Raw genomic sequence first — 56609 nt, forward strand, 5'->3', positions numbered from 1 at the left:
TCTAACGGCCCGTCTCGAATGTGTCAACCTTTTCTTTCGAGAAGGCTGACCGTCCACCAGGCGCTCCAACATCGCCCTGGTGAGGGAACCCGTGCGGTCCAGAGTTGCAGCGCCTCCGCTGCCGGCTCTCCGGCTCCGCCGATTCGGGGCGGGCTTTCTAACGGCCCGTCTCGAATGTGTCAACCTTTTCTTTCGAGAAGGCTGACCGTCCACCAGGCGCTCCAACATCGCCCTGGTGAGGGAACCCGTGCGGTCCAGAGTTGCAGCGCCTCCGCTGCCGGCTCTCCGGCTCCGCCGATTCGGGGGCGGGCGTTTTAACGACCCGTTCCGACTCTGTCAACCTTTTCTTTCGAGGAGGTTGACCGTCCACCCGGACCTCCTGATGAGGTCGCTGGTGGGGTGCCCGGGCGGCCCAGAGTCGCAGCGTTTTCGCTGCCGAGCTCTCCGGTCCGCCGATTCGCGACGAGTCGTTTATCGGCTTGTCGCGATGCTGTCAACCGCCTCGTTCGAGGACGGTCGACCGAACGGTCCAGAGTCACAGCATGCGCTGTTCGCTCTCCGGTTCCGCCGATTCGCGACCAGGAAGCTACCGATGTTCCGCGCCTGTGTCAACCCGGCGCCCGGGAGGGATCCCGCCCGGGAGGTCTCGTCCCGGGGGCCTGCGGTCACGGTTGCGTCCGGCGCGTCATCTCGCGGCGCGGCGCGGCACAGCGGCCCGTTGCGGACGCTGACCGGGACGGCGCCGAACCGCACGTCGGGCACGGGCCGCCGGGACGTCTGGAACACCGGAGTAGCGGACACCGCGGCCTCCTTCACACGGGCCCTGAACGGGGACCGCAGAGGCCCGCCGCCCTGAACAGGCCGGCACCGGGTGGCCGTTCTCTTCGTCTCCACGGCGCAGAGGCGGATCTCCCCTACAGACGAGCTCGACGGGGTGGCCGCGCCCGCCAGAGGACGTGATCCCGAGCGCGAGCTCCTCCATCGAGCTCCGTCGACAGACAACCGCCGCGCGACGTGGGCGGACCGAAGCGCGTGAACACACGTCTGGACGTCTGGAGCGCACGCGCGTGGGCCCAAAGGAGAACGCAAAGGAGGAACGAGACCATCACCGCAGCACGGCCGCATGCGCGTGCATCGATTGCGCGACGCATCCACATCTCCGCTGGCCCGACCTCTGCAGACATCGGCGACGCGGGTGGTACTGGGTAGGCGTGCCGGGGGGGGGAGAAGCAGCCATGACATTGCGCATCGGGGTGGTGGCGGTCAGCTCAGCGGTTATCGCGCTGGGCTGCATGGGTCTAGACCAGCAGGAGCACGAGCGGGAGCACGAGAGCGCGGCCGCGCTCCAGGGGAGCGCGAGGCCGGGAGAGGCGCGCTTCATCGAGGGGGGAACGATACCGTACGTGCTCGGGTTCTCGCCGGAGGCAGGCCAGCGCCTCGGCGGCTCACACACGCTCCTCATCCCGCTGACAGGGACGCGCGAGCCGATGGACGCCGCGAACCTCCCGACGAGCCTGCACCCGGAGCTGCGGGGCTCCTACGCCGCGCTGAACTCGAGCCTTCTGCAAGGCCAGGCCTCGGGCCCCTTCGCCTCGCAGTGGTGGCCTCACAGCAGGAACGGCATCGCGGACCGGTGGAACTCCCTCGTGAAGGACTACGGCGATCTGACCTCCGATCCGGACAACCTCTCTCCGGCGGAGAAATACGATCTCCTGTTCTACGCGGGACAGGCGCGGTCGATCGAGCCGGCCGCGGACGCGGCCACCGGCGAGCGGAGCCGGCGGGAGGGGCCGGGCGCTCCCCGGGCCACGCAGGTGGCGGGGCCGACGACGTACTGGGAGCTGCGGCACCACGGCCTGTATCAGGGCGTCACCCCGGAGTACTGGTGGGGCCATTGCAACGGCTGGGCGGCCTACGTGGTGGCCGAGGGCGGCAGCCCGCCGCGGCGCGATGTCCGCGTGCGGCGCTCCGGCGACACGATCGTCGAGTGCGCGTCGGTCGAGACGGGGTGCGTCCTGTTCCGCATGGCGGACATCGAGGCGCTCATGACCGAGCTGTACCACCACGACGCCGCCACCTTCTCGGGGCGCCGCTGCGAGGCGCGGGAGGATCGCGTGCTGCGCGACCACTACGGCAGGCCTGTCGATCCGGCGTGCCGCGACCTGAACCCCGGGACGATGCACGTGGCGATGACCGGCCTCCTCGGCCTTGGCGCGAGCTCGCTCAGCGCCGCGTCGAGCGGGCGCGCGCGGCGCTCGTTCGTCGTCGACTACACGTGGCACCGCGAGGTGTGGAGCTACCCTGTCACGTCGTTCACCATCGACACGATCGCCGAGGTGAGCGCGCAGGAGGCAGCGCGGCTCGTCTGTAACGGCGGGTTCCAGGGGGCAGACTGCTATAATTACCGGTTCAATCCGAGCGCGCGGCGCTTCGTGCGCGTGGCGGCGCGCTACGGGATGATCTCGGACGAGGTGAGCACCGCGGCGCTGCTCCAGCCGGCCGCCCTGCGCAACGTGCCGATCGTCTCCTCGGAGCTCCACTACGTGCTCGAGCTCGACGACAGGCTGACGGTGCTCGGCGGCGAGTGGATCAAGAACCCCGCGCTCGCGAACGGCGTGAACGGAAAGCAGATGCACCCGGACTACTTCTGGATACCCGTGAGGGCCCAGGGCGCGGGGGAGGACGGCGACGATCTGGGCGGGTCCGGGGACAACCCGTATGTCGCGTACTCGCGCGTGAGGGCGCTGCTCGACCTCTCGCGCAGATAGTGAGGGGGACGGCCGCCGCTCCGCCAGCGCGTCCGGCGAGCTGCGATGTCGCCGCCGCGCTCAGTTCGCGCGCGGCCCCAGCGCCTCGACGGCCGGTCCTGCCGGCGCCGGGTCCCCTGCCCCGGGCTCCGGGTCCAGCGGCACCACGCCGCGGTCGGGCTCCCCCAGCACGCAGGTCTCCTTCCCCTCGACGATCGCGCAGCGGCGGTCCGCCGGGCACTTCCCCCCGCACGGCAGCCGCACGCACAGGCCCGTCTCGGGATCACACGCCGTCCCGCTCAGGCAGGACGCGTAACAGATGTCGTACGCCTCGCGCTGCGCCACGGTCGCCCCGGCCGCAGCAGCGAGGGTCGCCGCGGCGCCCGCGTAGTCGTTGCTACCCCCCGACGACGACCGCACCTCGCCAGGCGCCAGCAGGAACTCCGGTGGCGCGCGCCTCGATGTCAAGCAGCCGGACAGGACTACAGTCAGGCAGCAGGAAATCAAAAGGACGGTAATTCGCATGCGACCGAGATCCTGCATACACATCGAAACGATTCGTTGACAAGACAGGAGCAGACTCCTGATAGCATCGCGTCATGCAGGGGGGAGACAACGTGGGTGCACCTGTGTATCTGGCGCCGTTTCCGGCGCCGCTCCGCTGGGAGGTTCCGCCCAGGAGCTGGAGCGTGGGCAAGGCGGCGAGCCTGACCGTCACGGCGGGCGGCGAGACCGACCTGTTCCTCGATCCGGAGCGCGCGGCCGGCGCCCTGAACGCGCCGCGCCTGCTCGGGACGCCGCACGGGGACTTCCTCGCCAGCGCGCGCGTCGCCGTGGGCTTCGCGTCGGCGCGCGACGCCGGCGCGCTGCTGCTCTGGGCGCACGAGCGCTCGTGGGCGAAGCTCTGCTTCGAGCTGTCGCCGGAGCGCGAGCCGACGGTCGTCTCGGTGGTGACGCGCGGCCTGTCGGAGAGCCGCAGGTCGTTCGCCGTTCACAAGGACCACGTGTGGCTGCGCGCCTCGCGGCTCGGGCGCGCGTGCGCGTTCCACGCCTCCACCGACGGGTCGACGTGGCAGCTCGTCCGCAGCTTCTCGCTCGGCATCGCCAGGGACCTCTCTGTCGGCTTCTCGGCGCAGTCGCCGGCGGGCGACGGCTGCACGGCCGTCTTCGACGACATCCGCTTCACGCCGCGCCGGCTCGGCGACCTCCGCAGCGGGCACGCCGCGGGCGACGACGCGCTGGCGCGCGTCGGTCAGATGCCGCCGTTGATCGGGATGACCTTGCCGCTCACGTACGTGTTGTGAAGGGCGAGCCAGGCGATCGCGCGCGCGGCCTCGTCCGGCGTGCCGAGGCGCCGCAGGGCCGAGAACGCGAGGAAATCGGCGCGGAGCTCCGCGTCGAGCCGCGTCGATAGCCCGGCGTCGAGCAGGCCCAGCGCGACCATGTTGACCCGGACCTGCCGCGGGCCGAGCTCCTTCGCGAGCGCCATGGCCGTGGCCGCGATCATCCCCTGGCTCGCCGCGAAGGCGACAGGGATCGGCAGCGACTGCGCGCGATCGAGCCCGCCCACGAGGACGATCTCGCCGCCGCCGCCCCGCGCCATGAGCGCGCCGACGTCGCGCGCGACGAGGAAGGCGGCGCGGGCGTTCACCGCGTAGGCCCGGTCCCACGCCTCGTCCGACAGATCGAGCGCCGGCGTGGGATCGAGGGTCCCGGCGCAGTGGATCGCCGCGCCGGGCGCGGGCTCGTCCACGCCCAGCCGGGCGACGAAGGCGCGGAGCGCGGCGGCGTCGGTGAGGTCGAGCCGGACGGCGCGGAAGCCGAGCTCGCGCGAGAGCGCGGCCGCGCGGTCCTCGCCCCGGAAGAACGTGAACGTGGCGCTCGCCCCGCGCGAGGCGAGCGCGCGCAGCACAGCGGCGCCGACGGCGCCCGTACCCCCGAAGACGACGGCGTGCTTCATGTCAGGCCCTCCACGTACGCGAGCGCCTCGGCCGCGGCGTCGACGAACGCGTCGAGCGTCGCGCGCGGGATGTCGAACCGTGGCTGGAGCCGGAAGATCGTCCAGTCGTGGCCGCACGTGAAGCAGAAGAAGCCGCGGCGGTAGAGGCGGTGGCACACGAGCGGCGACACGACCGACATGTGCGCGAGATCGGGGAAGCCGAAGTGCTCGAAGGAGAGCCAGGGGTGGTCCGGCGTCTCGAGCTGCACGCCGAGCATGAGGCCCGCGCCGCGCACCTCCTTGAACAGCCGGTTCGGCCGGAGGGCCGAATCGAGGCGCTCGCGGAGGTACGCGCCCGTGTCGCGGATGGTCGCGACGAGCTCGTCCGTGACGAGGTCGAGCGTGGCGAGCCCCGCGACAGCGGAGAGCGCGTTGTAGCCCATGGTGTTGTTGTGGCTCTCGCCCGCGGCGAACTCCTTGCCGTAGGCGCGCACGAAGATCTCGCGCCGCGTGAGCATCGCCGAGAGCGGCAGGAGGCCGCCGCCGAGCTGCTTCGCGAGGAGGACAACGTCGGGCCGGCGCGGCCAGCGCTCGGTCGCGAGGAAGCCGCGCCCGGTGCGGCCGAGGCCCGTCTGCACCTCGTCGGCGATGAGCAGCGCGCCGTGCTTGGCGGTGAGGTCGCAGAGCGCCTCGACGAAGGGCGGCGGCAGCTCGCGCACGCCGCCCTCGCCCTGGATGGGCTCGACGAGCACGGCGGCCACGTCGCCGCCGGCGAGCACGCGGGCGAGCGCGTCGACGTCGCCGAACGGGATCGAGGTGGCGCCCTGCAGGAGGGGCACGAACGGGTCGCGCAGGTAGCCGGCGCCCATGAACGAGACGCTCCCGTAGGAGCAGCCGTGGTAGGCGCCGGTCAGGCCGACGAGGACGGGCTTCCGGGTGAGGGCGCGGGCGAGCTTGAGCGAGGCCTCGACGGCGTCGCTGCCCGTGCACCCGAAGAAGACGTTGTCGTAGTGGCCCGCGCGCTCGCAGAGGCGGCGCGCCAGGCGGCCGGCGAACGGGTTGACGCGCGACGGGTACCAGGAGGGCGCGTCCGAGTCGAGGAAGGCGCGCAGGGCGCTGGCGACCGCCGGGTTGCGGTGGCCGAACGCCTGGGTGCCGTGGAAGTCCTCGATCGCGAGCCCCTCGCTGTCGACGAGGAGGCCGCCCTCGGCGCGCACGACCCGGATCGGCTCGCGGGCGAGCCTCGCCCGCTGCGCGATGAGCGGGTTCACGAAGGCGCGGTAGTCGTCGAAGCCGTCGCGCAGGATGTCCTCGTGCGAGTCCATGTCAGAGCCCTCCGTCGGCGACGAGCTTGGCGGCGCTCATGAAGGCGGCCTCGTCGGAGCACAGGAACACAGCGAGCTCGGCGATCTCGTCGACGCGGCCGAGGCGCCCGAGGCCTGTGTGCGCGACGTACTCGTCCTGGCGGTGCTGCGGGAGCCCCTGCGCCATGCCCTCCTCGAGGAGGCCGGGGCCGAGGAGGTTCACGCGCACGCCGTGCCGGCCGACCTCGCGCGCGAGCGCCTCGGTGAGGCCGCGCAGGGCCGACTTCGAGGCGGCGTAGTGGACGGGCGCCTCGATGACGCGCTCCGAGGCGAAGTTGCCGATGTTCAGGATGACGCCGCGCTTCTCGCGGATCATGTGGCGCAGGGCGGCGCGGCTCATGAGGTAGGCGCCCTTCACGTTGACGTCCATCACGAGATCCCAGTCCTCCTCCTCGAGGAGCGAGATGGGCAGGACCTGGGTGATGCCGGCGTTGTTGACGAGCACGTCGAGCCCGCCCCAGGCGCGGTGCAGCGCGGCGAGGGTGTCCTTCACGTGGGCGGCGTCGGCCACGGACCCCTTGAAGACGAGCGGCGCGGCGCCGGCGGCGGCGAGCTGCCTCGTGGCCTCCGCGGCGTCCGCGTCGTCGGTCGCGTAGGTGAAGGCGACGCGCGCGCCGTGCCTGGCGAACGCGAGGGCGATCGCGCGGCCGAGGCCGCGGGAGCCGCCCGTGACGAGGCAGCGCTTGCCGTCGAGGAGGCGCGCGGCGGCGCTCACGGGGCCTCCCGGCGGGGCGGCGGCGAGAGGAGCGGGAGGGCGCGCCTCCCGCCGGATCGATCCGACCACGTCCTCGGCACGCTCATGAACCTCGGCTCCTTCTCCCTGTAGAGCACGTTGTAGTTGCAGACGGGCACCGTCTTGCCGTCGACGTAGCAGTTGCTGTCGCAGCACTGGGCCGCGCGCTCGACGTCGAACGTCTCCTCGTCCATGTGCGAGTGGACGTAGACCGCCTTGACCGCGCGCTCGCTGACGCGCAGGGCCTCTTCCCTGCGGAGCGGCTTCTTCGCCGGGAACAGCGCGCGCAGGAGGCCGTTCAGGAGGCCGAGGGCGCGGTCGTCGTCGCCGCGCGACCAGAGCGCGTCGATCGCGTCCTGCATGGCGCGCTCGAGGCGGGCGCTCGGCTCGAGGTAGAGGTGGTCGCCGAGGCAGGCGTAGAGCGCCTCGCGGCTCATGAACCGGGTGAACGGGATGGGCGGGCCGCCGGCCGGATCCAGGAGCAGGTAGGCGATCTGGTAGCAGAGCGGGTGCGCGCACGGCGACGGGACGAAGTCGCCGGGCGTCAGGAGGCCGCCGGTCGTCTCGGCGATGCGCTCGAGGACCTCCAGGGTCGAGATGCGCCCGCTGCGGTCGAAGGCGGCGCCGCTCTGGCCGGTGAAGGTCATCGTGTGGACCTCGAGGTGGCGGACGCAGCCGAGCCGGAGGCCGAGCTCGACGATGCGGCCGATCTCGTGGTCGTTGAGGCCGCGGGTCATGACCGGGATGAGGGTCGTGTCGACGCCGGCGGCGTCGAGCCGCTCGAGGCAGGCGAGCTTCTTGTCGACGCTCCTGACGCCGTTCAGGGCCCTGTCGGTGGCGTCGTCGAACGTGTCGAACGAGAGCGCGACGCGGGCGCCGAGCTCGGCGAGGCGCCGGAGCAGCGCGTCGTTCCTGAGCAGGCCGAAGCCGTGGCTGCAGATGCTGACGCGGTGGATGCCGGCGTCCTTGCACATGGCGACGAGCTCGGGCAGCTCGGGGTGGAGCGTGGGCTCGCCGCCGGTGAGGTTGATGAGGTCGAGATCGCCGCCGGCGCCGGAGACGAGGTGGCGGAGCACGTCCCCGAACTCGGCCTTGCTCATGAAGAACGCGCCGTCGTTCCTGTTGTGCACGTAGCACATGGGGCAATCGAGGTCGCAGGCGCTTGTGATCGTGACGACCGGCATGCGGACCCGCTGGGTGTGGCCCTCGCACGGGCCGCAATCGAAGGGGCAGCCGTGCTCGATCGGGCGCCGCGGCGCCGTGGGCGGCGCGGGGGCGGGCGCGACGGCGCGCGTCGCCTCGTACCAGGCGGCGCTCGTCGAGAGCCGGACCTCGTGGGGGCCGTGGGCCGGGCACGCCTTGCGCATCCAGACCTCGCCGGACGGCGCCGCGACGACGCGGGCGGGGACGGCGATCTTGCAGGCCGGACAGAGGCTCGTTGTCTCGTGGATCAGCCGGTCGGTCGCCATCGGCGACGAGGGTATCAGGGTGAGGGGCAGGAGAGGCTCCCAAGCGAAGGTCCTCGAGCGCTCGCCCCCGCGACCCTGTCGCGCAGCCAGCGATGCGCCGGATCGTTGTGCGGGCCCATCGGCCTCGGGTTCGCGGGGCGCCGCCCCGAGCTCGTGCGGCGGGTCGTCCTCGGGAGCACGTGGGCGTGGCCGACGAGCGCGGACACGCCCCGCGGCAAGTTCTCGATGATCGTCGGCGGCCCCGTCGGCGAGTTCGCGCAGGTGAACTTCAACGCGTTCGCCGCGCTCGGGATCGAGAACGGCATCGTCCGGGAGCTGCCCGCCGACGTCGCCGATGTCTACGTCCGGCCGTTTCGACCGCTCGACCGCCGCGGCATCGCGGCCTTCTATCCGGGGCAGATCACCGCCGCGACCGACTACTTCGAGGAGGTCGAGGCGGGCCTTCCCCGGCTCGCGGACAGGAAAGCGCTCCTCTTCTGGGCGCTCAAGGACGTGGGGTTTCCCGGCAGCGACACCGCCCGCTTCGAGGCGACTTTCCCGGACCACAGGACAATCCAGCTCCCCGACGCGGACCACTTCTTCTTCGAGGACGCCGCGGAGGTCATGATCCCGGCGATCCGCGCGTTCATCGCGTCGTCCCCGATCGCATCGGCGACCGCTCCCGGCGGCCGAGATCGATGACGAGAGGGCTGCTCTTCCCTCCATCGTGACCCGCCAGGATCCGAGAGCACCGCCGGACGTCTCGTCCCGGCCGACCTGGTAAGCTCTCGCGCATGCCCCGCGCGCCGGACGAGGTCGTCGCCGTCGAGTCGCTCACCAAGACCTTCGGCGACGTCGCGGCGCTCTCGGACGTGAGCTTCCGCGTCGAGGGCCCCGGCCTCGTCGGCATCCTCGGCCCGAACGGCGCCGGCAAGACGACGCTGCTCGACATCCTGGAGGGCCTCAGCGAGCCGACGCGCGGCGCGGTCCGCCTCTTCGGCGCGCCCATCCCGCCCTACCCGCGGCGGCGGGTCGGCGTCGTCATGCAGAAGGAGGTGCAGCTCGATCGCTGCACGACGCGGGAGTACGCCGGCCTCTTCGCCGCGATCTACGGGATCCGCGACGGCGCGGCGCGCATCCTCGATCGGGCGCGCCTCGCCGCGCGCGCGGCTGTGCCGATGGCGCGCCTGTCGGGCGGCGAGGCGGCGCGCCTCTTCATCGCCGCCGCGCTGGTGCACGAGCCCGACCTGCTCTTCCTCGACGAGCCGACCGCGCCGCTCGATCCGGCGAGCAAGCAGGAGGTCGGCGAGCTGCTGCGCGGCGTGGCCCGCGAGCGGACGGTCCTCATGACGACGCACGACCTGCGCGAGGCGGACGCGCTCTGCGACCGCCTCCTCTTCCTGGTCGGCGGCAAGCTCCGGGCGAGCGGCGCGCGGGACGAGCTCGTGGCCGCGGTGCCCGAGGGCCGCCGGACCGGGCTCGGGGTCGAGGACGCGTTCTTCCACTTCTGCGCCGTCCGGATGCGCGACGGCGAGGCGCGCGAGGCGCCATGAGCGCGTTCTGGGCCTTCGCGCGCCTCCGGCTGCTCGACGTGCTGCGGAGTGCGAGCTCGGCCAGCTTCGTGCTGCTGTTCCCGGTCGCGCTCCTCGTTGTCACGGGCCTCGTGTTCATGAACGGCCACCCGTTCGAGGAGCGGACGATCGCTGTCGTCCCCGCGCGCGGCGCCCACGACGACGCCGCGCGCCCCCTCGCGGCATTCGACCCCGAGCTCGCCAGCGACGTGCGGCTCCTCCGCGTGCGCAGCGAGGCCGAGGGGCTGGCGCACCTCCACGCGCGGACAGCGAGCGCCGTCCTCGTGGTCCCCGGCGACGGCGCGCCCGGCCGCGTGCTCGTCGGCCCCCGCGACAGGATCTTCGGGCGGGGGATCGCCGCGTCGCCCGGCGTGAAGGCCGAGCTCGCCGTGGTGGACGTCCCGCGCTGGGGGTACGTCCACTATCTCTTCCCGGGGATCCTCACGTTCAGCGTCATGCTCGCCGGCCTCTTCGCGACCGGCTACACGATGGTGCTCTACCGACAGAACCGCTTCCTGAAGAAGCTCGCGACGACGCCGATGCCAAAGGCTGTGTTCGTCGGGGCGCAGATCGCGGCGCGCTCCGTCCTCGTCCTCGGGCAGATCGCCCTCGTCGCCGCGGCCGGCGCGCTGCTCTTCGGCGTGCCGTTCACCGCGGCCTCGGCGTCCTGGGTGGCGCTGGTCTCGCTGCTCGGCCTGCTCGCGTTCATGGGCGCGGGCTTCGTGCTCGCCTGCGTCATCACGACCGAGGACCTGGTTGTCGACATCATCAGCGCGGTGAACCTGCCGATCGTCTTCCTGTCGGAGATCTTCTTCCCGCTCTCGTCGCTCCCCCGCCCCCTCGCCGCCCTCGGCGCCCTGCTGCCGAGCACGCAGATGGTGCGGCTCATCCGCGAGACATTGCTCTTCGGCGTCACCGATCCCGGCCAGCTCGCCGGCGGCCTCGCCGTCCTCGCCGGCTGGACTGTCGCGACGTTCGCGCTGAGCCTCCGGCTCTTCCGGTGGCACCGCTGAAGGCGCCCTTCGCCCCGTGACAGCTTCACCCCTCACGAACGCCGCGGTTGCGGCCTGCTGCGCGGACGTCGCCGGCCCGTGAACGGCTCCGCGGACGCGCGCATCACAGGACCCATGCGGAAAAATACAGCTCGATGGGTTCCCTTCGACACGGTGGTCGCATCGCACGGACGGCGGCGGTGGGCGGCGCTCCTGCTCGGCGTGGCGGCCGGGTGTACGCCGAACAATGACGGCGACGGGGGCGTCGGCGGCTCCGGCGGCGACGGCGGCGACACCAGCGTCAGCAGCTCAGGCGATGTCGGGTCGGGCGGCGACGGCGGCGACACCAGCGTCAGCAGCTCAGGCGACGGTGGATCAGGCGGCGACGGCGGATCAGGCGGCGACGGCGGATCAGGCGGCGACGGCGGATCAGGCGGCGGCGGGGCCATCTGTATTCCTGGCGCCCAGGTCGCCTGCCCGTACTCGGGCCCGCCGGACACGCAGGGCGTCGGACGCTGCGCGGCCGGACTGCGGACGTGCAACGAGTCCGGGACCAGTTACGGCCCCTGCGAGGGCGAGGTGCTGCCGGCGCCCGAGGACTGCTCGGTGGCAGACGACGAGGACTGCGATGGAGTGGCGGACGGAGATGACGCCGACTGCGTCTGCGTCCCAGGAACCGAGGTGCTCTGCTACTCCGGCGGCCTCGATACGCTCGGCGTCGGCGCGTGCAAGGCCGGCAAGGCGCAGTGCAGGGAGGACGGCAGCGGCTTTGGCCCCTGCGTCGGCGAGGTGCTGCCAGGCCCGGAGACGTGCGCCACGCCGGTCAACGACGACTGCGACGGCCAGGCGAACGAGGAGGGCGACGGCTGCGCCTGCCTCCCTGGCGAGGTCATCCCTTGCTACTCAGGGCCTCCCGGCACCGAGGGCACCGGCCGCTGTGCCGGCGGCACCGCGCGCTGCGACGCGCAGGGCACGGGATTTGGGCCGTGCGAGGGCGAGGTGCTGCCCGCGCCGGAGACGTGCCTCACCCCGATCGACGACGACTGCGACGGCCAGGTGAACGAGGAAGGCGAGAGCTGCGTCTGCCCGCCCAACCAGCGCGTCTCGTGTTACTCCGGCCCGCCGAGCAAAGAGAACGTCGGGGCGTGCACGCCTGGCACGGCGCTCTGCGACGCGCAGGGCACGAGCCTCGGGCCGTGCGAGGGCGATGTGCTCCCGCAGCCGGAGTCGTGCGCGACCCCGGTCGACGACGACTGCGACGGTGAGGTGAACGAGAACGGCAGCGACTGCGCTCCCCGGATCATCGCGCACTGGGTCAAGCAGCTCTCCGGCGCCTCGATCACCGCTGTCGCCGTGGACGCCTTCGAGAACACGATCGTCGCCGGCTCGTTCACGAGCCCCGTGGACCTCGGCGCCGGCCCCCTCCTGCCCCGGACCGCAGGCACCGAGGCGTTCGTCGCGAAGTTCGATCCGAGCGGACATGTCCTCTTCGCGAACACGTTCGAGGGCGAAGACCACGCGGCCATCGATATCGCCACGGACGCGTCGGGGAACATCGCGCTGCTCGGGACCGTCCTCAATCTCGATCATCTCGACGACTTCTCGTACTACGAGCTCTATCACCGCGTCGCGAAGCTCGATCCGTCAGGCGGTCTCCTCTGGCACCGCGATTACGTTGCGATCCTCGAGGCCGGGAGGGCGGTGGCGATGAACGCCGCAGGGGACGTGTTCCTGGCGGGCGTGACCGAGCAATCTCCCGGCCATGGCTTCGTCCGCAAGCTCGAAGGCGCGACAGGGGCCCTCGCATGGCAGAGGAGGCTCGGCGACGACGACGACTTCGAGCTCCTCGGCGACATCACCACGCGTGAAAACGGCGATATCGTGACCGTCGGGAGCGTGAGCGCCTCTCAGCTCGTCGCCGGGGAGCTGGTCCACAGGGCCTGCGGGGAGCTGATCACGCTGAGCCCCGCCGGCGAGGTGCTCGACCGGACCTGCATCGGCGACCGAGCGGAGACCTGGCAGCTCGCCATGGACGCGTCGGGGAACACCGTGCTCGGCAGCGCCGACTCACGCGGCGCGCGCCGCGTGAGCAGGTTCGACGGCGCAGCGGCCTCCCTCTGGAGCCGGGGGTTCGTCTCGGTGCAGGAGCTGCGGCTGGGCGTCGACGGGCCCGGGAACGTCGTCCTCGCGGGCTCGTTCACCGGCACCGGCACGCTCGGCCTCGGCGCCGACACGCTCACGAGCGCCGGCGGCGAGGACGTCTACCTGGCCAGGCTGGACCCCGACGGCAACGCCGTCTTCGTCGAGACCTACGGCGACGCGGGCGACCAGCGCGTGAGGCACCTCGCCGTATCCGCGGAAGGCAGCGCGGTGATCGCCGGCACCTTCGCAGGCACGATCACCCTCGGCGAGAGCCCGCTCGTCGCCGCGACAGCGCAGGACACCTTCCTCGCCAGGGTGGGTTTCTGATGCACACCTGAGCATCCCCCCACCTGGGTTGCCAGGCGACTCGATGTCAGCGATCGGGTCGCGCGACCTGGACACCGCGGCTTCCCGCACGTTTCCCGCGCTGTGTGAGCGCGAACCGCGGCACACGGTTTGCAGATTTGCAGCATCAACGGATGACGGCCATGCGCCGCCCGACACCGGCGGATCGCGGGCCCTCCGCTGTCGCTGAGCTTTCAACAACAAGGAGCGTTGAACGAGATGAGATCCATGAGACAACCCTGCTTGCTGGCAGGACTCGTGTTCGGTCTGGGGTGCGGCCCGTCGTCGATCATCGACGACGGACCCCGGCCGCCACGGTGCGTCCCCGGTCACACGGTGAGCTGTGCTTGCGCGGACGGGCGCACCGGCGCGCAGGTCTGCGGGGACGACGGGGCGTTCGAGGCATGCCAGTGCCGGCACGGGACGTCCGGGAGCAGCGGAGCAGGCACCGCGAGCGCGGGAAGCGGCGCGACCACCGGCGGCGGCGCGACCACCGGCAGCGGCGCAGGTACCGGCGGCGGCGGGGTCGGCGGCGGCGACGAGACGCGGCTCAGCACCGGAGCCTCGGTGCTCATCGACGCCTTCGTGGCCGAGGCGGGCATCATCATCGTGCTGGCCGACGCCGTCCTTCTGGTCGACCGCGCGGGCGAGGAGCTCGCGCGCGTCGACTCGGCCCGCGAGATCACCGCGGCGGCGTTCGACGGCGAGACCCTCGTCGTCGCGGACAGGGCCCGATTCGCGAGCTACGATCTCGCGCTGGCGAAGATCACCGAGGGCGACCTCGCCGAGGAGTGCGCGTCGGCCGTGCTCGTCAGCGATCACCGCTTCGTCTGCGGCCCGACCAACGACTGGGATCGCATCTTCACCGCGTACGACGCGCGGACAGGGGCGTTCGTGGCCTCCTCCGACACGTATACGTACAACGGCATCCCCATGCGCCGCATCCCGGGGACCGACGACTTCGTGACCGTCACTGTCGACTCCTCGCCCTCGGATTTCCACCTGTACTCCGTGCTCGACACGGGCGAGGCCCAGTACGTGAACGAGTCGCCCTATCACGGAGACTTCTCCGTCACGGACGTCTATGCCTTCAACGGCAGCCCGCCCACCCACCTCGTGACGCACGAGGGCCTCATGCTCCGCATCTACGGGCCTCGGTGCAGCGCCGCAGAGAGCAGCTTCGACGCCGAGTGCTTCGTCCGCGACGGCGCCCTGGGGACGCTCCTCGGCGCCCAGCGCTTCGTCGGCATGGACAACGACGCCGAGGGCAAGCTGTACGGGCTCGTGAGCGTGTCCGGGAATCTCTACTTCGATCCTCCGTGCGAGGCCGGCTGCCTCGTCCAGCGGGTCGATATCGCCTCTCGGACTGTCGAGTCCCAGCGGATGCACTCCCTCGACATGGGCGCCGCCGTCGTGGTCCGCCACGACCCTGTCTCGAGCGCTCTCCTCGTCGGCTATCGCCTCCCGGGCGACTACTACTTCCCGGGCGATCCCTACCCGGGCTTCGCCGTCTCGCTGCTCGACTACGAGTGAGCCCGGCGCCGCCGGCGCGAGGCCGCCGCCTCGCCCGGCCCGGCGCGGGCGCTGGAGCGCCGCGCGCCGTGGGGGCGGGGGCGCCAGGAATCTTGCGTCGCGGACCGGGCGTCCCGATCCTTGTCAGGACGCCGAGGGGCGGCAGGCGGCACATCGAGAGAGGCACATCACCATGAGCAGAGAGCTGCGCGCGCGCATCATGCAGATCGTGGGAACCGGCATGTTCACGGGCCTTTCGCTGGCGTTCGGCTGCCACGACGCCGCCGGCGGCGCGGGGGGGACCGGCGGCGCCGGTGGGGCGACGGGCACCGGCGATGCGACGGGCACCGGCGGCGCGGCAGGCACCGGAGGCGCGGCAGGCACCGGCGGGGCCGGCGGTCAGGGCACCACCGGGGAGACGAGGTGCTTCTCGCTGGAAGAGGTCCGGGCCAGCGCCGGCACTGCCGGCGGCGCGGGGGGCGCGGGGGGCGCGGGGGGCAGCGCCGAGGCCTGCCCGAGCGAGTACCACCCCAACCCCGTGTCCTGCGTCGGCTACGAGAACGGCCGGCTCGAGGACGGGCAGTGCTGCTACGACGTCAACGACCCGGGCATCGGCGCCTGCGGCCGCCCGTTCCTCGTGGACGGCGCGCCGCGCCTGGCCGGGGTCGAGGCGCGGGCCGACTGGGCGCTCGACGCCGCGGCGGACGAGCCGCTCGCGCTCGATCCCGCGACGCGCGCGGCCCTCGCCGAGGCGTGGCTCGCCGACGCTCGCCTGGAGCACGCGTCGATCGCGTCGTTCGCGCGCTTCACCCTCGATCTGCTCGCCCTCGGCGCGCCGCCCGCCCTGATCGACGCCGCGCAGCGCGCCCTCGCCGACGAGCTTCAGCACGCCCGCGCCTGCTTCACGCTCGCGAGCCGCTACGCCGGCCGGCCGCTCGGCCCGGGGGCGCTCGCCATGGACGGCGCGCTCGACGCGCCGACCCTCGCCGGTGCCGCGGCCAGCGCCGTGCGCGAGGGCTGCGTCGGCGAGACGCTCGCCGCCGTGCAGGCGGACGCGATGTGGGGCGGCGCGCGCGACCGTGAGGCGCGCCGCGCCCTCGGCAGGATCGCCGCCGACGAGTCCACCCACGCCGAGCTCGCCTGGGCGTTCGTGCGCTGGGCCCTGGCGCGCGGCGGCGCGCCGGTGCGCGCGGCCGTCGCGCGCGCGTTCGACGAGGCGCTCGCCGAGGCGCTCGCCGCGCGCGGTCCGGAGCGCGCCGGGGTCGACGCCGCCGCGTGGGGCGACCACGGCCGGCTCACCGAGGCGGAGCGGGCGCGCTGCCATGTCACCGCCGTGCGCGAGGTCATCGCGCCGTGCGCCGAGGCGCTGCTCTGCGCGCCGCTCACCGCCTTCCAGCCCGTCGCCGGCCTCGACACGCCTTGGGAGCCCCTGGCGCCGCCTTCGTGAGGCATGGCGCCGCCTTCGTGAGGCCCTGGCGCCGCTTTCGTGAGGCACCGGCCCCGGCCTTCGTGAGAAGGATGAGACGACCCCGATGAGTTTCCCTGCCCCCTTCCCTACCGTCCCGTCATGACCGCGCTCCGCCAGCTCCGCCTCATCGCGATCCTCGAAGGGGTGTCGTACATCCTCCTCCTCTTCATCGCGATGCCGCTCAAGTACCTCGCCGACCTCCCGCTCGCCGTGCGCGTCGTCGGAAGCGCCCACGGCCTGCTCTTCGTGCTGTTCCTCGCCGCGCTCCTCCGCGCCGCCGTCGCGCGCCGGTGGTCGCTCGGCCGCTCGTCGCTCGCCTTCGCGTCGTCGATCGTCCCCTTCGGGACGTTCGTCTTCGACCGCTCGCTGCAGCGCGAGATCGCCGCGACCCCGCCGACGTAGGCGCCCGGACGGGCGGCGCGGCGCGCGGCGACGGGGTGGTGGAGCGCCTGGCCCGCCCCCCGCGCCCCGCCGGGCCCCGCGCGCCGGCTCCGCGCCCACGCGCGGCAAAAAACCTTTTTAATTCATATACTTACATAAGAACGCAAAAAAAGATCGCCCGCGTGTCGATCCCGCGGTCGCCCGTTCGTCGTTCCGGCAGACCCACGGCGCACCCGGCCGGGACCGTCCGGGCGCCCCCCTTCGACAAGACCCGAGGAGACACGACGATGCGATCCATGAACACCGCGGCACCGGCGACCCACGACGCGACCACCGATGCGGCTCCGCTGGCCCCCCCGGCGCCCTCCGGTCGCCGGGCGAGGAGCGGCAACACGGCCCTGAGGCGCATCGCGACGGCGGCGTGCCTGATCCTCGTCGCCGCGTGCGGGGGAGAGGACGAGCCCGTCGCGTGGAAGGACATGAGCTTCGAGGAGCGCAACGAGTTCATGACCGACGTCGTCCTGCCGCGGATGACAGAGGTCTTCGTCGAGTACGACGCGAAGTACGAGAACATGACCTGCGAGACGTGCCACGGCAGCGACGCAGTCGCGCGCGGCTACGCGATGCCGACCCCGCAGATCGCCCCGCTCCCCGCCACCCCGGAGGGCTTCCTCGAGTGGGTGGCCGACCCGGCGCACCCGGAGCGCGAGAGGTTCGGCACCTTCATGTACGAGAGGATCGTGCCCGAGATGGCCGCGCTGCTCGAGATCCCGAGGTTCGACCCGATGACGGAGACCGGCGAGTTCTCGTGCCACTACTGCCACACGCTGGAAGAAGTCGCGCCGTGAGAAGACCTGAGAGGTGAGCGGTCCACGCGGCGCCGCACGCACCCCGCTCTCTCTCTCGCGATCCCGGGACGGCCCGCTCCGGTTACTCTCCGTCCGGAGGAGGTTTCGCATGCCCGACCCGATCGAGATCGACGAGTCCAACGCTCAGTTCATCGCCGCCTGGATCCTTTTCAGCCAGGGTCTCCCCGGCCATCGGATCGAGCACAACGACGGCGTCACCGTCGTGCTCTCGGGCACGGACATGATCATGCTCAACATGGCCACGCTCTCCTCGCCGGCGACCGACCTCCGGGACCTCGAGCGCCGGGCGCGCTGGGCCGTCGAGCTCGCCCGGACCGGCGGCGTGCCCTGGCTCTTCGCGATGTCCGATAGCTGGTCGCCCGGCGGCGACGCGGGCGCGACCGCCGATCTCCTGGGCCGGCTCGGCTTCACGCCGGCCGTGTCGCTCACGGGCATGGTGGCCGACGCGATCGCCCCGCCGCAGCGCGCGCCTTCCGACCTCGATCTCCGGCGCGTGGCCGACGCCGAGACGCGCGCCGCCATCGCCGACCTCAACGCCGTCACCTACGGCGTCCCGATCGCCGCGGCGCGCGCCTCCGTGGCCCACGAGGCGCTGTGGGGCGACCGGGCGTTCGGGCAGGTCGGCTACGTGGACGGCCAGCCCGTGTGCTCCGCGGCCACGTACATCGTGGAGGGGATCCGCTACGTGGGCTTCGTCGTCACCGCGGCCGAGCACCGGCGCAAAGGGTACGCCGAGGCGGTGATGCGCGGCTGCCTCGACGACGCGCTGAGGGGAACGGGGCTCCAGAGGAGCGTCCTCCACGCGACGGACATAGGGCGGCCCGTGTACGAACGGATGGGCTACCGCGCCGTCACGCGCTTCTCCTTGTACGCGCCGCCGCAGGCCTGAAGCCCGGGCGGCGCGGGCGTCCCGCTCCGGCCGCCGGCTACCACCCGCACGTCTTGCCGCGGTTCTGCTGATCCAGCCATTCCTTGAGCGGCGCGAAGTAATCGAGCATCGCCGCCGCATCCATCTGCCGTGAGCCGGTCACCGCCTCGAGCGCCTCGGGCCACGGGCGGCTGCGCCCCATCTCCATCATCCGCCGGAGCCGCTCGCCGGCCTCCGCGCTGCCGTGGATCGTGCAGCGGTGGAGCGGCCCCTTGTACCCCGCCTCCTCGCAGAGCGCGCGGTGGAACTGGAACTGGAGGATGTGCGCGAAGAAGTACCGGATATAAGGCACGCTCGCCGCCACATGGTACTTCGCGCCAGGATCGAAGTCCGCCTCGGAGCGGGACACCGGCGGCGTGACCCCCTGGTACCTCGCCCGGAGCGCCCACCAGGCGCTGTTGTAGTCCGCCGGCCGGATGTCCCCGGAGAAGACCCCCCAGCGCCACCGGTCGACCAGGATCGCGAACGGCAGGAAGGCCACCTTGCCGAGGGCGTGGCGGAGGAGGAGCGAGAGATCGCTCGACGCAGGCGGCACCTCGGACACGAGCCCGATCTGCTGGAGATAGTCCGACGTGACCGACAGCCCGATGGTGTCGCCGAGCGCCTCGTGGAACGCGGGGTTGGGGCTGTCGCGGTAGAGGAGCGGCAGCCGGTTGTACGCGAGCTGATAGAAGGTGTGGCCGAGCTCGTGGTGGATCGTGTGGAAATCGTCGGCCGTGATGTCGATGCACATCTTGATGCGCACATCCTCCTCGTCGTCGATGTTCCACGCGCTCGCGTGACAGACGACGTCGCGATCCGCCGGCTTGACGAAGAGCGACCGCTGCCAGAACGTGGCCGGGAGCGGGTCGAACCCGAGCGAGACGAAGAAGCGCTCACCCGTCTTCACCATCTCGATCGGCGTGAACCCCTTCTCCCGCAGGGCGGCGTCGAGGTCGTAGATGGGCGCAGCCCCCTCCGGCTCCGCGAGCTCATGGATGTTGGTCCAGTCCTGCGCCCACATGTCGCCGAGCAGGTCGGCGCGGATCGGGCGCGCGTCGGGCACGACCTCGGCGCCGTACCGCGCGGCGAGCCGGCCGCGCACGTAGCAGTGGAGCGCGTCGTAGAGCGGCTTGACCTGCGCCCAGAGGCGGTCGACCTCCCGCTGCAGCACCCCCGGCGGCAGCTCGTATTTCGCGCGCCAGGCGTCGCCTGTGTCCTTGAACCCGAGCTCGCGGGCCCCCTCGTTCGCCAGCTCCACGAGCCGCGTGTACTCGCCGCGCATGGGCGCGGACACCGTGCGCCAGCCGACCCACGCGCGCTTCAGCTCCTCCGGATCGCGGCTGTTGGCCATGATCCTGCCGAGCGCCTCGAGGTCGAGGCACTGCCCGCCCGCGGGGCAGTACTTGCCCGCCCCGTACACCGCCTCGAGCCTCGACGCGATGGTCGCGAGCTCCTGGGTCCTCGCCGGATCGGCGGGGGCGTACAGCGTAAGGGACGTGCGCAGGAGATCGATCCGCCGGCGGACATCCTGGGGGAGCTCGATATTACGGAAGCGATCCGCCCGCTTGACGAGGTCGGCCTGCGCGGTGAGCAGCTTCGCGCTCGCGGCGGCCGCGAGGATCTGCGTGTCTTCCGTGATGTACGTCGACGCCACCCACGCGGCGCGGTTGTTCTGGGTGCTGAGCTGGTGGAGCTCGGCCTCCGCTTCCTCGATGAACCGCGCCGCCTCCTTCACCGCGGGCGTCGGCCGCGGATCGGGCTGCGGCGCGGGAGGAGCGGGATCGGAGCATGCCGACGAGAGCGCGAGGGCGCCGCAGGGCAAGGCGACGGCGAACATCGGAACCATGCGCATCATTTCCGCTGCTCCTCGGTCGCGGGCATCTCCGGCATGGAATCGTCCTTCCACCCCGCATGCAGATGTCCTGGGGTGCGCGCCGGCGCCGCGATCCTGGTGGCCCTCTAAGGCCGCTCGCCGGCTCGAGCAATATCGGCGGGCGCTCGCCCCCCGAGCCGGCGCCGTGGCGCGATGTATGCCCCGTGGTCCTGGACTGGAAGTCCAACAAGCCCGGAGAGAGATGAACCACAGAGGGCACAGAGGAGAGAGAAGATAGAGTCTTCTTTATCTCTTCTCATCCCTCTGTGCCCTCTGTGCCTCTGTGGTTCAAATTCTCGCTCCACCGGTCTCGCGCTTTTTCAGCGGGCACGAGAGGATGTCGCCCAGGTTGACCGTCACGCCGGCACCGCGGCAGGCCATGTCCTCCAGCAGCGCCTCCAGGGTGGTCAGGTCGCCGTGGATGTCGGAGACGGCCGCGATCTGCACCGCCCCGGCAAATCGAAAAAAGTCGCCGCCGATGTCGAGGGAGCGCCTGGGCCGGCGCGCGGCTCCGGGGCGCTCGCGCCTGATCTTCATGACCTTCACCGGCCATGCTCCTCCGGCGGCGGGCGGCGCGGCGCGCGCCCCCTCGCCGGGCGAGATGGCCGCTGTCACGACGCCGGCGTCGAGCGCCCTCATGTGCGAGGCGGACGGCACGCATTTGCTGCCGTGATTCCCGCATGGCACGCTCGCCCTCACCCGGGGCGGGGACGCGCGGCGGACCTCGTGAAGCGGTTCGCTCGGGCGGGCTCGACTCGGACGGAGGATACCCACATGGATGACACAAGTCCGAAGGCCGAGATCATGGCCTCGACGCAGCGGCCAGGGGGCCTGCTGAGGATGCACGGAAGGGGGGCGCGCGCATGACCGTCCGGCTCAACCACACCATCGTCCCGGCGCGGGACAAGAAGACGTCCGCCACCTTCATGTCCGAGATCCTGGGCCTCGACCCCCCGGTGCCGTTCGGACACTTCCTGGCGGTGCGGCTCGACAACGACGTCACGCTCGACTTCGCCGACAGCACGGACGAGTTCCGTCCCATGCACTATGCCTTCCTTGTCAGCGAGGCAGAGTTCGACCAGATCTTCGGGCGGATCCGCGAGCGCAAGCTCCAGTACTGGGCCGATCCCATGGCGCAGCGCCCCGGCGAGATCAACCACCACGACGGCGGGCGCGGCGTGTACTTCCCCGATCCCGCCGGGCACTTCCTCGAGATCATCACCCGTCCTTACGGCAGCGGCGGCTGATCCCGGCGCGCCGCGCCTCGCACGACGGCACGGACGAGGGCGTCCGGCCCCCGATGCCGGCCGGCGTCGGCGCCCTCTCCTGCCGCCTCAGTCCGGCATGCCGCGCGTGAAATCGAGCAGCCGCAGCATGTCGCGGCGGGTCCTCGGGCCGTAGGTCTGGAACGAGGGCATCGCCGCGTTCGCGTACTCCGCGCGCGCGCGGCTCACGTCGTCGCCGGCCTGGGCCTTCCGCGCGTCGGCGACGTCGACGCCGTACACGCGCGCCGCGTTGAGGCCGAAGATCTTCGCCTTCCGCTCCGCTGTCAGCGCCGGATAGCCGTAGCGCTCCTGGAACTCGGGGGTGATCTCGAACGCGCGGAACGCCTGGATCTGATCCTGCGGCGAGCCGAACCAGATGGCGTCGGTACCCCAGAGGATCCGGTCCTCGCCCACGTGCTTGAGCAGCTTGCCCACGACGTGCGCTGCCTGGTCCGGCTTCTTCATCACCTCGCGCCAGGTGGAGCCGAGCTCGGCGTACACATTGCCGTTCTGCCCGATGCCGTTCTCCTCGAGCGAGCGAATCAGCGCGTCCACGCCGCGCGTCGCCTTCGGGTCATACGGACCTTCGGTGATGTCCGGCTCGAACCCGGAGTGGTAGACGAGGAACGTCGCTCCGGGGAACGCGCGCGCCGCCGGCCCCACGTCCTTCGGTCGCGTGTACTCCGGGTTCATCCCCGACAGCGGGAGCCCCTTGTGCACGGCGAAGATCGGAACGCCGACCGCGAGGCCGTGCTCGATCGTCTTCCGACCCACCGCATCGTCCAGCCACCAGCCCTCCCCCGTCGGTCCCCATACGGTGTAGAGCTTCCACGCGCTGAGCTTCAATGTCTCGGCCTGCTTGCGCATGTCGTCGGCGATCTTCTCCCAGGGCGCGGCGGTCGGCTGGACAACGCCGTGGATGCGCAGCCGATCCCGCCCGAGCTGCGCGACCTTCTCCCGCGTGCGCGCCGCCTCCTCCGTCAGGATGGGCAGCGGATCTCCCCAGAGCCCTGTCAGCACAGCGAGCTGGGTGTCGCTGTTCATGAAGACCTCGCGGATCAGCACGTCATCGGTGAAGCACCGCGCCCAGGGCGCCGCGCCGCAGTCGGCCTGCGGCGTCGTCTTCAGGAAATCCGCGAGCGACGGCTGCCCCTCCTTCCACCAGACGCGCTCCGCTGTCACCTGGTGCGTCTGCACGTCGAAGATGAACTCCTTGCCGGTCAGCACCTCGTCGGCGGCGCCGGGGTCGAGCGTCGACGCCTTCGTGACCTGGTAGCGCCCGCCGCCGCAGCCGAGCTGGTTGAGCGCGAGGAAGACAGTCGCGGCGCCGCACGTGCTGGCCAGGTAGTCGCGCCGGCTCATCCCGAGCTTGCCCGCGTTCTCGAGCGCGCTCTCCATCGCGCTCCGCTGCGCCTCGCGCAGCGCCGCGTCCGGAGGCCGCGGCCAGTACTCACCATTGCTCGTGGCGTCGAGCTTCACCGGCAGCCGGAGCGCGTCGTCAGGTAGGCTCTTCTTCATTCGGTGGCTCCTGTTGGTCCCCGATCGAGGAGTTCACTGCAGGGCATGGCGTTATGCGGGCTCATCCGCACACGCCGCTGTCGAGATCGGAGCTCGAAGGATGGCGAGCCGGATCCGCGCGGGCAAGCCGCCGACGCGACGCCGTGCAGGTAGGTAGTCCGGAGATCAGGGGCGACGCTGGCCGCGGGCGGCAAACACCGCGCCCGGCACCGGGGCCAGCGAGCCCATCAGTTCACGCCGATCACGTCGATCGCACGTAGATGACGAAGTCGACCCTGGCGGTGACCCCGTTCTGCTCCACGGACGCGGTCACCGTGGCCACCCCGGGCGCGGCAGCGCGGATCGCGCCGGTGCCGTCCACGGAGACCACCCGGGGCCGGTTGCTCTCGAAGCTCACCCGCATGCCCTCGGGGAGCGGACGGCTGGCGCCCTTGGTGATGTAACCGTAAACGGACTCGTCGCTCAGCGAGACAGTGAGCTGCGGATCGATCTCCGCGCCGACGGGGAAGAAGACCCGCTGCTGGATGCCCAGGTCGTGATCGCCCACGATCTGCGGCCTCGCCGTCACCACCGCGGGCGCCGGCTGGAGCGCGCCCGTCACCGTGACGGAGGTCTGCGCCGCGATGTCAGGGTCGGCGGCGGAGCGCGCGATCTGGATCCCGTAGGTCCCCGCGTCGACCGTGTAGCGCCCCTGCGCCTCGTCGAAGAAGGCCAGGTCGGCGATGCGCAGGTCGAAGGTCACGCTCCGGCTCTCCAGCGGGCCCAGCGAGATCTTCTGGAACGCGCGCAGCCGCTTCCGGGGGCGCTCGAGCGCGGCGGGGGCGTCGGGCGTGCTCACGTAGAGCTGCACCACCTCGTCGCCGGCGACGCGGCCGACGTTGCTGACGTTCACGCTCACCCGCAGCGTGCCGTTCGCGTCGACGCTCGGCTTGTCCGTGCTCAGGCTCCAGTACCGGAAGCGGGTGTAGCTCAGCCCGTGACCGAACGGATAGGTGACAGGGCCCTGGAAGTACATGTACGTGCGCCCGAGGCTGCTCTCCGTCGGCCGGATGGCGTAGTCGTCGATCGGCGGCACGTCGGAGAGGTTCGTGTACCAGGTGAAGGGCAGCCGGCCGCTCGGGTTGTGGGCGCCGAGCAGGACGTCGGCGAGCGCCTCGCCCTTGCGCTGGCCGTTGTACGAGCTCCAGAGCAGCGCCGCCACGCCGGGCTCGAAGGCGCCGACATCCACCTGGCCGACGGTCTCCATGTAGACGACGGTGCTCGGGTTCTGCGCCGCCACCTGGCGGATGAGCTCGGCCTGCGCGCCGGGCAGCGCGATCGTCGCGCGATCCACGTCCTCGCGCGAGTGGCGCCCGTCCGTGCCCACGTAGACGACGACGACGTCGTACTCGGCCGCGGCGGCGACGGAGGCCGCGTCGACCTCGGTGAGGGTCTCCGGCGTCACGCCGGGGTAGAAGTCGACGACGGCCGCGGGGTTGATGGCCTGAACGGCGGCCTTGATGCCATTGTAGCCGTTCACCGCGTTGGCGTTGCCCGCGGGGCCCTGGTCGCTGGAGTAGCCGCCAAGGAAGACCTCGGCAGGGCTCGCGTAGGTGCCGATCACGGCGAGGCGGAACGCGCCCGCGCGCGGGACCTGGAGCGGCAGGAGCTTGCCGGTCGAGCCGTCCTTGCGCCGGGTCTCGCTGTTCTTGAGGAGCACGATCGCCTCTGCCCCGACCTCGCGCGCCATCGCGAGCCGCTCGGGCGTCTGGGTGATCGCGCCGTTCTCGTCGCTGTTCGTCCAGGTCCCCGGCGCGAGGCGCGCCCTCGCCTGGGTGACCCAGGGGACGCGGGCGTCGTCGTCGAACTCGCCGAGGCGCATGCGCGCGGCGAAGAGCCGGGTGACCAGCGGATCGACGTCGTTCTCGTTGAAGATGCCCGTCGGCGTGGGGATGGCGCGCGCGACAGCGTCGACGAGGGTGTTCGCGTAGCTGTAGTTGTCGTGGTAACCCCAGTTGCAGTTGAGATCCTCGCCGGCGACGGCGGCGAAGGCGTGGCGCTCGACGGCGTCGAGCGGGTGGGGATAGCCGGGCGGCTGCCACTTGTGGCCGGACTGGATCTCGCGGATCGCGTCGCAGTCCGAGGTGAAGAAGCCCTGGAAGCCGAAGATCGAGCGCGCCAGCACCTCCTTGAGCTGGATGCTGGCGGCCACGGGCTCGCCGTTGACGCGGTTGTACGCGCTCATGATCGACGCCGGATCCGACGAGCGGATGACGTCACGGAACTGCGCCGTGTAGTACTCGCGCAGCGTCCGCTCATCCATGTCCGAGCTGCCTTTGCGGCGGTTGAACTCGCTGTTGTTCGCGGCGTAGTGCTTGAGCGTTGTGTTCACCTTCAGGTAACCGCCGCTCTCCGGCAAGAGGCGCCCCTGCTGGTCCTTGCCCTCCATGCCGTTCACGAACTGCGCGGAGATGGCGGCGGTGAGCACCGGGTCCTCGCTGAACGCCTCGTCGTTGCGGCCCCAGCGGGGATCCCGCGCCAGGTTGATCGTGGGGGCGTAGAAGTTGAGGTTGAGCTTGTTGTCGCGGAAGACCTCGCGCGCCTCGTCGGAGATCAGGAGCGCCTCGCGGTACATGAGCTCGGGGTTCCAGGTCGAGCCCAGGGAGAGATCGACGGGATACGACGTGGTGTTGATGGTGTTGGGCGGGTTGCCGCGGTCGTTGACCTGCTCGCGCGCGACGCCGTGCGCGGCCTCGTTCCACCAGCCATAGGCGGGGATGCCGAGCGACGGGATGGCCGGCGCCCGGCTGCTGATCATCTGGCTGGCCTTCTCGGCGAGCGTCATGCGCGAGACAAGGTCCGCGGCGCGCTCCTCGGGGGAGAAGCGGCGGTTCCGGTAGATGGGCAGGTCGACCGCCCTGTCCCTCCCGATCTCGGCCGGGTCGAGGCGCCGCGGGTCGGCGCTCGCCGGATCGAGGCCCGACGCGGGCCCGACAACGTCGGGCGGGGCATGGTCGGACGAACATGCCGCGACAGCGGTCAGCGCGAGCGCGCCGCGGAGCGCCGAGAGCGCTCTTGTGAAAGCTAAATGCTTGATGGTCATGCCTTGGGCTCTTTCCGTGGTGGCGAGACGGTGGACAGGCTTGCTGCCTGATCCTCTGTGCGGCGTAATGCGCATTACGTAAAGGAAACACGGGCGAGCGGCAACAGCCCAGGGAGGCGGCGGCGGGAACGGCAGCACCGGGCGGCGCGGCGCGCACGGCGAGCCGCCGGGCCGCGGCCCTCCCCGCGAGGCTCAGCCCTTGATGGTGGCGCCGTCGATGTGCGCGGCGAGATCGGCGTACTTCATGCGAAACCGGCCGCAGCCCTCGGGGAGCGGCGCGCGGGGCGGGGTGCCCTTGCAGCTATCCGATCCCACGGGGTTGCGCAGGACGACCGAGGCGGGCGCGCCGTCGGCGCCGCGCTCGATCTTCTCGGCCGCGACCCAGTGGTAGCCCCCTTCCCATTTCAGCAGAACGGGCACCCGCTCGCCGCGCCCCATCGCCCCGGCGACCTCGGCGGCAACGGACGCGCCGCTGCGCAGGAGAGACGAGACGCTCGTGTAGCTGCCGCCCATGATGTCCTGGAACAGGCTCGTGAAATTGCCGAGCGGGACGCGCGAGTCGCCCCCCAGGGCGGCCCAGAACGAGTCGTTGTCCTCGGCGTTGTCGTAATCGAAGATCCAGCTCATCGCGGTCGCGTGGTTCATGAGCGCGGACTGGAACAGCCGATCGATGTCGACGCGGCCCGAGGCGTCGCGCTGGATCGCGCTGCGCGGCATCCTGATCGCGCGTCCCGAGCGGAGCGTCACCTCGCCCGCCTCCCGCGTGATTCCATCGACGATCCGGACGAACTCGGCCGGATCGACGCGCAGCAGGACGTACTCCATCGTCCCCGCGCCGCACGTGCCGTGACACGCGCCCTGCTTGACGCGCAGCGGGTTGTCCACGTGCCGGATCGCCTGCGCGAGCACGAGGTGCGGATCGATGCCGCCCTCGAGCACGAGCCTTGGATCGCGCCGGACGCCGGCCATTGTCGCGAGGTTCGGCAGGAGCGCCCCCGTGTGCAGCCGGCCCGCCGCGAGCAGCCTATCGAGCGCGGCCAGCGCTGGCGCGTCGCCCCCGAGCGCGCGCCGGACCTGGTCGAGGCGCGCGCTCCGATCGGCGGCGAGCGCGCCGGAGACGGCGGCCGCGGCCCTGTCGCCGACGGAGTCCACGGCGGGCGGCGGCGAGTCTGGGTCCGGCTCGGCCCCGGGCACGACCTGCGGGAGCTTGTTCGCGTCCGTGAAATGGTCCTGATCGTGGCGCGAGGGCGCCGCGGACGCCTGGGTCGCGGACGACTTGCGGCCGAGCGCCGCCACCTGATCGGGGCTGAGCCCCGCGGCCCTCGCCAGGGCCTCGTCGAGCGGCGGCGCGCGCCGGGCCGCCAGGCGCCTGTCGAGGGCGGCGATCGTCGCGGCGTCGACGATGCCCGTCTGCGGCAGGTCCTCCGCGGCTTGCAGCGCGACGATGACGGCGTGCGTCTTCGGCCCGAACGAGCCGTCGGCCTTCATCGGGTCGCCGATCGCGCCGAGCGCCTCTTGCAAGGCGCGAACGCCGTCGCCTTGCGCCCCCTGCGCGAGCGTCGCCGCGCCCGCCGCGACCGTTCTCAGCGCCTCGCTCGACGCGAGCTCGGGGGCGCCGAGCCCCGTGTTCCCGTTGTCGCCCATGGGTCCCCTCCGGCCATCGCCCAACGCGCTGGGTCCTTCTCAGGGTACTACGCCGCGCCCGTCGATGGGCGCGTCAGGCGGAGCGGCGGTACACGCGGCAAGGCTGTGGCCGGTCCAGCGTCGGAAGGCGCCCTCGCAGGAGATCCGGCTATCCCGGCGCCGCCGTCGATCCCGCGCCGCCCGCGGGCGCCGCCAGCCGGCGCGCGGCCACGATGCAGATCGCCTCGACCGTGATCAGCGAGAAGAGCTGCCGCGGCGTCACCCGCGTCTTGTCCTCCACCGCCGCGAGCGCCGGGAGCCACGTCTCCAGCCGGGTCACCACCGGCTCGGTGAGGAACCCCTCCTTCATCACCTCGGGCGACGAGAAATCGAGCCGGGTGATGAAGTTGAACTCGCTCTCTCGCGCGCGGATCTGGAGCTCGTGATCGACCATGAACACGATGTCCACGAAGTCGAGCGAGTCGGCGCCTAGATCGTCGGTGAGCCGGCTCCCGAGCTCGACCGCCTCGGCCTCCACGGCGAGGCTCTCCACGATGCAGCGCTTCACCGTGTCAATCACATGCGGAGGGATGTCCACGCTCGCTGCGCCCGCGTCCGTCATCGGATCCACCTCGTGACCTTGCTCCCGGCCTTGCGATCGGTCGGCGCCGGCTCGCCGGCCGCGTACCCGACCGCCACGAGCGCGACGATACCCCAGCTCGCGGGCACGCCGAGGATCTCCTTCAGCCGCCCCGCCGCGAGCAGCGGCCCCGTCATCGCCGACGCGCCGAGCCCCGCGCCGTGCGCCGCGAGCAGCAGGCTCATCAGCGCGAGCGACGCGCCGACAAGGCCCGAGTCGCGCTCCATCGCGGCGATCGCCTCGTGGAGCTCCGCCGGCAGCGAGGGCGCGACGAGCCCCGACAGGACCGTGTGCCCGCGGAAGATCGGCGCGATCACGACAGGCGCGCCCTCGAACCGCGTGAAGTAGTCGCCGTACGCCACGAAGCCCGCCCGCCCGTCCGCCGCCACGTGCTCCGCCACGGTGGCCACCGCCTCGCGCACGGCGCCCGCCATCGCCGCGATCGCCTCCGGGCGCTTCACGACGACGAAGCGCCACGGCTGCTTGTTGCTCGCCGACGGCGCCGTGACGGCGAGCTCGATCAGCCGCTCGATCACGGCGTCCGGCGGCGGCTCCGGGAGGAAGCTCCGCACGCTGCGGCGGGATCGCAGGAGCTCCTCGAGCGTCATCCGACAGCGTAGCCCCCGTCCACCGACGCCACCGCGCCGGTGACGTACGCGGCCCTGTCGCTCAGCAGGAACGCCGCGTAGCCGGCGACCTCGTCCGGCGCGGCGATCCGCTGCTGCGGCACGCGGGCGACGATCTCCTCGCCGGCGAGCGCGCGCGTCCCGCCCAGCATGTCCGTGTCGATCGGCCCGGGCCGCAGGCAGACGACGCGGACGCCCTTCCGCGCGTACTCGACAGCGAGCGCGCGCGTGAGCGCCTCGATCCCGCCCTTCGCGGCCGCGTAGGCGGCTTGACCTCGCGCGGGGCGGACCGCCGCGACGGAGCTCACGTTGAGCACGACGCCCCGCCTGCGCCGCATCATGAGCGGCAGCACCGCGCGCGCGCACAGGAGCGGGCCGAGCAGGTTCGTCTCGATCTGCGCCCGGAGCTGCGCCACGTCGCTCGCCACGAGCAGCCCCGGCGCGACCGCCCCGGCGCCGTTGACCCAGCCGTCGATCGGCCCGATCTCGGCCTCGAACCGCTCGATCGCCTCCGCCGCCGCCGCCGCGTCCGCGACGTCGAACCCCAGGGCGAGCGCGCGCCCCCCGCGCGCCGCCTCGACAGCGCGCGCGACCTCCGCTGCCTCGGCCGCCCGCTCGCGGTAGCCGATCCCGACGCCGGCCGCGCCCTCCCGCGCGCACGCCAGCGCGATGGCCCGGCCGAGGCCGCGGCTCGCGCCCGTCACCACCACGCGCTTGCCCTCGAGCAGGAGGCTCACGGCCGGATCGCCTCCGGGTGGCGCAGGACGATCGCCGCGTTGTGCCCGCCGAACCCGTACGAGCTCGAGAGCACGTGGCGCTGGCTGTGCGCGCGCGCCTCGTTCGGCACGTAGTCGAGGTCGCACTCCGGGTCCGGCTCGTGGAGGTTGATCGTCGGGTGCACAGCGCCGCGCAGCATGCACGCGATCGCGGCCACCGCCTCGACCGCGCCGGACGCCGAGATCAGGTGGCCGATCATCGACTTCGTCGCGGAGACCGGGACGCCGCGCGCGCGCTCCCCGAGCAGCCGCTTCAGCGCGAGCGTCTCGGCGGGGTCGTTCTTCGGCGTGCCCGTCCCGTGGGCGTTGATCGCGTCGACATCGTCCGGGCCGATCCCCGCGTCGGCGAGCGCGCGCGCCATGGCCAGGAAGGCGCCGCGCCCCTCGGGGTGCGGATCGCTGATCTTGTACGCGTCGAAGCTGCTCCCGTACCCCGCGACCTCGGCGAGGATGCGCGCGCCGCGCGCCCTCGCGTCGTCGAGCCGCTCCAGGACGAGGACGGCCGCCCCCTCGCCCATCACGAACCCGTCCCGCGTCCTGTCGAACGGCCGCGACGCTGTCTCGGGCCTGTCGTTGCGGAGGCTCGTCGCCTGCAGCGCGCAGAAGCCGGCGACGCCGAGGGGGTTGATCATCGAGTCGGTGCCGCCCGCGAGCATGAAGCGGCGGCGGCCCGCGGCGATGAGCCGGTACGCCGCGCCGATGGCGTCGGTGCCCGCGGCGCAGGCCGACACGTGCACGAGCGGCGGCGCGGCGAGGCCGAAGCGATGGCCGAGCGCGTGGACGCACACCTCCGAGGGCGTCTGCAGGAAGCCGAGCCGCGCGGCGAGGCCCTCGGGCAGCGCGAAGCCCGGGCGCCGGGCCATCGCGAGGTGATCCATGTTGAAGAGCTCGAGCCCCACGCCCAGGCTCACCCCCGCGTCGGCCGGCGGCGGGCGGCCGTCCGCGCCGGCGCCGGGCGCGAGCCCGGACGCCTCGAGGGCGCTCCTCGCCGCCGCGAGCGCGAACGCGACCTTGCGGTCGCCGAGCGGCACCTCGGCCGGCAGCGGGGCCTGCCCGGCGATGCGCGTGGGCAGGGTGGACGCGTCGAACAGGGTGATAGGGCCGATCCCGCTCCTCCCGGCGAGGAGCGCGTCCGCGAACGCGTCCACGCGATCGCCGAGCGGCGACACGACGCCCATCCCGGTCACGACAACGGCGTGGCGCGCCGTCACGACGCCCTCCGGATCCAGCGGCTCTCCGCGGTGATCCCGTCGCGCCCCTCGAGGCGGTGCACGACCTCGACGGCGCCGCCCTCCCACGCGCGCGCGAGCGCGACGAGCGGCGACGCCGGCCCGAGCTCCGCGCCGCCCTCGACCGGCGCGGCCCACGCGCCCGCGACCGCGACCGTCTCGCGCTTCGCGGGCGCGCGGGCGAGCGGATCGAACGGCGCGTACGCGACGTCGACCGACGCGAGCTCGCCGAGGGCCCGCGCGCCCCGCCGCGCCGCGTGGTCCGCGCGCTCCAGGACGACCGTGGCCGACGCGTCGAGCAGCCGGTCCGCCGGCACCGGGTCGTCGATGCGCCGCATGTGGTGCTCCACGAGGTAGTTGCGCTGGTGCGCCACCCCGACGACGAGCGCCACGTCGACCTCCCCGCGATCCAGCGCCAGCGCCGCCTCCTCGAGCGCGACGTAGAGCTGCCCCGCGCTCGGGTACAGCACGGCGTACGGCCCCTCGATCCCGAAGTTCGCGGCGACGTGGTAGGCGGGCATGTTGGGCAGGCAGCGGAACGCGAGCAGCGGGTGCGCGCGCGTGTACCCCTCGGCGCCGAAGCGCGCCGGGCTGAAGTCCCCGCGCTCGTCGAGCGAGCCCGCGAGCACGGGCGCGATGTCGCGCTCCAGGAACGGGATGTAGCCGACAGCGAGGTAGAGCCCGGTGCGCTCGCCCGGCGGCGACGCGGCGAGCCCCGCCGCCGCGAGCGCCCGCCCGGCGCTCACAACAGCGAGCGCGTCCTGGAGCCCGAGGTACTTCTTGCTCTTCTTCTCGCGCAGGAACGGCGACGGATCGCACGGCTCGCCGGGCGACAGCACGACGGACGCGAGGCCTGTCACGAGCGTCATGGCAGCCACACCTTGTCCGGGAGCTCGCGCGTCCACAGCGCGTAGAGGTAGCGGCGCTGCGCGTGCACCCGCTCCGAGTCGACAGCCCTCAGCACGAAGGTGAGCGTCGCCCGCATGCACTTCTCCCCGCGCACGTCCGCGCCGACCGAGAGCTTGGCCGCGGCGTCCAGCGACTGCGCCAGCTCGGCGAAGAGCTCGACGCTGTCCCCCGGCTGCGCGGGCCGGTAGAACTTCGCCCTGTCGATCTGCGCGAGGAGCGCCCGGCGCGGCGCCGCCGACGGCCTGTTCTCCGTCACCTCGACGAGGAAGCCGGCGAGCTGCGCCGCCGCCTCGACGAGCAGCGCCCCGGGGTAGATCGGGTAGTCGGGGAAGTGGTCGTGCAGGACCTCGTCGGTCAGGGTCACCGCCTTCAGCCCGCGCGCGCTGCGGCCAGGTTCGACGGCGGTGATCCGGTCGAGGAGGATGTAACGCATCAGGTGGTGCTGGCCCCGGGGGTCATGCCGTCCGCGGCGCCAGGGCGCGAGCGCCCGAGCCACGCCGCGAGCGCGCGATCGAGGACGAAGAACGTGAGCGCCGCCGCGGCAGCGACGAGCGCGAAGTACCGATCGTACCGTGGGAACGCCGCCTCCCAGCCCGCCCAGACGCGGTGCGAGAGGTTCACGTTCGGCCCGGGGGGCGTGAGCGCGCGCGTCAGCCCCACGAGGGCGAGCAGCGCCGCCGTCGCCTTGAGCCAGGCGCGCCGCGCGAGCCCCATCTCCCGCACCGCGAGCACGGCGACGACCGGGCAGAGCACGTGCGGCAGGAAGCTGGTCAGGATGATCCCGCTCCCCGTCGCGATGTCGAGGAGCCACATCGGCGTCCCGAACGCGAGCCACAGCGCCGCGATCGCCGCGAGGTCCGGCTTCGCGAAGAAGCAGCCGGCCGCGAGCAGGATCGGCGCGACGTTGCACATCCAGAGCAGGTCGTACGGCGAGCCCCGCCGCACGTGGTTGCCGCCGTGGACGACGAACGCCATCGCGGCGAGGCCGCCCATCACCCGCAGGCGCGACGAGGACGACGAGGGCGCCGCCGCCATCAGAGCCCCCCGTCGACCATCACCGTCTGGCCGGTGACGTAGGTGTTCTCGAGCGCGAGCCACGCGGCGAGCGCCGCGACCTCCTCGACCTTGCCGAGGCGGCGGAGCCCGCAGTGCTTGAGGTACTCCGCGCGCAGGTCGTCCGGCAGCATGCGCGAGGCGCCCGCCTCGAGCACGCCGGGCGCGACGAGGTTCACGCGGATCCCGCGCTTCCCGAGCGACTTCGCGAGGCTGAGCGTGAGGCCGGACAGCGCCGCCTTCGACGCGGCGTAGGGCACCGGCGAAGGCACCGGCTTGATGCCGTCGACCGAGCCGAAAAGGACGATGTTCCCGCCGCCGTCGAAGTGCGGGAGCAGGCCCCGCGCGGCCGCGAAGGCGCTCGTCACGTTGACGGCGAAGACGTCGGCGAACCCCTCGAACGTGACGTCCTCGATCGCGTCGAACGCCGGCGGCTCGACCGACGACGCGCGCACCGCGCAGTGCGCGAACGCGTCCACGCCCCCGAGCCGCCGCGCGAGCGCGTCCGCCGCCTCCGCCGCCGCGCGCGGGTCGCCGAGGTCGACCTGGAGCGCCGTCGTCCCCGGGAACGCGCGCAGCAAATCCTCAGCAATTTCGCGCCCTTGCCTGTACGTGAACCCCACGCGCGCCCCCGCCCGCGCGAGCTCGGCGACGAGCGCGCGGCCGACAGTGCCCGAGCCGCCGAAGACGACGCAGCGGCGCGGCCCCTCCGCCCTCTCCGCCGGCGCCGGCGTCGCGCCGGCCATCACACGCCCCCGTCCACCACCACGGTGGCGCCCGTCATGTAGCCGTTGCGATCGGAAACGAGGAACGCCGCGAGCTCGGCCACCTCGCGGAAGGTGCCGACGCGGCCGAGCGCGCAGTGCTTCAGGTAATCGGCGAGGCGGTGCTCGGGCAGGTTGCGGCCCACGCCGTCCTCGAGCAGCCCGGGCGCGACGCACAGCACGCGGACGCCGTGGCGCGCGACCTCCTTGGCCATCGCCTCGGTCATCCCCTTGAGCCCGGCCTTGCTCGCGCAGTAGTGGATCGGCGCGTCGATCATCCTCACGCCGGCGAGCGACCCGATGTTCAGCACCACGCCGCGCTTCTTCCGGATCATCGACCGCAGCGCCTCGCGCGCTGTCAGGTACGCGCCCTTGAGGTTCAGGTCGACGACGTGATCGAAGTCCTGCTCCTCGAGCAGCGCCATCGGCAGGTTCTGCGACACGCCGGCGTTGTTGACAAGCACGTCGACCCCGCCCCACGCCTCCTCGACGGCGCGCACCATCGCGCGCGTCGCGTCCGCGTCGAGCACGCTCGCCCGGAACGCGCGCGCCTCCGCGCCGCCGGCCGCGATCTCCTCGCAGAGGCGCCGGGCGCCCTCCTCGCTCTTCGCGTACGTGAACGCCACCCGGGCGCCGTGCCGCGCGAACGTCGCGCAGATCTCCCGCCCGAGCCCGCGCCCGCCGCCGGTGACGATCGCGCGCTTGCCGGCGAGCAGGCCTGTCACGTCTTGCCCCAGATCTGCGGCTCGCCGATGGGTCCGGCGTACCGCGGGTCCCTGTCGCGGTAGAGGTTGTTGTACGCGCAGCCGGGCATGAGCCGCCCGTCGGGGAGCGCGTAGTGGGTGCAGCACTTCTTGATGCGGTCGACCTCGAAGTTGTGCACGTCCATGAAGGCGTGGATGAACACTGTCTTCACGAGCCCCTCGCCGATGTGCAGCCGCTCCTCGAGCGCGAGGGCGCGCTCCTCCGGGTACATGAGGAAGATCGCCCGGCGCAGGACCTTCAGGATCCTGTCGCAGTCGGGGACCTGGCCCGAGCTCGTCCACATCTGGTCGATGGCGTCGCGCAGCGCGCCCTCGAACTCCTCGTCGGGGCGGATGGTGCCGCGGTTCGACAGGAGCTCGAGGTACCTGTCGAGCTCGAGGAACCTGGGGAACGGGATGAACTCGCCGTCGACCTTGAGCAGGTAGGTGAGCGCGAAGCAGCTCGGGTGCGAGCACGGCAGCGGCAGGAAATCGCTCTTCTTCAGGAGCCCTGTCTGCTCCTCGGCCGCGCGGACGACATCGGGGATCGTCATCACGTTCAGCGGGTCGTGCGGCGCGAAGTGGGCGCCGCCGTACCCTGTGTACGCCGCCGGCTGGAACGTGAGCGACAGGATGAAATCGTTGTCGTAGAGCAGCCGGAGGCACTCGCCGATGCGGTCGTCGTTCACGCCGCGGGCCACTGTCGAGACGAGGGTCGTGCGCACGCCGGCCCGCTTCAGGTTGGCGAGCGCCTTCTCCCGCGCGGCGGCCTGGTCCCCTGCCCCGCGCAGCACCCGGAGCGCCGGGTTGCTGAGCGCGTCGAGCTGCAGGCTGACGTACACCTTGCGCCGGGCGAGCTCCTCGCAGAAGGCGTAGTCGCTCGCGCAGCGGAGCCCGTTCGTCGAGATCGAGACGCGCGCGATCTCGGTCCGCGCGCGCGCCATGTCGAGCAGCTCCAGGAACTGCGGGTGGAGCGTCGGCTCGCCGCCGGAGAGGTTGATCGTCTCGAGCGTCCCCTCCTTCGCCACGATGCCGTCGAGCACGCGCCCGAACTCCTCGCGCGTCATGTTGTAGTTGTGCCGGTTCTGCACGATGCAGATCGGGCACTCGAGGTTGCAATGGTTCGTGATCTCGATGATCGGCAGGCACGAGTGCTGCTCGTGATCCGGGCAAAGGCCGCAGTCGTCCGGACAGCCGCGCTCGACGGGGGTCGCGTACTCGAGCGGCCGGGATCCCTCCTTCACGTACGTGAGCGACCTCAGGAACCAGTCGGCGTCGCCGGAGATCAGCGCCTCGCTCTGCCCGTGCGCCGGGCACTGCTTGCGCAGGTACACCTTGCCGTCGCGGAGGATCCTCACGCCGTCGACGGCCTTCTTGCACTGGGGGCACAGCCCCCGCGAGAAGGAGTGAAAGACCTCGCGGTCCTTCGCGTTCGGGGTGAACGTGAACTTGCGATCGACAAGCGGGAGCCTGGTTGTCATGACGGCACCTTGAGGATCGGGAGGGAGCGACGGTTCGCCGGCGGCGCGGGCGCCGGCGCGAGGAGCGGGTGCGGCTCGGTCCGGCCCATGCGCTCGAGCATGTCCGGATCGGCGAAGCGCGCGTCGTTCTCGCGGTAAAGCACGTTGTACGAGCAGGTCGGGATGTTGCTGCCGTCGACCTCGGGGACGCCGATACTGCACTTCATGACGCGGGCGACGTCGAAGCTCTCCTCGTCCATGTGAGAGTGGATGTAGATCGCCTTGGTCGCCCGCTCGGCGATCTTCTGCCGCTGCGCCATGGGCAGCGGCTTGCCCGGGGGGAACATCTCCCGGAGCAGGCGCTTCAGCGTCCGGAGCAGCGCCTCGCTCTCGGGCAGCCTGTCCGGGTCGGCCCAGAGCTCGTCCATGGCGGTCCGGAGCGCCTCTTCCACGGGCTCGCGGGGCTGGATGTAGAGCGAGTCGCCGAGCAGCTCGAAGAGCTTCTCCCGGCCCATGAAGCGCGCGAACGGGACGACCCCGCCGCCGTCGAGCGCGAGCAGGTAGCAGATCGAGTAGCAGTGCGGGTGGGCGAGCGGCGAAGGGACGAAGTCGCGCGCCGCGATCGCGCCGCCTGTGTGCTCCTCGAGGAGCCGGTGGAGATCGGGCGTTGTGATGCGCGCCGTGCGGTCGAACCCCGCGCCCCCCTGCCCCGTGAACGTGAGCGTGTGCAGCTCGAGCGACACGATGTTCGGCTTTCGCATCATCAGGTCGAAGAGCTTGCCGAGGTCCTTGTCGTTCAGGCCGGCGGCGATGGCGGGCAGGAGCGTCGTCGTGACGTCGTGCTTCTCCAAGAGCTCGAGCGCCTCGAGCTTGGCGCGCACGGTGTTGGCCCCGAGCATCCGCTGGTCGACCTCGGGGTCGAAGGTGTCGAGCGACAGCACGATGCGCGCGTCCACGGCGGCGAGCTCGCGGACGTAGGCCTCGCTCCGCAGCTTGAGCCCGTTGGTCGAGACGGTGAGTCGCCGGATGCCCGCCTCGGACGCCATCCGGAGCAGCTTCGGGAGCTCCGGGTGCATCGTGGGCTCGCCGCCCGTGAAGTTGATGATGTCGAGCTCGTCGTTCTGGGCGCGCAGGTGGCCGAGGATCGCCGCGAACTCGCGCTCGCTGAGCTGGTGCGCCCCCTCGTTCTTGTTGACCGTGTAGCAGATGGGGCAATCGAGGTTGCACGCCGACGTGATCGGGACGACCGGCATGTACACCTTCTGCTGGTGCGAGGCGCACGGGCCGCAGTCGAACGGACAGCCGCTCCGCACCGCGTGGATCTCGCCGCGCGGCGGCGTGTGCGGCGCGATGAACGAGAGCGCGTCGAGGTACCACTCCACGCTCGAGGCGACGAGCACGCGCTGGTGGCCGTGATCTCGACAGAACTTGTCGAAATATACGGCCCCACCAGAAAACTGGATCTTGGCGTCGACGGCCTGCTTGCACGTCTTGCAGAGGCTCTTCGTCGACGAGTAGTAGACGTGCTCCGTCGGCTGTCGCTGGCTCGCCGTCCCCGTTCCGCAGGTCACCACGGTCGACATGGCGACCAGAAGTACCTGGGCTGGTCGGGCAACGCAACGCTCGGCCTCCCCGCGACGCCGCGCGCGCGCCGCGCTCGCGCGGCGTCGCGGGGCCATTCCCCCGCGCGTGGTTTCGTGTCTAGCCTCCGCCGCATGCTCCGTATCGCCGCTCCCCTCCTCGTCATCGCGCTCGCCGGCTGCGGCGGGTCCTCGAGCCCGCCGCAGCCGGTCGAGCCCACGCCGCCGCCTGTCGTCACCACGCCCGAGCCCGAGCCCGAGCCGCCGCTGGACGACGCGCCGATGCTCGATGTCGTCTCGGCGCAGCCCACCGAGATCCTGCTCGACGGCAAGCCGATCGGGACGACGCCGATCTCGGGGCGCAAGGTCGCGCCCGGCACGCACGAGGTCACCTTCGTGGATCCGGAGCGCGGCAACCGCACGATGATGGTGACGCTCGAGCCCGGCGACGCGAAGACGGTCCAGTCGGACCCGCCGCCCTCCCTCAGGGAGAACGCCGGCGACGCCAGAGGCGAGAAGCCCGAGGAGAAGAAGTAGCGCCGGCCCCCGCGGCGTCGCCTGTCGTGCGCAGCGCCAGCGCCGCGAGCAGCGCGACAGCCCACGCGAGGCCGTAGGCGGCCGCGGGGGACAGCCGCCCGAGCCCGACGCGCAGGGCGACGAAGAACGCGGCGAAGCCGAGCAGGCCGCGCGCGAAGCCCGCGAGCAGCGCCGCTGTCGCGGCCGCGCCGTACCGGGGCAGGGTGAAGCTCGGCAGGATGTTGCCGGCGATCGGGACGGCGAGCAGCAGGCCGCTGAGGCCGGCCGGCGCGACGCCGGCGGTGCGCAGGATGAGCCAGGCCATGGCCATCGCGGCGACGACGCGGCACGCGAGCTCGACGCGCGGGATGGTCACCGCGGCCGCGGCCAGCGGCAGGCGCGGCATGGCCAGCGCGCCCAGGACGGGCGACACGAGCGCCGCGGCGCAGACCGCCGGCGCGGGGAGCCGCAGCGCGAGCAGCGCCGCCCCGAGCGACAGGAACGCCGCGTTGGCCGCGAGCAGCGCCGCGCCCCAGCGGAAGCGCGTCGCGCACCAGGCGAAGCAGAGCCCGTGGGCGATCGTGGCCGGCAGGCACGCCAGCGTCGCGAGCGCGATCGCGCTCACCTGCGCCGGCGGCTCCTGCAGCAGCACGAAGCCCGTGATCGAGCCCGCGATCATCGGCATCCCGGCGAGCGTGCCGCCCACCGCGTGGCCGAAGCGGCGCGCCGCCAGCGACGACGCGAGCACGGCCGCGCCCACGAGCGCGAGCTTCAGCAGCACGCGGTCCCGGGCGTCGGTCGAGCGCGCCGCCGCGTGCATGCGCCTACCTGCGCCATCCGGCGTGACACACAGGGTTGGCTCATCGAAAGAAAACCGAATGAATACGAAACATACGACAACGGCACAGTAGCTGCTTGTTGCGGCTCATGACCATCCTCTCTTCTCGATCGACGCTTCTCCTCCTCGTCCTCGCCGGAGCAGCCTTTGGCCTCGCCGGCTGTTCGGGAAGCGTCGACAGCACGGGCGCTGGCGGCGGGGGGGACGAGACGAACAGCGGCGGCGGCGGGAGCGGCGGCGGTGCCGCCGTGGCCTGCGAGACAAGCGACGACTGCGACGCCGGCGCGTTCTGCCGTTTCGCCGATCACGGGTGCGGGCAGGGCCAGGCCTCGGGCACCTGCACCGGGCTCCCCCTCGAATGCGGCTACGTGCCGGCGCTTGTCTGCGCCTGCGATGGCCAGGTCGAGCGCCAGGACTGCCCCGAGCTCCGGCGCGTCGACATCTCGGCGAACGGGGCCTGTACGCCGCCGGAGGGCACGTTCGCGTGCGGGTACACGTTCTGCCAGACGGGGACCGAGTTCTGCGAGCGCATCGACCATGCGACCACCCAGCCGGGTCTCGTGCGCTTCGTCTGCATGCAGCTCCCCGCCTCGTGCGACGGCAACGACACGTGCGCGTGCGTCGAGGGCATCGACACCCCGTGCCCGCAGACCTCGTGCGAGACGGACAGCGCCGGCCACGCCGTCCTGTCGTGCGTCAATTGAGCCCTGGGCCGCGCGCGGATCGTCACGCGTGGGGCACGGTGATGCCCTGACCCAGGCCGCCGTCGACGGGCAGCTCGACGCCCGTCGTGAAGGTCGCGTCGAAGGCCAGGAACAGCGCCGCGCGGGCCACCTCCTCGGGCGTCCCGATGCGCTTCATCGGGGTGACCTCGCGGCCCTCCTGCTCGAAGGCGGCCAGGACGTCCGCGGAGGCGCCCGCGACGCCCATGGTCGGCGTCTTGATGAAGCCGGGGCTCACCGCGTTCACGCGGATGCGCCGCGGCAGGAGCTCGGCCGCGAAGCCCTGCGCGAACGCGCGGAGCGCGTCGATGTCCGCGAGGCTCCCCGCGTCGGAGCGCACGACGTGCGCCCCGCGGCCGAGCTCGCGCCGCGCCGCCTCGCGGTTCCGCTCGTTCCGGCCGGTGAGCAGCACCTCGGCGCCCCCGTCGAGGAGCGCCTTGACCGTGGCGAGCCCCATGCCGTGGGTCCCGCCGGTGACGACTGCCTTCTTCCCTGCGTAGCTCTTCATGACATGCCCTTTCAGCGATGAGGCGAATCCAATGAACCTGACGGTTCAAAAGAACCTGAAGAACCCGACGAATCAGACCCCTTTACGCAGCACCTTGATGAGCGCGGCCGGAGACTCGTCGCCGAGGCCCGCGGCCACGCCCTTCTCGAAGAGCCCCGCGGCGAACGCCGGAATCGCGCCGTCGATCCTCGCTTCCCGCGCCTGCCGCGCGATGATCTCGACGCCTCGCGCGCAGGTGTCCAGCGAGCTCTCCGAGCCATAGTAGGCTCCGCCCTGGATCACGTTGGCGTCGTGCTTGATCATCGCGCCGATGGCCGGAGCGACGTCGGCCAGCATCGAACCGAGGTCGGCCACGCGCAGGCCCTCCTCCTCGCAGATGCGAGCGCCGTGATAGAAGCCCAGAAGGCCCATGAACAGGTGCGAGAGGAACGCGAGGTCCAGGGCCGACGCCGCGCCCACGTTCTGACCGAGGTAAGGCACGGCGCCGGCCATCTTCTCGAGGAGCGGCTTGCTCGTGCGGTAGGCCGTGGTCGAGCCCGAGACGAGGATGGTGCTCTCGGGCTTCCCCATCTGGCTCGGGACAGCCAGGATCGCGCCATCGAGGTAGTCGACGCCCCGCTCCTTCGCCCACGCCTCCCCGCTCCGGGCGTCCTGCGGGGTGCCCGTGCTGAGCTGGACGAGCACCTTGCCCGCGAGGGCGGCGGCGACCTCGCGCGGCTCCAGCAGGCGGTGCGTCGCCGGGTAGTCGGCGACGCAGACCACGGCGACAGGGCTCGCCTGCGCCGCCTCCGCCACGCTCGCCGCCGCCGCCGCGCCCTCCGCCGCGAGCGGCTCGGCCTTCTCTCTCGTCCGGTTCCAGACGGTGACGCGCGCGCCGCGCTGGAGCAGCGCCCGCGCGAGCGCGATACCCATGGGACCCAGACCGATGATCGAGACGTCACGCATACGATGTCCTCCGTTGGCGCCCCCGCGATCGCGGGTGGGCGCGTTGGCTCGCCATGGGTGCGGCCCGCGCGCGGCGCCGTCGCGCACGTTCGGACGCGCGCAGAGCACGTTCGGACGCCCGTGGCGCGCGGCGCGGCGCCGTTGGATACTCGGGGGGTGATGCGAGCCCCCACGCAGGAGCAAGCCGCGGGCGCGCCCAGGCCCCGCCTCGGGATGCGCCTGGAGGTCCGCACGACCCCGGCCGGCGTTGTCTCGATCGAGGCCGCGGACGACCACCTTCTCAAGGTCCACGCCGGGTCGCCGGTCCGCGGGTGGTGCGGTGCGCACCGGTTCCTCTACACGCGCGGCGACATCGACGTCCTCCCCGCCGGGTACTCGGACGTCTGGGAGGAGTACGACGCGGGGACGTCGCTCCTCCTGCGCCTGTCCCCTTCCCTCCTGCGCCGCGCGGCCGAGGACATGGGGCGCAACCCCGACACGGCCGGCCTCGATCTGCGCCACCAGCTCAGGGATCCGCAGGTCGAGCACATCGCCTGGGCGCTCGACGCCGAGCGCGTGGCCGGATACCCGAGCGGGCTTCTCTACACGGAGAGCCTGGGCCTGGCGCTCGCCGTGCACCTGCTCGGCCGCGCCCCGGCGCCGAGCCGGTCGCCGCGCGGGCTGTCGAGGCAGCAGCTACGGCGCGTGACGGCGTACATCGAGGAGCACCTCGATCAGCGCCTGTCCCTGGAGCGGCTCGCCGGCGTCGCCGAGATCAGCGCGTCCCACCTCAAGACCCTGTTCAAGCGATCGACAGGCCTGCCGGTGCACGAGTACGTCGTCCAGCGCCGGGTCGAGCGCGCCAAGGCGCTGCTCTTGCGCGGCGACCTGCCGGCAAGCCAGGTGGCGATCGAGGCGGGGTTCGCGCACCAGAGCCACATGGCGCGGTGCATGCGCCGCGTCCTCGGCGTGACCCCGACCGCGCTGGCCGGCCGCTCGACCGCCCGCTGATCGCGCTTCACCGCGCCCGTCGCGCGCGCCAGCGCCTTCCTCGCCCAGGCGGGCCGCCGCTTGCTCGGCCTCCGCGCGCGGGCCGAGGAGGCGGTAGGCCAGGCCGATGAGCATCGGCCTCGCGGCCTCGAACGCGGGGGCGTCGTCGCCGGGATCCCTCTCAGTGCCCCGACACCTGGATGCGGTTCCACAGGTTGATCATCGCCACGGCGGCGGTCAGCGCGCCGATCTCCCGGTCGGAGAAGTGTTCCCTGAGCCGCGCGCGGAGCGCCGCGTAGTCGGTCCGCCGGTCGAGGACTGTCAGGGCCTCGGTCCAGGCGAGCGCGGCCCGCTCGCGCTCGCTGAAATCGCGGACGTGCTCCCAGACGACCACCCGGTCGAGCCGGTCGTTCGTCTCGCCGTCCTGCCGCGCCTCCCTCGTGTGCATCTTCACGCAGAACGCGCACTGGTTGATCTGCGACGCGCGGAGCTGCACCAGGTGGATGAGCTTCCTGTCGAGGCCGTAGCCGTCCACCACCTTGTGCACGCCGGCCAGCGCCTGCAGCACGTCCGGGATCTCCTGCTCATACTTCACGGCGGATTGCTCGCTCATCGTGATTCTCCTTGTCATGGGCCGTTCGGCCCTTCCCCCTGATGACGATCCAGCCTTCCCGTCTGTGACGCCTGGCCGACGCGCGCGCTCGCCAAGCCAAATTCTGCCCTCATATGAATTTTGCACCGAGCCATGGAGAGCTCGCCGCGAAGCGCGTCGGCTGGGGAGCCCGGCGCGCCACGAAAGCGACCCCTCCGCCGCCGGAGCGCCTTCCGTGCGCGGGCGAGGGCCTCCGCGGAGGGAGGCCCCACGGCCTCTCGAAACACCATCTCCCCGCGCCGTGCCCGGGCAAGTCGAAGCGGCCTGAAGGAGGGCCATGGTCACCTCGGTGTGTGTGGCCCCGTGATGGACTCTGGTACTTGAGGCACCTCGCAGGCTTGCCGCGCCAATGCCACACAGGTTACCCTGGGTGAGATGACCCTGGCAGCCTCCCTGTTGCGGATCGATCCACGAGACGATGTGGCCGTCGCCGTGCGAGGCCTGGCCACCGGAGATCCGGTGGCCGAGGCGATCACCGCCCGTGTCGAGATCCCGGCCGGACACAAGGTGGCGCTGCGCGCGGTGGCCGCCGGCGAGCCGGTGCGGAAGTACGGTTGGCCGATCGGGCGGGCGACGGTGGACATCCAGCCGGGCGACCACGTGCACACGCACAACCTGGCCACCGCGCTCTCCGGCCTCGACACCTACGCCTACGAGCCCACGACCCCGGAGCCCCTCTCCGCCACCGAAGACAGCACCTTCATGGGGTACCGGCGGAAGAACGGGCGGGTGGGCACCCGCAACGAGATCTGGATCCTGTCGACGGTGGGCTGCGTCTCGCGCACGGCCCAGAAGGTGGCCGCCGAGGCGGACAGGCGCTTCAAGGGCCGGGTGGACGGGGTCTACGCGCTCACCCACCCCTTCGGCTGCTCCCAGCTCGGCGGCGACCTCGAGGCCACCCGCCGGATGACAGCGGCCCTGGCCGGCCACCCGAACGCGGGCGGCGCGCTGATCATCGGTCTTGGCTGCGAGAACAACCAGCTCGGCCTGCTCCTCGAGAGCGCCCCGCACCTCGATCGCGAGCGCCTGCGGTCCTTCACCGCCCAGACGGCCGAGGATGAGATCGAGGCGGGCCTGCAGGCCGTCGAAGAGCTGGTCAGGATCGCCGAGCGGGACCGCCGCGAGCCCTGCCCCGCCTCGGACCTGGTGATCGGCCTCAAGTGCGGCGGCTCGGACGGCTTCTCGGGGCTGACCGCCAACCCGCTCGTGGGCCGCATCGCTGACAAGGTCTGCGCCGCCGGCGGTTCGGCCATCCTGACCGAGATCCCGGAGATCTTCGGCGCCGAGCGCCTCCTCATGGCCCGCGCCGAGAGCGAGGCTGTCTATGCGGACGTCGTCGGCGTGGTGAACGACTTCAAGGGCTACTTCATCGCCCACGGCGAGCCGGTGTCGGAGAACCCCTCGCCCGGCAACATCGCTGGCGGCATCACAACCCTGGAGGAGAAGTCCCTGGGCGCTGTGCAGAAGGCCGGCCGCGCCCCGGTGACCGAGGTGGTCCGCTACGGCGGGCAGATCCGCGGCAAGCCGGGCGTGGCGCTGCTGGAGGCCCCCGGCAACGACGCTGTCTCGTCCACGGCGCTCGCCGCCTCCGGCGCGACGGTGATCCTCTTCACCACCGGCCGGGGCACGCCGCTTGGCTTCCCCGTGCCGACCCTCAAGCTCGCCACCAACTCGGGCCTCGCCCAGCGCAAGAAGCGCTGGATCGACTTCGACGCCGGCCGCGTCGCCACGGGCGAATCCATGGACGCGACAGCCGACGCCCTGATGGACCTGGTGCTGGCCACCGCCTCGGGCCGCCCGACCCGCGCCGAGGAGAACGACGAGCGCGAGATCGCGCTCTGGAAGCGCGGCGTCACCCTCTGAGCCTGGAGCGCCTCCCGGGGGCCGCGCTCGGCCTCGCTCCGCCGCACGTCGAGCGGCCCGCCAGGGACCGCTAGGACACCTCGCGGCGGGCGGGCTCGATCCGGACCGGCTCGATCCGGAGCGGCTCGATCTTGCCGACGAGGAAGAGGTAGCTGAACGCGCCGAGCAGGCAGAAGCCGCCCGCCACGACGAGCGGGATCGTGAACGAGCCCTTGGTCACCGAGACCATCACGCCGGTGAACGTCGTGATGACGATGCCGGCCAGGTTCGACGCGAAGTTCTGGATGCCGCCGATCGACGCCACGTGGCGCGGCGTGGGCGCGACGTCGCCAGGAAGGGACCAGACGCTGGCGCCGGCGAACGCGAGGCTCGAGTACGAGATGCCGAAGAGGATGAGCATCAGGGTCACGTTGGACGTCAGTGACGACAACGTGATCACCGACGACACAAGCATGCCGCCGACCATGCATGTCTTGCGTGCGGCGGTGAGGCTCCAGCCGCGACGATAGAGCGAATCGGAGACGAAGCCGCCGATCCAGCCGCCCGGGATCGCCATCAGCGCGGGGACCATGCCGAGCGTGCCGAGCGACCTGAGCGAGAAGCCGCGCGTCTGCACGAGGTAGCTCGGGAACCACGTGATGAAGAAGTAGTTGGTGAAGTTGAGGCAGAAGAAGCCGAGCATCATGCCCCAGAGCGTGCGATGGCGGAAGAGCGACGCCCACGTCACGTCGCCCTCCGCGTCCCTGGCGGGCGGTGCGTGGACGACGTCGACCTCGCCCGTCATGTCGCCGTGGGAGGGGCTGCGGTAGATGACGACCCAGCCGAGGATCCACACCGCGCCGAGCAAGCCCGTGATGATGAACGCCGCCCGCCATCCGAACGTATCGACGATGAGGGCCACGAGGGGGATCGACAGCGCCGAGCCGACGCGCGCGCCGCTATCGAAGATGCCCGTCGCGAGCGCGCGCTCGCGCGGCTTGAACCACTGGCTCACGAGCTTGGCGCAGGCCGGGTAGGCGCCGGCCTCGCCCGCGCCGAGCAGCAATCGGCAGCCGAACATGGACGCGACGCTCGAGGCGCCGGCCGTCGCCACGGTGAAGAGCGACCACCAGCCGACGGCGACCGGCAGCGCGATGCGCCCCCCGACGCGGTCGATGAACCAGCCGAACGGCATCTGCATGAGCGCGTAGGTCCAGAAGAAGCCGCTCATGATGAGGCCCATCTGCGCAGGGCCGATGCCGAGCGACTTCTCTATCTCGGGCGCCGCGACCGCCAGATTGGCGCGATCGATGTAGTTGAGGGCGACGGCGAGAAAGCACAGCAAAAGCACGACCCAACGCATCTTTCTCATCTACATGTCTCCTTGGATAGCGTATCTGTTCGTGCAATCGACAGCTCTCGCGCGGTCCCCGCCGAGCGGCGCTCCCTCGAGGTGCGCTGCGCGCGCGGCGCCATGGCAGCTGCATCGGGTCGTCGTGGTTATCGGTGTCGTGATCGCGGCGGCTCGCGCGGCCGGCCGGCAGCGCGGACCGCCTGTGGCAGCCTCACACGCTCATGCGGGCACGGCCGCGCGAAGCGACGCGCGCAGCCGGGGCTGCTCGAGGTTCAGGCCGAGCTCGCGCGCGAGCTCGATCACCGGCCCGAAGCGGCGTCGCTTCTTCTCGGCGTGGTTGCGCGCGATGTCGGAGATCCGGTGATCGAGGAACGGGTTCTCGAAGCGCTCGCGCACCTCGTCGAGGTAGGCGCGCGCGGCAGCGCCCTTGCCGAGCGCGTCGAAGACGGGCACCACCTCGTCGCGCCAGAGCGCCTCGAGCTCGGGGCGCAGGGCCGGATCGCGCATCGCCTGCCGCGTGTTCTCGTCGGTGGGGCGCCCGTCCGTCTGCCAGCGCTCGGCGAGGTAGGTGTGCCCGAGGTTCAGCAACAGCAGCTTCAGGCGCTCGTGGTGGGGCAGGTCGTCCGTCACGATCATCGCCTCATGCCCGCACGGCAGCACCATGCCCTCGCGCCGCTCGATCGCCCAGAGCGCGTAGGGCTCGGCGATCGCGCCGACGGGATGGATCGGCTCGGAGACGATCCTGTCGACGAGCGAGTTCACCCACACGCACGTGTGCTCGATGTAACGCAGGAAGGCTGCGTCCGCGCCCCACTGGCGCGCGACGCCGGCGACGAGCGCGCGCAGCGTGTCGCCGTTGTTCGACACGAGCTCGCAAGGCAGCAGCGTGAGCGGCGCGGCGCCCGCCTCGAAGCGGGCGCGCAGCAGGACGACGAGCTTCGCGACGAACCCGCGCGGCACGCCCGCGCCGGGCGCGAGCAACGCCGCCGTGTCCTCGGGAAAACAGGCGTACCCGCTGTCGCTCGTGTTCGAGAGCACGACGCGCGCGTCCCGCGCGAAGCGCTCGCGCACGAGCGGCCAGTCGGTGTTCGCGTCGAGCGCCTCCGTGATCGATCGGCATTCGATCGTCGTGTCGACGACCTCCTGGCGGCGCAGCCCGCGGATCCGCACGGGGTAACGCCCGTGTACGCGCAGCGCGTCGATGCGCGCGCGGCTCTCGGGGTTCGACGTGGTCTGCACCACGGTGACCGTCCCGAGCGCGTCGCCGGCGTGGAGCGCCTCCGAGATGAAAAAGTCCGCGTGAGCCTGCAGGAACCGGCTCGTGCCGAACTGGAGGATCGGATTGCCCATGTCAGCGCTCCTGTGGCTCGGAAGGCGCGCGCTCACGACACGCCGACCATGATCTTGGACGTTCGACCGGGGCACGCAGCCCAGGCGGCGAGCGCGTCGGGCACGCCTTCGATGGGGATCGAGCTCGAAATCAGGATGTTCGGGTCGAACGTGCGCCGCTCGAAGAAGGCGATCACGTCCGAGAACTCGCTCAGGCAGTTGCGCGAGCCGAGGATGTCGAGCTCCTTCATCACGAACAGCTTGGTCTCGTAGCTCACCGGCTCTTTGCCGTACCCGATGTACACGACGCGACCGCAGAACTTCACCCACTCCACCGCGTTGCGGTACGTCGCTGTCGCGCCCACGGCCTCGATCACGACGTCCGGCCCGTCGCCGTTCGTCATGTCCATCACGCGCTGGCGTGCATCGGCGCCCGCGAGCACCGCCTCGCGCGCGCCGAGCGCCCTGGCGAGCGCGAGCTTCTCTTCCTGCGTGTCGAGCGCGATCACGCGCGCGCCGCGGCTCACCGCGCCGGCGATGGCCCCGAGCCCGACGCCGCCGCAGCCCATCACAAGGACTGTCTCCTCGGCCTCGACGCGCCCCCGCGCCGCCGCGTGAAAGCCGACCGAGAACGGCTCGACAAGCGCGAGCTCGGTGAGGCTCAATTTCCGTGACGTGAAGAGCTTCTGGTACGGCACCGCCACGAGCTCGGTCAGCGCGCCGTCGCGCTGCACGCCCATGGTCTTGTTGTCGCGGCAGGCGTTGCGCCGTCCCGCGCGGCACGAGGGGCACACGCCGCACGCCGTGTACGGCGTGAACGTGACGTCGGTCCCGACGCGCCAGTCCGCCTCGACGCCGGAGCCGAGCTCCACGATCGTGCCGGCCACCTCGTGACCCAGCACCCGAGGGTACGTCACCATCGGGTTCTTGCCGAGGAACGTGTTCAGGTCGGAGCCGCACAGACCGACCTGTCGCACGCGGATCAACACCTCATCGTGCGCCGGCTCAGGCTCGCGGATCTGGGTCACCTGCGCAGCCGACGGACCCGTGATCGTCAGGGCTTTCATTGTTTCATTGCCTCACCGAGCGACTTCGTTCACTCGCGGCTTCCACGGCGCGCTCCGCAGCCGGGGCCGCTTCCTCCTGCAGCAAAGAAGACACGGCGCCACGTCGACTGGCAGGATCCGAGGCGACGTGGCGTTGCTTCACGAGCCGTGCGCGGGGCGGAGGCCGCCCCCGCCGCGGCGTTCGGGACACCCCTGTTCAGGGATGACGCGCATAGAACTTCTGTGCGTTCTTGAACATCACCTTGTCACGCGCCTCCTGACCGAGCTCCTTGAGGTAGAGCTCGGCAATCTCGATCTCCGAAGCGAGGCTGCCACCCATGTCGACAACGGGCCAGTTGCTGCCCCAGATCAGCCGGTCTTCGCCGAAGGCGCTCATCAGCACGTCGAAGTGCGGCTTGTACGCCGCGACGTCGGTCGGCGCCTTCCAGGGATCGTCCTCGGTGGCGGCCGGGTTGTACATGTCGAAGAACGAAGAGAACTTGACGTAGATGTTCGGGTGCTTGCCCAGCCGCTGCATCGCATCGACCCAGGCCGGATCCGGCGTCGCCCCTTTCGCGCCCGCCAGGTGGTCGATGATGATCCGGAGCCTGGGCACCGCGGTCGCGAGCGCCTCGACCTTGTCCTTCGGGTTCAAGGTGCCGCGGCTGATGATGTCGAGCGTCATGCCCTTGGCCGCGAGCTCCTCCAGCGAGGCGAGCTGCTTCTTGTCGAGCGTCAGCTCCGGGCTCCAGAGGAACCCGCGGATGCCGACCACGCGCGGGTCCGCGGCGAGGCGCGCCAGATCGGCGCTGAAGCTCGGCGAGCCGATCTCGAGCTGCGCGACAAGGAACTTGAAGAAGCCGTTGCCCTTCGTCATCTCGAGGACCTTGACGTTGTCCTCGACGACGGGGCTGGCCTCGACGACGCCGGTGCCGATGATGCCATTCTGCTTCGCGATCGCCTCGTACTCCGCGGGCAGCACGTCGCGGTAAATCGGCTTCTGCTTGGCCTCGGGCCAGACGACGCCGCCTGGCCGCGTGACCTGGTAGAGATGGATGTGCGTGTCGAGGATCGGGCCGCGCTGCGCCGCCGGCACGGCCAGCGGGGCCGCCGCCTTGCTCGTGTCGTCCGCCGTCTCCGGCGCCGGCGCGGTGGTCGAGGAGGACGACGCGCACGCCGCGAGCGGCGAGAGCGCCATCGTCAGGCACAACGTGGCGAAGTTCGTCTTGATGCTCGTGAGCATTGTCAGGTGGAGCCTTTCGGAGTCGGTGCCGGAGTCAACCGCAGGATGACAGCGCTACTTGCTCAGCTCTTCGATGACCGCGGCGAGCTCCGCGGGGGGCAGCGCGTCCGCGGCGCGCCAGGGCGGCATGCGCAGCGGCGATGTCGCGGGCTCCTGCAAGCGAGCGATGGCCCGGTCCTTCACGTCGCGCGGCATGCCGTCCAGGTCCTTCACGTTGAACGCGGCGCGGCTCAGCGCCGGGTTCCCGCGGCCGTCGTGGCAGCGCGAGCAGAGCTGCGTGAGCACGGCGCGCCCGCTCGCCCCCGGCGGCGGCACCAGGCCGACCTTCACCTTCGCGTCTGCGGAGAAGATGTCGCGCAGATCGAGAAGGGATTGTCGCGGGGCCGCGCCCCTCACCACGTCGAGGTAGGACGTGGTCCGCGCCGCGCGGAGCGCAGGATCCGTCACGTCCACGAACGGGTAAGGCACAGGGATCGAATCACCGGCCAGCGACACGGCGAACTGCTGCTCCCACGTCGGGCTCGACGAGCCGGCCCTGGCCTCTGCCTCGATGCGCGGGTCGAACGCGTTCGGCTGCGCCGCCTGGCCCTCGGCGACGAGCAGCGCCTCGAGCTGCGCGCCGCTGCCCTCGTCGATGGCGTTCTGGATCGTCGCGATGGGGATGCCGCCGTACTGCGCGTCGAGCGCGTGGGCCTCCAGGAACTGCGGCGTGAGCACCCGATCGGACTCCGTGCGCTGCACGAAGCGCTGCGGGAACCAGTGCAGCCAGGGGAACTCCAGCTCCTGCATGCGCAGGATCTTCTTCGTGCCGTGGCCGCCGGGCTGGTGGCACGAGCGGCAGTCGAGCGACGTATTCTCGACGTCTTCCTCGCTGTAAATGCTGAACGCCGTCCAGCCGTGCTCTATCTCTTCGGTGAGCAGGCTCGCGAGGTCGCAGCTGTCGTCGTAGTCACACTGCCGCTCGAAGGTGAACAGGTAGAAGTTGTAGTCACCTGTCGACAGGTCGCGGCTCACGATCTCGACGAAGGGCTCACCGCGAACGAAGCCGACCGCTGTCATCTCCGCCGGCTTTTCGCGCATCTCGGTCACACGCGGGAAGACGATGAGGCGTGGATTGACGGCGGAGACGGCCCTCTTCACAAGCGACGTGGAGTTGCCTGTGAGCGCGAAGGCGCGATCTTCGTCGAGCTTCGCGACCCGGAGCAAGCTGGCGAAGTCGGTGATGTTCGGCCGCGGCGCGGCGCACACCGCCTGCCAGAAGCTGTCGCCGCGCGGCGTCGCGCAGAGCGCGCGGTGCTGCGCCTCGCGCCTGGGCAGGGCCGACAGCTCCGGGTCGGGAGCGCTCACGGGCGGCAGCGCGTCCCAGTCGACCACGGCCTCGTCCGTGGCGGCGTTCTCGCCGATCTCGCCGACGCACGCCGCCAGCAGCAGCGAAGCCAGGCACAGGCTCGGCAGGCGCCTCACGACGGCCTCCTGCGGCGCGCGCCGAGCGCCATCGAGCCGGCCACGAGCGCGAAGGCCAGGAGCGGCGCGCGACGGTCGAGAGGCCCGCCCGTCACGCCGCAGTGAAGGCCAGAGATGTCGTCCGGCTCCTGAACCGCGCCGTCTCCCTCGCTCGGCTCCGCGTCGATGGATCCGTCCAGCTGCTGCACGTAGGCGATGAGCTGCCCGAGCTCGGCTTCGCTGAGCGCGCTGGTGAAGGCGTGGCGATCGTCGGGATTGGCCGTGACGAGGACGTCACGCAGCGTCGGCGCGGAGCCGTCGTGCAAGTACGGCGCCGTCTCCCACACGCCGTTCAACGTCGGCGTGTCGATGCCGAACAGCGGCTCACCGGCGCGCGCCCCGGAGGACGGCTTCACTGTGCCGACGTCGTGCAGCTTCCCACGCGCGCTGTCGGTCCCGTCGGGACCCGTGTGGCAGAAGTTACAACCCAGGCGCTCGAAGAGGGCGCGGCCCGCGACGCCGTCCTCGGTGAGCGAGCCGTCGGCGTTGCGGAAGGGGCTCGGGCTGTAGGTGTCGAGCGAGCCGAGGAACGCCGCCAGCGCATCGAGCTCGGGGCTCAGCCCGGCCTTCTTGTCGCCGCGCGGCGTGGCCACGGTCCCCGTGGCGAGCTGCTCGGCGCCGAGGAAGCCCTTGCCGCCGAACAGGTCGCGGATGTTGTCGTCGGAGTCCTGGATCTCGTCGAAGCTGCCGCTCCAGTTGACGTTGCCGTGGCCCGCGCCGCGCCGTCCGACAAGCGAGACGGTGTTGCGGAGCCCCTCCCCCACGCTGCCGAAGTCCCAGACTCGCCCGTCCTCCGCGCCGTCGAAGTGACACGAAGCGCAGCTGATGTAGCCCTGATCGCTCATGCGCACGTCCGCCGAGTTGAAGAACAGCTGTTTTCCGCGCAGGACCTCCGCGTCGAGCTTCTCCGCGGCGACGGTCGGAATGTCGGCCAGCTTCCTGGTGATGAGGTCGTGCGAGCTGACGACGTCGGCGACGTCATAGACCGCCACCGTACGGCTGAGCGACGCGTGCACGAACAGCTTGTCGGTCTCGGTCAGAGCCAGGCCGCGCGGAGCAAAGCCCGTCTCTTTCAGCGCTGTCACGAACTCGCCCGTGTAGGCGTCTCGGACCTCCACCAGGGCCGAGCCGGCCACGCTGACGAACGCATAGTCGCCGAGCGGCGTGAACACGACCTGGTTGGGCAGGTTGCGATCGTCCAGATCGATGCGCCGCGCGACGTCCTCGGCGCCCTCCGCGAGGTTCAGCAGCGCCACGAGCGGCCGCACCGTGTTGTCGTCGGTGAGCGCGAGCTGATCGCGAAACGGACCACGGAAGATGTTGTCCTTCTTGCCCGGCACCCACGCGAACAAGCCGTCGGGCGAGAGCCCCACCGAGAACAGGTAGTTCGGCAGGCCGCGCCCCTGTTGATCCGTGTCCTCCGTCGTTGTGTCCGCAGCGAGCTCGAAGCGCGTGCTCACCTGGAAGGTCGCCGCGTCGACGCGCGTCACCTCGCCATGGCTGTCCTCGGAGATGAAGCGCGTGACGTAGACCTGCGCGCCGTCGTGCGACACCGAGACGCCCCGCGGCGTACCGCCGAGCGCGAGCTCGGCCACGACGGCGCCGCTCGCCACGTCCAGCTTCAGCAGCTTGCCGACGGCCATGAGCGTCACGTACGCGGCGTCCCCTGTCGGGCTGATCGCGAGGCCCATCGGCTGCGACGCGTACGGCAGCGCGACCTCGCGCTCCACCGCCAGCGACGCGGTGTCGATGATGGAGAGCGCGTGCGCGTCGCGGTGCAGCACCCACAGCTTGCCTTGCGCCGTGAGCGCGAGCCCGACAGGGCCGCGCGCCACCGGCACCTCCGCGAGCCTTGTCAGCGTGCCCGTGTCGAGCACGCTCACGCTGTCGTTCTCGTAGTTGGCCGTGTAGAGCTTCGCGTTCGGCTGGTCGTAGACGAGATCGGTCGAGCCCGCCGCGCTGCCCGTGACGAGCGGCCTGTGCACCGTGTGCACGAACGCGACGCTGGTGAACCCGACATCGTCCTTGACCGTCGCCAGCACCGGGTAGTGGCCCGGCGCGGCGTAGGTGTGGACCTGCTGCACGTCGCCGACAGTGAACTCGGTGCGTGTCTCGTCCCCCATGTCCCAGCGCACCTGCACGGGGCCGACTGGGTCGCCGATCGTCAGGTCGAACGTGACGGCCTCGCCCGTGAGCGAGGGCGCGCGCTCGGGGATGCTGGCCGTGACGGCGCGCGCCTCGGCCGGCCAGGCCGCCGCCCAGCAGACGCCTCCGAGCAGGCCGAGGAGCTTCGGCAGCGAGCGCATGGCTCAGGGACCGGTCGTGAACGTTGACTTGAACTCGGCCGCCATGCCGTTGCCGACGAGATCTTTCATGCCGTCCTTCGGCAGGATGACCTCGTAGGTTGTGTTCGGCGTCAGGTCCTCGTCGGGGTCGAAGTTCACGATGCCCATGTACAGGCCGAACGTGCCCTTCAAGGGCGCGCCGCCCACCGGCCGGACGATGAAGCTGCCCGGGTGGATCGTGGCGAGCTCGATGTTGTCGGTGAGGCTGAGACCGACGCGCGACTTCCTGCTCACGCCCGTCGCCCCGTTCTTCGGCAACACAGTGTCCACCGCCGGGGGCGTTGTGTCCGGATCCGTGGAGTGCGCGGCGATGACCATGCCGCGGTAGGGCAGCTCGTCGTCGGCCAGCACCAGCAGGCTGCCGACAGCGATCGAGAACTGGTCGTCGCCGTTCTCGAACTCCAGCCGGCCCCAGATTCGATTCTTGATCGACATCCGCTGGATGTCGTGCACGTCGATCTTGGAGACGCCGGCGTCTGGCCGCAGGTGACCCAGGAACAGGTAGCCGTCGGAGAAGCTCACGTACTCGGACCCGGCGGGGTAGCCCTTGGCCCTGAACGCCGAGTCGGGCAGCGTGGCGAGGGGTGAATTGGCCGAGCCGATGTCGGTGGGATCGGTCAGCACGTCCCACACGCGCAGCGGCGACTGCACGTAGACGTGCTTGCCGTACAGCCCACAGATGTAGCTCTTGCTCGGGGTGATGAAGTCGAGCGCGACAGGGTTCATCGGGTCGCTGATGTCCATCGTCGCGATGCCGCCGTTGTCCTTGGGCGTCGTGATGACGAGCGTATTGCCGACGGCCCACAGCGGACCGGCGCTCACGCCGCCGAACTGCGAGATCGGGATCTTCTTTACGAACCGCACGTCCTCGGGATCCGTTGCGTCCAGGATGTGCAGGCCCGTGTTGGTGCCGCCGATGTAGATGACGCTGCCCTGCCAGTACATGCCCCACACGGAGTCGGTGAAGTCGCCATAGTTGATGCCCTGGAGCCGGACGAGCGTCACGTGACGAGGCGCGCGGGCGTCGGTGACGTCCCAGATGTCGACGCCGGTGCCCGAGGTGGTGACCTGGTAGAACTTGTTGCCGTAGCGCGCGAGCGAGGTCTGGTGCGACTCCGCCTCGCCAACGCCCTTGGGCCCTCCCCTGGGATCGAAGCCAGGGCTCTGGATGCGCGAGAGCATCCTGGGATTGGCCGGATCGGCGATGTCGTAGAAGACGATCTCGGCGTTGCCGGCGCCTTGAACATAGCCGTTGACGACGATCGGCTGGTTCTGGTGGTGGTCCTTCTCGAGCGTCGGCGACACAAGGCCGTCTCGCCAGCTCTGACGCGGCAGGTTGACCTTGCTCGCCGGCATCGGCATGTTCGGGATCTTGCCTTCCGGGGCGGTGATCATGTCCGGATCGACCTCGCCCGAGCCGCCGCTGCCGGCCGTGGCGTCTCCGCCCGAGCCGCTCGTGGAGCTGCTGGCCGTGGAGCTGCTGGCCGTGGAGCTGCTGCTCGTGGCTCCTGTCACCGGCATCGGCGCTGCGCCGCCGCTGCCCGTCACAACGGTCGAGGTGTCGCCGGAGCCGCCGCCGTCATTCCCTTCCGGCGTCGCGCCGGGACCGCCGCCGGAGCACGCCGCGATAAGGGCGGCGAACGCAGGACAGCCGAGCCAACGCATCCCGATCCTCTTCGAACGCATCCCTTACCTCTTCTCTACCGCGTGAGTCATGACCAATGGTCAATTTGCGGGGACCTGGAGCCGACGATATCCACCGCGATCCTGCGAACGCACGGGCGCACAGCCGCGCAGCCATACGGCCGCACAGGCGCACAGGCGCAGAAAGCACCCCCGTCAACGCCCAATGTGAACGTTCACATTACTCATGTCAAGCTGGATCGACTCCACGTGTTTTGACGCGATTGACGCGTTCCGGCGGCTCGACCAGGGGCCCAGCTCGATCGTGGAGGCGCTCGTCACTGGGCCATCGAAGACGCGCGGCGCGGCGACGCAGTCGGCTCGGAAGCGGTCGGCGCAGGGGGCGGATGGTCCTCCCCCGCCACCGTGTCGGCATTCATCGAAAAGTTGCACCCATTCTGAATGCTGCTCGGGGAGATATAAGGACACACCAGAAAGCTCGTGAACGGCTCGCCGTCGAACCAGCTCTCTCGCACGCACGCGGCACATTGTTCCAGGCCACGCGGAACCGCCTCCACCTGCCGGAGCGATCCGCCCGAGCCTCGTGTCGACTCCACCAGCTCGTTCCCGAGGCGTACCAGCGCGACCTGTTCGACGCGGCGCTCTGGAGGAGCCCCGCCAGCCTTGTCACCCCTCGGGATCGAGGATACCCGCGGGCCGGTCGATCGGCGTTGACGTTGACAATGTGAACGTTCACAATTCGGCCGAAAGTACCCGCCTATCTCGCCACGTGCGGGTCGCGGGATGCGCACCGAGGCCCTTCGTCACCTTCAACCTGGAAGCCGGCCTTCTGAGGCTGGAGGTCTGCAACGAGAGCATCATCAGGGTCCAGTACGCCGCTGGTCCTTCGCTCCCTGACAAGACGTCTCTGTCTGTCAACAACAAGTGGGGCACACCGAGCTTTTGCGTGACGGAGAGCTCGGGGACCGTGACCATCACCACCTCACGCTTGAAGGCCAGCGTCGACACGACCAGCGGCCTGGTCACCTACGCCGACTTGAACGATGACGTCATCCTGTCGGAGGACAGCAAGAGCTTGACCCCCGTGACCGTCGAGGGGGTCAGCACGAACCGCGTCGAGACGGTCTTCAACTCACCCGCCGACGAAGCGTTGTTTGGTCTCGGCCAGCACCAGGACGGCGTGATGAATCGAAAAGGGACGACCCGGCGCATCCTCAACGCCAACACCGAGATCAACGTCCCGATGCTGGTATCCAACAGGGGCTACGGCGTCTTCTGGGACAACTATTCCGCCTCGAACTTCGACGGGACCGAGTCCAACGACACCAAGTACAGCTACGCGTCCGAAGCCGGCGAGATGGTGGATTATTACTTCTTCTATGGCCCGAGCATCGACCAGGTCGTGGCCCAGTATCGCGCCGCGACCGGCGCGGCCCCGTTGTTCCCGAAGTGGGCCTACGGGCTCTTCCAGTCGAAGGACAAGTACGGCAGCCAGGCCGAGCTGCTGAGGGTCAAGGACGGCTACCGCGACAACAACATCCCGGTCGACTGCATCGTTCAAGACTGGGACTACTGGACTCCCCACGCGTGG

At 71.3% G+C, this 56609-nt stretch carries 50 protein-coding genes (1 of these 50 cut by a window edge); 18 read left to right on the top strand and 32 right to left on the bottom strand.

All coding sequences use genetic code 11. The annotated features are described in order from the left end of the window. Positions 1-1235 precede the first annotated feature (1235 nt). A complete protein-coding gene (locus WMF42_RS20185) occupies positions 1236-2768 on the top strand; it encodes a hypothetical protein (protein ID WP_437693617.1) in 1533 nt (510 codons plus the stop codon). A gap of 60 nt (positions 2769-2828) precedes the next feature. On the opposite strand, the gene WMF42_RS20190 is transcribed toward WMF42_RS20185, so the two are convergent. Beyond that, positions 2829-3215, bottom strand: a complete 387-nt coding sequence (locus tag WMF42_RS20190; protein ID WP_437693619.1) for a hypothetical protein — start codon at positions 3213-3215, stop codon at positions 2829-2831. A gap of 149 nt (positions 3216-3364) precedes the next feature. Between WMF42_RS20190 and WMF42_RS20195 the strand changes: the two genes are divergently transcribed. Beyond that, positions 3365-4051 (top strand): DUF1349 domain-containing protein, encoded by a 687-nt coding sequence (locus tag WMF42_RS20195; protein WP_199693966.1) that lies wholly within the window; start codon positions 3365-3367, stop codon positions 4049-4051. Here the strand turns inward: WMF42_RS20195 and WMF42_RS20200 are convergent. From WMF42_RS20200 to WMF42_RS20215, 4 genes are read right to left on the bottom strand one after another with little or no spacing between them, the layout of a single operon-like run. Beyond that, positions 4000-4707: an SDR family NAD(P)-dependent oxidoreductase gene (locus WMF42_RS20200; protein WP_437693621.1), complete on the bottom strand. Its 708-nt coding sequence runs from the start codon at positions 4705-4707 to the stop codon at positions 4000-4002. The two genes, WMF42_RS20195 and WMF42_RS20200, sit on opposite strands and share 52 nt — an antisense overlap. Next, a complete protein-coding gene (locus WMF42_RS20205; protein ID WP_437693623.1) occupies positions 4704-6011 on the bottom strand; it encodes a class-III pyridoxal-phosphate-dependent aminotransferase in 1308 nt (435 codons plus the stop codon). The genes WMF42_RS20200 and WMF42_RS20205 overlap by 4 nt, the downstream gene beginning before the upstream one ends. A 1-nt stretch (position 6012) precedes the next feature. Then, the gene (locus tag WMF42_RS20210) at positions 6013-6765 is read right to left on the bottom strand and encodes an SDR family NAD(P)-dependent oxidoreductase (RefSeq protein WP_063815908.1); all 753 of its coding nucleotides are present in this window, start codon (positions 6763-6765) and stop codon (positions 6013-6015) included. Beyond that, positions 6762-8252, bottom strand: a complete 1491-nt coding sequence (locus WMF42_RS20215; protein ID WP_437693626.1) for a radical SAM protein — start codon at positions 8250-8252, stop codon at positions 6762-6764. Before WMF42_RS20215 ends, WMF42_RS20210 begins: the two co-directional genes overlap by 4 nt. Before the next feature lie 105 nt (positions 8253-8357). Here WMF42_RS20215 and WMF42_RS20220 point away from each other — a divergent pair, with 105 nt between their 5' ends. From WMF42_RS20220 to WMF42_RS20260, 9 genes are all read left to right on the top strand, one after another. Then, complete coding sequence (locus tag WMF42_RS20220; RefSeq protein ID WP_437693628.1) at positions 8358-8933, top strand: hypothetical protein; 576 nt, start codon at positions 8358-8360, stop codon at positions 8931-8933. Positions 8934-9025: 92 nt separating this feature from the next. Then, positions 9026-9784 carry an ABC transporter ATP-binding protein gene (locus WMF42_RS20225; protein WP_061610818.1) on the top strand — a complete coding sequence of 253 codons (759 nt, stop codon included), beginning with the start codon at positions 9026-9028 and terminating at the stop codon, positions 9782-9784. Continuing rightward, positions 9781-10815: an ABC transporter permease gene (locus WMF42_RS20230; RefSeq protein ID WP_437693630.1), complete on the top strand. Its 1035-nt coding sequence runs from the start codon at positions 9781-9783 to the stop codon at positions 10813-10815. The genes WMF42_RS20225 and WMF42_RS20230 overlap by 4 nt, the downstream gene beginning before the upstream one ends. Positions 10816-10968: 153 nt before the next feature. Further along, positions 10969-13263 carry a hypothetical protein gene (locus tag WMF42_RS20235; protein WP_437693632.1) on the top strand — a complete coding sequence of 765 codons (2295 nt, stop codon included), beginning with the start codon at positions 10969-10971 and terminating at the stop codon, positions 13261-13263. 354 nt (positions 13264-13617) lie between these two features. Continuing rightward, a complete protein-coding gene (locus tag WMF42_RS20240; protein WP_437693634.1) occupies positions 13618-14814 on the top strand; it encodes a hypothetical protein in 1197 nt (398 codons plus the stop codon). 172 nt (positions 14815-14986) lie between these two features. Next, positions 14987-16240 (top strand): ferritin-like domain-containing protein, encoded by a 1254-nt coding sequence (locus tag WMF42_RS20245; RefSeq protein ID WP_437693636.1) that lies wholly within the window; start codon positions 14987-14989, stop codon positions 16238-16240. Between the two features lie 120 nt (positions 16241-16360). Continuing rightward, a complete protein-coding gene (locus tag WMF42_RS20250) occupies positions 16361-16663 on the top strand; it encodes a DUF3817 domain-containing protein (RefSeq protein ID WP_061606374.1) in 303 nt (100 codons plus the stop codon). A 275-nt stretch (positions 16664-16938) separates the two neighbouring features. After that, positions 16939-17490: a hypothetical protein gene (locus tag WMF42_RS20255; protein ID WP_437693637.1), complete on the top strand. Its 552-nt coding sequence runs from the start codon at positions 16939-16941 to the stop codon at positions 17488-17490. A 109-nt stretch (positions 17491-17599) separates the two neighbouring features. Further along, entirely contained in the window at positions 17600-18400 is an 801-nt protein-coding gene (locus tag WMF42_RS20260; RefSeq protein ID WP_061606372.1) for a GNAT family N-acetyltransferase, read from the top strand. A gap of 37 nt (positions 18401-18437) precedes the next feature. Here the strand turns inward: WMF42_RS20260 and WMF42_RS20265 are convergent, their stop codons facing one another. Further along, complete coding sequence (locus tag WMF42_RS20265) at positions 18438-20276, bottom strand: M2 family metallopeptidase (RefSeq protein ID WP_437693639.1); 1839 nt, start codon at positions 20274-20276, stop codon at positions 18438-18440. A gap of 306 nt (positions 20277-20582) precedes the next feature. Continuing rightward, entirely contained in the window at positions 20583-20840 is a 258-nt protein-coding gene (locus WMF42_RS20270) for a hypothetical protein (protein WP_437693641.1), read from the bottom strand. Between WMF42_RS20270 and WMF42_RS20275 the strand changes: the two genes are divergently transcribed. Both WMF42_RS20275 and WMF42_RS20280 read left to right on the top strand, forming a co-directional pair. Then, positions 20830-20967: a hypothetical protein gene (locus tag WMF42_RS20275; protein ID WP_437693643.1), complete on the top strand. Its 138-nt coding sequence runs from the start codon at positions 20830-20832 to the stop codon at positions 20965-20967. The two genes, WMF42_RS20270 and WMF42_RS20275, sit on opposite strands and share 11 nt — an antisense overlap. Positions 20968-21157: 190 nt before the next feature. Then, positions 21158-21541, top strand: coding sequence for a VOC family protein (locus tag WMF42_RS20280; protein WP_061606369.1), 384 nt, complete (start codon positions 21158-21160; stop codon positions 21539-21541). A gap of 87 nt (positions 21542-21628) precedes the next feature. Here the strand turns inward: WMF42_RS20280 and WMF42_RS20285 are convergent, their stop codons facing one another. The 14 genes from WMF42_RS20285 to WMF42_RS20350 form a co-directional block, all read right to left on the bottom strand. After that, the gene (locus WMF42_RS20285; protein WP_437693645.1) at positions 21629-23077 is read right to left on the bottom strand and encodes an amidohydrolase family protein; all 1449 of its coding nucleotides are present in this window, start codon (positions 23075-23077) and stop codon (positions 21629-21631) included. Between the two features lie 241 nt (positions 23078-23318). Next, complete coding sequence (locus tag WMF42_RS20290; RefSeq protein WP_437693647.1) at positions 23319-25901, bottom strand: glycoside hydrolase family 3 C-terminal domain-containing protein; 2583 nt, start codon at positions 25899-25901, stop codon at positions 23319-23321. Positions 25902-26351: 450 nt separating this feature from the next. Then, on the bottom strand, positions 26352-27803 hold the full coding sequence (locus WMF42_RS20295; RefSeq protein WP_437693648.1) for a peptidoglycan-binding domain-containing protein: 1452 nt from the start codon (positions 27801-27803) through the stop codon (positions 26352-26354). A 148-nt stretch (positions 27804-27951) separates the two neighbouring features. Then, positions 27952-28404, bottom strand: coding sequence for a phosphopantetheine-binding protein (locus tag WMF42_RS20300; protein ID WP_155798101.1), 453 nt, complete (start codon positions 28402-28404; stop codon positions 27952-27954). Next, positions 28401-29030 carry a nitroreductase family protein gene (locus WMF42_RS20305; protein WP_061606364.1) on the bottom strand — a complete coding sequence of 210 codons (630 nt, stop codon included), beginning with the start codon at positions 29028-29030 and terminating at the stop codon, positions 28401-28403. Before WMF42_RS20305 ends, WMF42_RS20300 begins: the two co-directional genes overlap by 4 nt. Beyond that, positions 29027-29785, bottom strand: coding sequence for an SDR family NAD(P)-dependent oxidoreductase (locus tag WMF42_RS20310; RefSeq protein WP_437693651.1), 759 nt, complete (start codon positions 29783-29785; stop codon positions 29027-29029). Before WMF42_RS20310 ends, WMF42_RS20305 begins: the two co-directional genes overlap by 4 nt. Next, positions 29782-31035: a beta-ketoacyl-[acyl-carrier-protein] synthase family protein gene (locus WMF42_RS20315; protein WP_437693653.1), complete on the bottom strand. Its 1254-nt coding sequence runs from the start codon at positions 31033-31035 to the stop codon at positions 29782-29784. Before WMF42_RS20315 ends, WMF42_RS20310 begins: the two co-directional genes overlap by 4 nt. Beyond that, the gene (locus WMF42_RS20320; protein WP_437693655.1) at positions 31032-31922 is read right to left on the bottom strand and encodes a beta-ketoacyl synthase N-terminal-like domain-containing protein; all 891 of its coding nucleotides are present in this window, start codon (positions 31920-31922) and stop codon (positions 31032-31034) included. The genes WMF42_RS20315 and WMF42_RS20320 overlap by 4 nt, the downstream gene beginning before the upstream one ends. Further along, positions 31919-32395, bottom strand: coding sequence for a 3-hydroxyacyl-ACP dehydratase FabZ family protein (locus WMF42_RS20325; protein ID WP_061606361.1), 477 nt, complete (start codon positions 32393-32395; stop codon positions 31919-31921). The genes WMF42_RS20320 and WMF42_RS20325 overlap by 4 nt, the downstream gene beginning before the upstream one ends. Then, complete coding sequence (locus tag WMF42_RS20330) at positions 32395-32997, bottom strand: hypothetical protein (protein WP_155798099.1); 603 nt, start codon at positions 32995-32997, stop codon at positions 32395-32397. The genes WMF42_RS20325 and WMF42_RS20330 overlap by 1 nt, the downstream gene beginning before the upstream one ends. Further along, positions 32997-33761 (bottom strand): SDR family NAD(P)-dependent oxidoreductase, encoded by a 765-nt coding sequence (locus WMF42_RS20335; protein ID WP_437693658.1) that lies wholly within the window; start codon positions 33759-33761, stop codon positions 32997-32999. The genes WMF42_RS20330 and WMF42_RS20335 overlap by 1 nt, the downstream gene beginning before the upstream one ends. Next, the gene (locus WMF42_RS20340) at positions 33761-34504 is read right to left on the bottom strand and encodes an SDR family NAD(P)-dependent oxidoreductase (RefSeq protein WP_434048374.1); all 744 of its coding nucleotides are present in this window, start codon (positions 34502-34504) and stop codon (positions 33761-33763) included. The genes WMF42_RS20335 and WMF42_RS20340 overlap by 1 nt, the downstream gene beginning before the upstream one ends. Further along, positions 34501-36003, bottom strand: coding sequence for a radical SAM protein (locus WMF42_RS20345; RefSeq protein ID WP_061606357.1), 1503 nt, complete (start codon positions 36001-36003; stop codon positions 34501-34503). Before WMF42_RS20345 ends, WMF42_RS20340 begins: the two co-directional genes overlap by 4 nt. Further along, positions 36000-37565 carry a radical SAM protein gene (locus tag WMF42_RS20350; RefSeq protein WP_061606356.1) on the bottom strand — a complete coding sequence of 522 codons (1566 nt, stop codon included), beginning with the start codon at positions 37563-37565 and terminating at the stop codon, positions 36000-36002. Before WMF42_RS20350 ends, WMF42_RS20345 begins: the two co-directional genes overlap by 4 nt. Before the next feature lie 132 nt (positions 37566-37697). Here WMF42_RS20350 and WMF42_RS20355 point away from each other — a divergent pair, with 132 nt between their 5' ends. Then, positions 37698-38099, top strand: coding sequence for a PEGA domain-containing protein (locus WMF42_RS20355; protein WP_437693661.1), 402 nt, complete (start codon positions 37698-37700; stop codon positions 38097-38099). On the opposite strand, the gene WMF42_RS20360 is transcribed toward WMF42_RS20355, so the two are convergent. Further along, a complete protein-coding gene (locus WMF42_RS20360; RefSeq protein ID WP_437693663.1) occupies positions 38047-38898 on the bottom strand; it encodes a hypothetical protein in 852 nt (283 codons plus the stop codon). The genes WMF42_RS20355 and WMF42_RS20360 overlap by 53 nt on opposite strands. Before the next feature lie 107 nt (positions 38899-39005). Here WMF42_RS20360 and WMF42_RS20365 point away from each other — a divergent pair, with 107 nt between their 5' ends. Further along, positions 39006-39620 carry a hypothetical protein gene (locus tag WMF42_RS20365; protein WP_437693665.1) on the top strand — a complete coding sequence of 205 codons (615 nt, stop codon included), beginning with the start codon at positions 39006-39008 and terminating at the stop codon, positions 39618-39620. A gap of 22 nt (positions 39621-39642) precedes the next feature. Here the strand turns inward: WMF42_RS20365 and WMF42_RS20370 are convergent, their stop codons facing one another. Continuing rightward, positions 39643-40146: an SDR family oxidoreductase gene (locus WMF42_RS20370; RefSeq protein WP_437693667.1), complete on the bottom strand. Its 504-nt coding sequence runs from the start codon at positions 40144-40146 to the stop codon at positions 39643-39645. 72 nt (positions 40147-40218) lie between these two features. Further along, positions 40219-41091 carry an NAD(P)-dependent oxidoreductase gene (locus WMF42_RS20375; protein ID WP_437693669.1) on the bottom strand — a complete coding sequence of 291 codons (873 nt, stop codon included), beginning with the start codon at positions 41089-41091 and terminating at the stop codon, positions 40219-40221. A gap of 159 nt (positions 41092-41250) precedes the next feature. Between WMF42_RS20375 and WMF42_RS20380 the strand changes: the two genes are divergently transcribed. Then, positions 41251-42081: a helix-turn-helix domain-containing protein gene (locus tag WMF42_RS20380; RefSeq protein ID WP_437693671.1), complete on the top strand. Its 831-nt coding sequence runs from the start codon at positions 41251-41253 to the stop codon at positions 42079-42081. A 160-nt stretch (positions 42082-42241) separates the two neighbouring features. Here the strand turns inward: WMF42_RS20380 and WMF42_RS20385 are convergent, their stop codons facing one another. Continuing rightward, positions 42242-42673 carry a carboxymuconolactone decarboxylase family protein gene (locus tag WMF42_RS20385; protein ID WP_061606352.1) on the bottom strand — a complete coding sequence of 144 codons (432 nt, stop codon included), beginning with the start codon at positions 42671-42673 and terminating at the stop codon, positions 42242-42244. Positions 42674-43087: 414 nt separating this feature from the next. Between WMF42_RS20385 and WMF42_RS20390 the strand changes: the two genes are divergently transcribed. Beyond that, positions 43088-44575, top strand: a complete 1488-nt coding sequence (locus WMF42_RS20390) for a UxaA family hydrolase (protein WP_437693673.1) — start codon at positions 43088-43090, stop codon at positions 44573-44575. 70 nt (positions 44576-44645) lie between these two features. Here the strand turns inward: WMF42_RS20390 and WMF42_RS20395 are convergent, their stop codons facing one another. The 7 genes from WMF42_RS20395 to WMF42_RS20425 all read right to left on the bottom strand — a co-directional run bounded on the left by WMF42_RS20395 (position 44646) and on the right by WMF42_RS20425 (position 55060). Further along, complete coding sequence (locus tag WMF42_RS20395; RefSeq protein ID WP_437693675.1) at positions 44646-45926, bottom strand: MFS transporter; 1281 nt, start codon at positions 45924-45926, stop codon at positions 44646-44648. A gap of 201 nt (positions 45927-46127) precedes the next feature. Then, positions 46128-47258 carry a mannitol dehydrogenase family protein gene (locus tag WMF42_RS20400; protein ID WP_437693677.1) on the bottom strand — a complete coding sequence of 377 codons (1131 nt, stop codon included), beginning with the start codon at positions 47256-47258 and terminating at the stop codon, positions 46128-46130. Positions 47259-47290: 32 nt separating this feature from the next. Beyond that, positions 47291-48304, bottom strand: a complete 1014-nt coding sequence (locus WMF42_RS20405) for a zinc-binding alcohol dehydrogenase family protein (protein ID WP_437693679.1) — start codon at positions 48302-48304, stop codon at positions 47291-47293. A gap of 196 nt (positions 48305-48500) precedes the next feature. After that, positions 48501-49526 carry an amidohydrolase family protein gene (locus WMF42_RS20410; protein WP_437693681.1) on the bottom strand — a complete coding sequence of 342 codons (1026 nt, stop codon included), beginning with the start codon at positions 49524-49526 and terminating at the stop codon, positions 48501-48503. A gap of 54 nt (positions 49527-49580) precedes the next feature. Beyond that, complete coding sequence (locus WMF42_RS20415; RefSeq protein ID WP_437693683.1) at positions 49581-50990, bottom strand: c-type cytochrome; 1410 nt, start codon at positions 50988-50990, stop codon at positions 49581-49583. Continuing rightward, positions 50987-53335, bottom strand: a complete 2349-nt coding sequence (locus tag WMF42_RS20420) for a PKD domain-containing protein (RefSeq protein ID WP_061606345.1) — start codon at positions 53333-53335, stop codon at positions 50987-50989. The genes WMF42_RS20415 and WMF42_RS20420 overlap by 4 nt, the downstream gene beginning before the upstream one ends. Positions 53336-53338: 3 nt before the next feature. Then, positions 53339-55060 carry an Ig-like domain-containing protein gene (locus tag WMF42_RS20425; protein WP_437693685.1) on the bottom strand — a complete coding sequence of 574 codons (1722 nt, stop codon included), beginning with the start codon at positions 55058-55060 and terminating at the stop codon, positions 53339-53341. A gap of 727 nt (positions 55061-55787) precedes the next feature. On the opposite strand from WMF42_RS20425, the gene WMF42_RS20430 reads away from it, so the two are divergent. Next, positions 55788-56609 carry the 5' portion of a glycoside hydrolase family 31 protein gene (locus WMF42_RS20430; RefSeq protein WP_437694310.1) on the top strand. It continues 1449 nt past the right edge of the window, so the window shows 822 of its 2271 coding nt (coding positions 1-822); it begins with the start codon at positions 55788-55790; its stop codon lies off the right edge, out of view.

Source organism: Sorangium sp. So ce176 (assembly GCF_051519835.1).
Taxonomy (GTDB): Bacteria; Myxococcota_A; Polyangia; order Polyangiales; family Polyangiaceae; genus Sorangium; species Sorangium cellulosum_G.

Excerpts from the sequence above, each read along its gene's own strand:
- WMF42_RS20185 (WP_437693617.1), top strand. The coding sequence starts at position 1,236 with ATGACATTGCGCATCGGGGTGGTGGCGGTCAGCTCAGCGGTTATCGCG.
- WMF42_RS20200 (WP_437693621.1), bottom strand. The coding sequence starts at position 4,707 with ATGAAGCACGCCGTCGTCTTCGGGGGTACGGGCGCCGTCGGCGCCGCT.
- WMF42_RS20205 (WP_437693623.1), bottom strand. The coding sequence starts at position 6,011 with ATGGACTCGCACGAGGACATCCTGCGCGACGGCTTCGACGACTACCGC.
- WMF42_RS20215 (WP_437693626.1), bottom strand. The coding sequence starts at position 8,252 with ATGGCGACCGACCGGCTGATCCACGAGACAACGAGCCTCTGTCCGGCC.
- WMF42_RS20225 (WP_061610818.1), top strand. The coding sequence starts at position 9,026 with ATGCCCCGCGCGCCGGACGAGGTCGTCGCCGTCGAGTCGCTCACCAAG.
- WMF42_RS20230 (WP_437693630.1), top strand. The coding sequence starts at position 9,781 with ATGAGCGCGTTCTGGGCCTTCGCGCGCCTCCGGCTGCTCGACGTGCTG.
- WMF42_RS20245 (WP_437693636.1), top strand. The coding sequence starts at position 14,987 with ATGAGCAGAGAGCTGCGCGCGCGCATCATGCAGATCGTGGGAACCGGC.
- WMF42_RS20250 (WP_061606374.1), top strand. The coding sequence starts at position 16,361 with ATGACCGCGCTCCGCCAGCTCCGCCTCATCGCGATCCTCGAAGGGGTG.
- WMF42_RS20255 (WP_437693637.1), top strand. The coding sequence starts at position 16,939 with ATGAACACCGCGGCACCGGCGACCCACGACGCGACCACCGATGCGGCT.
- WMF42_RS20260 (WP_061606372.1), top strand. The coding sequence starts at position 17,600 with ATGCCCGACCCGATCGAGATCGACGAGTCCAACGCTCAGTTCATCGCC.
- WMF42_RS20265 (WP_437693639.1), bottom strand. The coding sequence starts at position 20,276 with ATGATGCGCATGGTTCCGATGTTCGCCGTCGCCTTGCCCTGCGGCGCC.
- WMF42_RS20275 (WP_437693643.1), top strand. The coding sequence starts at position 20,830 with ATGACCTTCACCGGCCATGCTCCTCCGGCGGCGGGCGGCGCGGCGCGC.
- WMF42_RS20280 (WP_061606369.1), top strand. The coding sequence starts at position 21,158 with ATGACCGTCCGGCTCAACCACACCATCGTCCCGGCGCGGGACAAGAAG.
- WMF42_RS20285 (WP_437693645.1), bottom strand. The coding sequence starts at position 23,077 with ATGAAGAAGAGCCTACCTGACGACGCGCTCCGGCTGCCGGTGAAGCTC.
- WMF42_RS20290 (WP_437693647.1), bottom strand. The coding sequence starts at position 25,901 with ATGACGCTCGCCGAGAAGGCCAGCCAGATGATCAGCAGCCGGGCGCCG.
- WMF42_RS20295 (WP_437693648.1), bottom strand. The coding sequence starts at position 27,803 with ATGGGCGACAACGGGAACACGGGGCTCGGCGCCCCCGAGCTCGCGTCG.
- WMF42_RS20300 (WP_155798101.1), bottom strand. The coding sequence starts at position 28,404 with ATGACGGACGCGGGCGCAGCGAGCGTGGACATCCCTCCGCATGTGATT.
- WMF42_RS20305 (WP_061606364.1), bottom strand. The coding sequence starts at position 29,030 with ATGACGCTCGAGGAGCTCCTGCGATCCCGCCGCAGCGTGCGGAGCTTC.
- WMF42_RS20320 (WP_437693655.1), bottom strand. The coding sequence starts at position 31,922 with ATGACGCTCGTGACAGGCCTCGCGTCCGTCGTGCTGTCGCCCGGCGAG.
- WMF42_RS20325 (WP_061606361.1), bottom strand. The coding sequence starts at position 32,395 with ATGCGTTACATCCTCCTCGACCGGATCACCGCCGTCGAACCTGGCCGC.
- WMF42_RS20330 (WP_155798099.1), bottom strand. The coding sequence starts at position 32,997 with ATGGCGGCGGCGCCCTCGTCGTCCTCGTCGCGCCTGCGGGTGATGGGC.
- WMF42_RS20335 (WP_437693658.1), bottom strand. The coding sequence starts at position 33,761 with ATGGCCGGCGCGACGCCGGCGCCGGCGGAGAGGGCGGAGGGGCCGCGC.
- WMF42_RS20345 (WP_061606357.1), bottom strand. The coding sequence starts at position 36,003 with ATGACAACCAGGCTCCCGCTTGTCGATCGCAAGTTCACGTTCACCCCG.
- WMF42_RS20350 (WP_061606356.1), bottom strand. The coding sequence starts at position 37,565 with ATGTCGACCGTGGTGACCTGCGGAACGGGGACGGCGAGCCAGCGACAG.
- WMF42_RS20355 (WP_437693661.1), top strand. The coding sequence starts at position 37,698 with ATGCTCCGTATCGCCGCTCCCCTCCTCGTCATCGCGCTCGCCGGCTGC.
- WMF42_RS20360 (WP_437693663.1), bottom strand. The coding sequence starts at position 38,898 with ATGCACGCGGCGGCGCGCTCGACCGACGCCCGGGACCGCGTGCTGCTG.
- WMF42_RS20365 (WP_437693665.1), top strand. The coding sequence starts at position 39,006 with ATGACCATCCTCTCTTCTCGATCGACGCTTCTCCTCCTCGTCCTCGCC.
- WMF42_RS20370 (WP_437693667.1), bottom strand. The coding sequence starts at position 40,146 with ATGAAGAGCTACGCAGGGAAGAAGGCAGTCGTCACCGGCGGGACCCAC.
- WMF42_RS20375 (WP_437693669.1), bottom strand. The coding sequence starts at position 41,091 with ATGCGTGACGTCTCGATCATCGGTCTGGGTCCCATGGGTATCGCGCTC.
- WMF42_RS20380 (WP_437693671.1), top strand. The coding sequence starts at position 41,251 with ATGCGAGCCCCCACGCAGGAGCAAGCCGCGGGCGCGCCCAGGCCCCGC.
- WMF42_RS20385 (WP_061606352.1), bottom strand. The coding sequence starts at position 42,673 with ATGAGCGAGCAATCCGCCGTGAAGTATGAGCAGGAGATCCCGGACGTG.
- WMF42_RS20390 (WP_437693673.1), top strand. The coding sequence starts at position 43,088 with ATGACCCTGGCAGCCTCCCTGTTGCGGATCGATCCACGAGACGATGTG.
- WMF42_RS20395 (WP_437693675.1), bottom strand. The coding sequence starts at position 45,926 with ATGAGAAAGATGCGTTGGGTCGTGCTTTTGCTGTGCTTTCTCGCCGTC.
- WMF42_RS20400 (WP_437693677.1), bottom strand. The coding sequence starts at position 47,258 with ATGGGCAATCCGATCCTCCAGTTCGGCACGAGCCGGTTCCTGCAGGCT.
- WMF42_RS20405 (WP_437693679.1), bottom strand. The coding sequence starts at position 48,304 with ATGAAAGCCCTGACGATCACGGGTCCGTCGGCTGCGCAGGTGACCCAG.
- WMF42_RS20410 (WP_437693681.1), bottom strand. The coding sequence starts at position 49,526 with ATGCTCACGAGCATCAAGACGAACTTCGCCACGTTGTGCCTGACGATG.
- WMF42_RS20420 (WP_061606345.1), bottom strand. The coding sequence starts at position 53,335 with ATGCGCTCGCTGCCGAAGCTCCTCGGCCTGCTCGGAGGCGTCTGCTGG.
- WMF42_RS20425 (WP_437693685.1), bottom strand. The coding sequence starts at position 55,060 with ATGCGTTCGAAGAGGATCGGGATGCGTTGGCTCGGCTGTCCTGCGTTC.